This is a genomic window from Streptomyces sp. NBC_00873, from assembly GCF_045207415.1.
Taxonomy (GTDB): Bacteria; Actinomycetota; Actinomycetes; order Streptomycetales; family Streptomycetaceae; genus Streptomyces.
The window spans coordinates 689,672-746,499 of record NZ_CP108803.1 but is presented as its reverse complement, the minus strand read 5'-3'; the positions used below and the strand labels follow the sequence as shown (position 1 = coordinate 746,499).

The window sequence follows — 56,828 nt, the reverse complement described above, 5'->3', positions numbered from 1 at the left end:
ACTGCGAGATCGTCGTCGCCTGCGACGGCTTCCACGGCATCGGCCGCCGCTTCGTGCCGGACGGCCTGCTCACCGTGACGGAACGGACGTACCCCTTCTCCTGGCTCGGCATCCTCGCCGACGTCCCGCCCTCGTGCGAGGAACTGATCTACGCCCACCACGAGCGCGGCTTCGCCCTGCACAGCATGCGCTCGCCCGAGGTCAGCCGGCTCTACCTCCAGGTCGACCCGGACGACAGCACCGACAACTGGCCGGACGAGCGCATCTGGGACGAGCTGGAGACCCGCTTCGCCATCGACGGTGACTGGACGCTGCGGCGGGGACCGATCACAGAGAAGAGCATCACCCCGATGCGCAGCTTCGTCGCCGAGCCCATGCGCCACGGGCGCCTCTTCCTGGCCGGCGACGCGGCCCACATCGTGCCGCCCACCGGGGCCAAGGGCCTCAACCTCGCCGTCGCCGACGTCACCCTGCTCGCCCAGGCCCTCACCCGCTACCACGCCCACCAGGACGAGTCGCTGCTCGACGCCTACTCGGAGACCGCACTGCGCCGCGTCTGGCGGGCCGAGCACTTCTCGTACACCATGACGACCCTGCTGCACGGCGACCCCGCCGACTCCGACTTCGACCGCGCGCTGCGCCTCTCGCACCTGCGCTACGTCGCCCGCTCCGAGGCCGCTTCGGCCTCCCTCGCGGAGAACTACGTGGGGTTCTGAGCTGCTGTTGGTTTGCTGAGCTGTAGTGAGTCCTGTCGGTGGGTTTGCCGAGTGGGAACGGGAGTTCTGGCGCCGAATGGGTGACCTTGGCGGCTGCTGCTCGTTGGGTTGGCTGACAGGTTTCCAGCCTTGAGGGAGGGGGATGTGGTGAGTGGTTTGCGGGAGTTGGCCGTGTCCTTCGTGGCGCCGGGGCCTGCGGGGGTGGCGATCCGGGACCGTCTGAGGCACCTCACCCCCCAGGACGAGAAGGTGCTGCGTGCGGTCGGTGAGCATCAGGGTGCGTTGGCCTCCCGTGATCTCAAGGCTCGCTGCGCGGACGGTCTGGATCACAGCACCGATGCGTGGGCGGCACGTAAGCGGGAGCTGACGAAGGAGTCGTCGTCCAGGATTGCCGGGGCCATCACGAGGGCCACGCACGATCAGTGGGCGCTCGCCCGGCGTTGTCAGGCCGCGCACATCCAGAAGCTGGAAGCCGGGATCCAGATGCTGCGGCATCGGCTGTCCCTCCCGGTCGGGGAGAAGGGCACCAAGCGCGCGGGGGGCGGTTACCGGTCGAAGAGCGAGTGGTTCCGCAAGTCCCGTCGCCTCGCGATGCTGGAAGACCGGCACACTGCTGCGGTTTCCGACTGGCAGGCCAGGCGGGTGCGTGTGGTGCGGGGCGGTAAGCGGCTTCTGAACACTCGCCACCATCTCATCCAAGCCGAGCTCACCGAGGAGCGGTGGCGGGAACGGTGGGAGGCGGATCGCTGGTTTCTTGCCGCTGACGGCGAGTCGGGGAAGCGGTTCGGGAACGAGACGATCCGTGTCACCCCGGACGGCGAAGTGTCGGTCAAGTTGCCTGCCCCGCTCGCGCACCTGGCCAACGCCCAGCACGGCCGGTACACCCTCACCTCGCGTATCGTCTTCGCGCACCGGGGTGTGGAGTGGGCCGACCGCATCGAAGCCAACCGGGCCGTCGCCTACCGCATCCACCTCGACGTGAACCGCGGCCGCTGGTACCTCACCGCATCCTGGCAACGCCCCCTGGTCCAGACGATCCCGCTCGCCGCCGCCCGCGCCCGGGGCATGGTCGGCGTCGACACCAACGCCGACCACTTCGCCGCCTACCGGCTCGACCGGCACGGCAACCCGGTCGGTGACCCGCACCGCTTCTCCTACGACCTGACCGGCACCGCCGGTCACTGCGACGCACAGATCCGCCACGCGCTGACCCGCCTGATCAACTGGGCGGTGCGTGTCGGTGTCACCGCGATCGGCATCGAAGACCTCGACTTCACCGCCGAGAAGACCCGTGAGAAGCACGGCCGCCGCAAGCGGTTCCGGCAGCTGATCTCCGGCATCCCGACCGGGAAGCTCAAGGCCCGGCTGGTGTCGATGGCCGCCGAACAGGGCCTCGCGATCGTCGTGGTCGACCCCGCCTACACCAGCATGTGGGGTGCCCGGCACTGGCAGAAACCAGTGACCACCCCCCACCGCACCATGTCCCGTCACGATGCCGCTGGTATTGCGATCGGACGACGCGCCCTCGGGCACCCGATCCGGCGTCGGACGGCACCGCCCCCGCACGACCGGAGTGAGCGTGCGGGGCATCGGACCGTCCAGGCCGGGGCAGGTGACCGGGGGCGTGAGGGAACCCGCCCACCCACAACGGACCGGCCCCCTGGAGAGCCGTTGCCGAGCGGGACGCGAAAGCGGGAACCCAGCGCATCCAAAACCGTTCGGGATGCGCCCAGAACGCAGCAGTGGGTCCAAGACTCACTCATGCACACTGGTTAGGAACGGTTCAAGGAGAACTGACGTTGCGACACCACACGGGAGGCGACGGCTGCTCGAAGCAGCCGCCCCCTCCTGTATTGGTGGTTCAGGCGGATCAGGCGTAGAAGCGGTACACCGCCTGGGCGGCACACGCCGGCTTGCCCGAGCCGTCGATCTCCACGGTCAGGTCGACGACGACCTCGACACCGCCCCGGACGTCCTCGACGGACACCACGCGGCCGTGCGCCCGGACCTTCATCTCAGTGACCGGCGATGCCGGCATCGGTCAGGCGGTGCATTCGCCTCCGCCGTTGAGCGCGATCAGCGCGCGGCGAGTCGCTTCTTCCAGCCGGTCTTGCAGGATTGGCTCCGAGCGGGAAGTCGTCGCCTTCCAGCGTAGGAGGCCCGCGAGCCGGTAGGCGGGGCAGGGCCGTCACTGGGGATGGTTGGTCCGCTCGACATGTGCGCGGCGCGCCCCTGCCACACGCTCTAAACATGACCAACGATGCTGGAGGGGCGTTCCACCCCTACCCCGTCGTCGTCCTCGGCGTCGTGCCGGGCGACCCGCCGTACCGCATGGAGGTCAACGGAGTGTTGGCCGGGCCTGCCTACGACATGGTGGATGTGATCACGCTGGCGCACCAAGCGGGGGTGCCCGAGATCGACTTCGACGATCCCGCGGTCGTGAGGTGGGTCGGCGGAGACAAGTACAAGTGGGTGCCCTGAGCGGGCGGGTTTCTGACGTATTCGCAACGCTCCTGATGCGGACGCGTCCGGCCGAACCTAGACTGACGATCGCCCGAAATGCACCGAATCTGGGAGAAGTGGACTATGGCCAAGCGAGGGAACAAGCGACGCGCCCGCAAGAAGAAGAAGGCCAATCACGGCAAGCGCCCCAACGCCTGAGTTCACCGGACACACGGCGCGGGGCGACAGGTCATCCGGACCACACGCTCAAGACTGGTCCTCTGCCGGGCCGGTTCATACGGGTGGCAGCCCCTGCGAGCGTCATCAGGCCGAGCGGCGTTTTCTGCTGGCGCTCGACTTCGTGGGCGGCGTGGACGAGGTGCTGTCGCAGCCGTTCACGCTGAAGTTCACGACACACCAGCGCCCCGGGCGGCGGCACACGCCGGACTTTCTGGTGCTGACACACGGGACCGCGCTGCTGGTCGATGTCCGGCCGGCGGATCTGATCCAGCCGGACGACGCGGTGAAGTTCGCTGCTGCCGAACGGGCGGCGGGAGCCGCCGGCTGGCAGTACGCCGTGGTCGCCGGCTGGCGACAACAGGCCTGGATCGCGCTGGAAGCACCGTCCGCCCGGCGACGCGCGACGTCCGACCCACTGGGGCTGGTACCGGAGCTCCTGGAGCTGACCGCGGAACAACCACGCCGGCTGGGCGAACTTGCGGCAGCCACCTCCTGGCCGGCCCTCGCGTGCATCTACGTGCTGCACCTGCTGTGGCTACGGCGGCTGACCATGGATCTGGCCCTGCCGCTGGGAGACGAGTCGTGGATCTACCTGCCGGGGAGGGGCTGATGACCGAAGATGGCTCAAGCACGGGGTACCCGCTGCGGATATCGACCGGGCCTGGGCGGCGACTGACTCCCGGAGACCGATTTCTCCGGTCCGGGCCACCCACTGAGCGCCGTAGTTGGCCCGGTGAGCGCTTCAGATGGCCCGCAGGGTAGCGAGCGAGGAGATCTTGGATGCCATTCGCGGAAGCGCAGCCAGGGGCACTGCTGTGATGCTCCTGACCACCGCCCGGGGGCCAAGGCGACCCGCTGCATAGGGTGGGGGCATGACGTGGAGTGACGGTTCCGTGGAGGCTGAGCGCGCGGGGTTGCTGCTTGCGTTGGGCGAGTTGGACGCAGGGTTGGCCGGAGCCATCGCGCGCGGGCCCGGTGCGCGCCGTCGGTTCGAGCCCCTGGTGGAACGGCTGCGGACACCCGCGGCAGCGTTCCTGGGGCCGGAGCTGGAGCGTCGACTTGCCTGTTACGTCGACGCGGACGATTTCTTCGCCCGGGACCGGCTTGCCCATGCCCTGGTGGGCGCCTGCGGCAAAGCGGCCCTGCCCGCCCTGCTACGCGCGAGCGTGGGTGATCGCAACGGCGACGGGGACACCCTTCAGCTCGACCTCCTCGAACTGTTCTCCGCCTGGCCCGAGACGTCGCACGGGCTGCTGCTCCGCTGCATCGCCTCGGACGACCCCGGGACAAGGCGGGTCGGCATCTGGGGCCTGAGTGTCACCGACTTCGGCGGGGCCAAGTACTTCGGGCTGGTCGCCGACGCGGTGTCCGACCCAGACCCCGGGGTGCGCGCCGACGTGATGGACACCCTCGGCAGCATCTTCGGCGTGGGGAATCCCTCACGTGCGCGAGCCATCCTGATCGCCGGCACTGGTGACCCCGCCCCCGAAGCCAGGCGGGCCGCTGTGGAAGCGCTCGGCTCAGCGCGCGATGAGACGATCACCGACTTGCTGGTGGCCCGCACCCAAGACACAGACTGCTGGGTCCGGTACTCGGCCGCTTGGTCCCTGGCCCGTCGGCCGGGCCCGACGGTTCGCACCGCGCTCGAACGGCTCGGCGCGGACGAGGACACGAGAGTCCGCGAAGCTGCACGCACTGTCCTGGACCTTCCGGCCACCATGTGACCTTTCCCTACGTCCACTGGTGAAGTAGCGGTATCGCTTACGTGCGCTATTCCTCGTGACGGTGGTCCCGCATGCCTTGTCCTGCCGACAGCGAGCGTGGCCTTGGACATGCTCAGGACCCACGGCCGGGTGCCCCTCTCGCACCAATGCCCTGTTGAATCGCAGAGGCCGAGTCTCGGTCCTTGACTTCCCCGGCACATCCAAAGGCCGGCCGCCGACCATCCACAGCCTCACCGGCCGTTGGCAACGCGCAATCAAGTATCACAAGCCTGCTAGGGCAAGGATCCTGTGCATGCCTGCGGATGGCAGGTTGGGGTTACTGGCTGCGGCGCTCGCGACGGACTCCGATGAATCGGCCAGCAGCCGCGTCAAGTCCTCCGCCGGAAGTCGGGGATGGGTCGCTATCGCGCGGCGCACCGTGTGGTCGGGGTCGGCTGCAAGACGACGCAGGGATTCGACCGGCAAGTCCGGGTCCCGCGGGGCCAGTTGCCTCATTCTCGGGTCGGGATCGGTAGCCAGACGCCGAAGGACGTCCGCCGGGAGGGGGAAGTCGTCGGCCGGACGCCACCGGACCATCTTGTCCGGGCGGTAACTGCGGTCGATGCGCTCGGCGGTGGCGGGATCGATCTGGTCACGGGCGTGCAGAGCCATCGTCGTGCGGACGCTACTCTCCTCGTCGTCGAGCAGCCGGGCTACGACCGGTGCCGGGAGGTCGTCGGCCATCGCGGCCGATGCACGGAAGCAGACATACGGCGAGTCCACGTAGGGCAGGGGATCAGCCGTTACCCACGGCAGGCCCAGTGCCCGAAGCTCCGCACGCGCTATCTCGCCCATGATCTCCCGTTCGAGCGCGTCGTCGTCCAGTACCTGGTGGTTCGCGAGCCAGTCCAGCGGAGGCACGTCCGACAGGATCTGTGCATGGATCGCAGCGCGGGTTGGCTCCGGGGTGTCCTGCCGGGCGAAGACGCGGAGCGTGACCCGCGGATTGGAATCCGCGGCGAGCTTGTCGCGCAGCGCCGGCGGCAGGTCGCGGTGCTCCGCAAGTTCCCTACGTACTTCCTCATCCGGATCGTCGGCCAGCCAACGGGCGGTGTCGGTGTCCAGCGTGCAGTGGCGTACCGCCCCAGCGCGCGTGACCGGGTCAGCCAGCAGCGCAGGGACCAGGTCGGCTGGCGGAACTGGATGGGGAATCCGCCGGTAGTAGGTCGCACAGGCTCCTGCGCGTACCGAGTCGTCAGGATCCGTCAGCAGGAGCCGGCGCACCGGTTCGGGAGCCTGCGTCCACCATTGGGCGAGCGTCGCTCGGACCTTCGGCTCCGGATCGGCCGCCAGCCGGGCCCGCAGATCCGCCGGTACGTGACCGCTCTCCGCCAGGTGTTCGCGTACCTGTGGGTCGGCGTCGTCGAGCAGCCGCTCGAACAGCTCTCGCGGTGCGTCGTCCGCAGCAATCGCTACAGCCCTGCGTATCGCGGGATCCGGGTGCTCGGCGAGCATCATCCGGAAGGCGTGCGGGAGGCTGCGGTTGAGAGCGAGAGAGTGTGTGAGCCAGTGATCTTCGGCGGCGATGATCTCGGCGATCATGTCATCGCTCAGGTCTGGCCGCTTGGTCACCCTGCCCAGCCCCTTGCGATAGGCGAGGAGGTGACGCACGAGCTCGGACGGCATGGCAGGGTTTCCCGCGAGTCCCTCCACCACCTTGTCGAGATGGACTGGCAGCGGCGTAGCGTCCGACACGGCGAGCAACCCTTCTGCCTCGGTGACCTGACCACCGAGTCTCTCACGCGCGTTTATTGGGGGATCGGATGATCATCACAGGCACAGAGCACACCACTCCTCCTTGGGTCCGCGGTCGGGGCGGCGTGACGAACCGAGATCATCTGCCGCAGCAGCCTTCAGCTCCTTGCCGTAAGGAGCCGGATCAGGGTTCGCACGCGCCCCCTGAACAGACCGCAGCCCAGCAACGTGTTCTACGGGGCAGCCAGGTAGTGGGACCAGCTTTCGCTGACCAGCTGTGCCCAACGGTTGGCGGTGTGGGGCTGGATACCGAACAGGTCGGCCATCACCATCGGTGGGATGTCAGCGATGGCTTCGATCATCGCCGTGTTGCGGGCTGCTCGGGCCGGAAGACCGTGGCGCCGGAGTGTGTCGGCAAGGCCCAGAGGGTTACGAGGACAGCCAGGGCTCTGTCCCGGAAGCAGGTACGAGGGTTCGTCGGAAATTTGTCGTCGGTGTGCCGAAGTGCCGCTGAGACGGTCGATCTGCTCCTCGATGAGGCAGCCCAGGGTAGGCGGAAGGATCACCGGGTGGCGGTTGATGGTGAGGTAGGCGGCCTCAGGGGCGCGGCCGTAGCGGTCGGCAGTGAGTTCGACGATGCGTGAGAGAGGAAGCGCATAGAGGCGGTTCAGGGCGCCGGTGATTCGGATGTCCAGCGGGAGGGGCGTGTCGGTCAGGCACCGTCGTAGTTGTTCATGGTGGGCGTCCTCAGGTTGGAAGGTGGCCGGGTACTGGCTGGGCGGGTAGTGGATGTCCAGGCCGGTGACCAGGCGGCGTGCTTGGGCCCAGCGGATGAACGAGACGATGGTGCTCGCCTTGCTGGGGTGAGCAGCCGTCCACACATCCAGGTCCGGCTGCTTCAGGGTGCTGAGCTGGAGCTTGTGAGTATCGAGCCAGGCCAGGAATTGTTGGGCGCAGCGGATGTTGTTGGCGTCGCCTTTGCTGGCGCTGACGGTGTAGCGGCCGCGGGCTGAGCGTCGCCGCGCGTCCCGGACGGTGTGCCACTGCGCGAAGGGGCGGATGACGTTCGCGTGGTGGAAGGGAGCTTGGCAAGGGTGCGCGTGACCCAGCGTTCGAGGCGGGCGAGGTTCTCGTCTCGCCTGGTGAGGATCCCTGCCGTCACCAGCAGTCCGCGGACGTAGGACGTGGGGGCGTTCTGCGGGAGAGCGTCGAGGGCTTCGTGGGTGAGACTGCCCGGCTGGCGGACGAGCTGAGCCAGAAGGTGCGCTGAGGGACTGCGGCGGACCCAGTCGAGGACCGGGTAGGGGTTGGCGGCGTCGGCCAAGACTGAGGCCACCGGCTGCAGGTGGTCCGGGACGGTGCTGGCGCAATCCGCCAGGAGGTGCCGGAGCTGGTCAGTGAGGGAGCAGTGAGGACAGAGGCCACCGGGGCGGAGATCGGGTGGGGCAGTGCAGAGTCTGCAGCGGCGGCATCCTCTGGTTACAGCAGGTGGCGCACAGGCCCGTTCCTGCGGCGGTGCGGCCGATGAGGATGCGGACCGCGCCGCACTCGGCGCAGGGGGCTGGTGACTTGCGGTGCTTGTACTAGCAGGGAGAACAGACCGGGCCCGAACGGGGCGTTGTTCAGAACACCGCCATCGACGATCCAGCTCGCCCGGTCCCGGCCCCTGCTGGGGATCTCTGGGGCGGGCCGGACGCGCTGGACAAGCAGTGGCGATTCGTCCACGGGCGCGAAGGCCACGGGAAAGCCGGCGGAGGCACGCGCGGCCAAGTGCAGCCGGTCCAGTACCGTCTCGTCGAGGAAGTCCCTGCGGCCGACGGCCCGAGGCTTCCAGGCGTCGTAATCGACACCGGTCTTGCGAAAGACCACCGCGTGTGGGTCGTGCTGAAACCTATGGATCCGGCGGTGGTCGGCAACCTGGAACCGACCTCCGAAGCTGTCCTGCAGGTACTCAGGAAGGCCGTCCAGCGCGGTCGCGGTCACGAAGAGCGTCACCGGTTCGGCCTCATGCTCGCTGCAGCACATGGCGCCGAGGATCCTGCCGACCTTGTCCTCGAAGCATTAACCGTCGAAGAGGCTGTTGTCGGGCGGGTCCTTCAGCAATCGGTCGCCCGTGAACGCGGCAGCTTTCTGCCAGGTAGTGCGACAGCACGCGAAAGGGGGCGGCTGCTCGAAGCAGCCGCCCCCTCCCGTATTGGTGGTTCAGGTAGATCAGGCGTAGAAGCGGTACACCGCCTGGGCGACACACGCCGGCTTGTCCGAGCCTTCGATCTCCACGGTCAGGTCGACGACGACCTCGACACCGCCCCTGACATCCTCGACGGACACCACGCGGCCGTGCGCCCGGACCTTCGAGCCGACGCGGACGGGGGACGGGAAACGCACCTTGTTCAGGCCGTAGTTGACCGCCATCGACACGCCCTCGACCTGGAGGAGCTCGCTCCACATCGGGATGAGCAGGGACAGCGTGAGGTAGCCGTGGGCGATGGTGCCGCCGAACGGCCCCTCCTTGGCGCGCTCCACGTCGACGTGGATCCACTGGTGGTCGTCGGTGGCGTCGGCGAAGGTGTCGACCCGCGGCTGGGCGATCTCCAGCCAGGAGCTGTGCCCGAGGTCGGCGCCCGCCTGAGCCTTGATCTCGTCGATTCCGTTGACGGTGAGAGACATGGGGTTGTTCCAATCGGGAAGGGATGGTCCGGCGCCGGCGCCGGTGCTCGACGCCCCGGCGGCGCCGGTGGTGCTTCAGCTGTCGGAGCCGTAACGCGCCCGGATGGGGGCCTTGAGCAGCTTTCCGGCGGCGTTGCGCGGGAGTTCGGGGACGAGGACGACGCTGCGGGGGATCTTGTAGCGGGCGAGCCGGCCCTCCAGGTGGGCGAACAGCTGCTCCGGCGTGGCGGCCGCCCCCGGGCGCAGCACGACGACCGCCCGGCCCACCTCGCCCCACTGCGGGTCGGGTACGCCGATGACGGCCGCCTCGGCGACGGCGGAGTGTCCGAGCAGGGCGTCCTCGACCTCGGCGGGGTAGATGTTCTCCCCGCCCGAGATGATCATGTCCTTGAGCCGGTCGACCAGATACACATAGCCGTCGGCGTCGACGGTGGCCACGTCGCCCGAGCGGAAGCGCCCCCCGTCGCGGAAGGCCGCGGCGGTCGCTTCCGGCAGGTTCCAGTAGCCCGGCGTCACGTTCGGCCCGGCGACGACCACCTCGCCCTTCTCGCCCGGCGCTGCCTCCTCGCCCGAGGGCAGGAGCACGCGCACCTCGGTGAAGAAGTGCGGCACGCCCGCGGAACCGGCGTGGCCGAGCGAGTCGGCCCGGTCCAGGACCAGGGCCCCGGGCGCGGTCTCCGTCATGCCGTAGCCCTGGACGAAGGCGAGCCCCCGGTCCAGATAGGCGCGGCTGGTACGGGCCGGGACCGGGGCGCCGCCGCAGAGCAGGGTGCGCAGACTGGTCAGGTCCGCGCTCTCCCATCCGGGTGCCGCCGCCATCGTGTCGTACATCGTGGGAACACCGAACATGCAAGTGACCCGGTGCTGTTGGATCAGCTTCAGGCTGCGGCCGGGGTCAAAGGAGGACTCCAGGAGGACGGTGCCGCCCTTGAGCAGGGTGGGCAGACAGCTCATGTTCAGGGCGGCGGTGTGGAACAGTGGCGCGCCGACCAGGGCCACCTCGTCGCCGGCGAGGTCGGTGTCGACCAGCACGTTGAGGCTGTTCCAGACGATGTTGCCGTGGGTGAGGACGGCGCCCTTGGCCCGGCCCGTGGTGCCCGAGGTGTACATGATGAGACAGATGTCCTCGTGTCCCACCTCCTCGTCGACCGGGTCCGTCCCGGCCGCCGCGAGCAGCTCCTCGTACGAAAGTCCGGGCCCGTCCTCGACCGCGAGGACCGGGGAGATCCCGGATCCCGCCGTCAGCTCCGCGACCCGGCTCTCCAGCTGCCGGGCGTGCACCAGGACCCGGCTGCCGGAATCGGCGAGCTGGTGGAGCAGTTCCGGCACCGCGAGACGGGTGTTCAGCGGGACGAACACCGCGCCCAGGAGCCCGGTGGCGAAGAGCGTCTCCAGAAAGGCGGGGTGGTTGGGGCCGAGGAAGGCCACCCGGTCCCCGCGGCCGACGCCGGCGTCCCGCAGGACGTGGGCGAGACGGGTGCAGCGGTCGTGCAGTTCGGCGTAGCCGATGGCGCGGCCCTCGTGCAGGAGGGCGGTGCGCCGTGGCGTCTTGCGGTTCCGGCGGGCGGTCCATGAACCGATGCCCTGGTTGCGCATGGGAACCCCTCAGCGGTGGGTGAGACCGAGCAGCCGGGCCGCGTTCTCCTTGAGGATCTTCGGACGTACCTCGTCCTTGATCGGGAGTTCGGCGAAGTCGGCCAGCCAGCGGTCCGGCGAGAGCAGCGGATAGTCGGAGCCGAACAGCACCTTGTCCTGGAGAAGGCTGTTGGCGTACTGCACCAGTTGCGGCGGGAAGTACTTGGGCGACCAGCCGGACAGGTCGATGTACACCTGCGGCTTGTGCGTGGCCACCGCGAGCGCCTCGTCCTGCCACGGGAAGGACGGGTGAGCGAGGATGATCGGCATGCCGGGAAAGTCGGCGGCGACGTCGTCCACGTCCATCGGGTTGGAGTACTTCAGCCGGATGCCACCGCCGCCGGGGGTGCCCGCACCGATGCCGGTCTGGCCGGTGTGGAAGAGGGCGATCGCGCCGGCCTCCTCGATGGCCTCGTACAGCGGGTACGCCATTCGGTCGTTGGGGTGGAACGCCTGGAGGCTCGGGTGGAACTTGAAGCCCCGGACACCGAACTCCTCGACCAGACGCCTAATCTGACGGACCGCCACCTTTCCCTTGTGCGGGTCGACGCCGGCGAAGGGGATGATCACGTCCGGGTTCTGCTCGGCCGCCTCGGCGATCTCCTCGTTCGGTACCGGCGGGGTGCCGGTCGCCGACTCCGCGTCGACGGTGAAGACGACGCATGCCATCCGCCGCTCCCGGTAGTGGGCGGCGATCTCCGCAAGCGTGGGGTGGCGGTGTTCGGCCTTGAAGTACGCGCCGGCGGCGCTGTCCAGCTCGGCCGAGAGCGAGGCGCCGCCCTTCGCCGAGACCTCGGCGTGCGTGTGGACGTCGATGGCGACGAGGTCGTCCAGGTTCATCACGGTCCCGCCCTTCACAGCTGCGGGGCGGGGATGCCGAAGGTCTGCGGAGTACGGCCGACTGTCAGCGGCCAGGCCGCGGCGATCGCGTCGGCGCTCCACCCGCCGTCGGCGTACGCCACCGACACCTCCTGCGGGTGCGACCACAGGGCGAGCTTGTCCCCGCCGATGCCGATGCACTGGCCGGTGACCTCGACCGAGGCGTCCGACGCGAGGAAGGCCACCAGGCCCGCGACGTCCTCGGGCGTGCCGAAGCCCTCGCCCTTGCGCAGCATGTCGGGGAAGGGCGTGCCGTCCTGCTCCAGCGCGTCGATGTGCGGGGCGAAGGCGGGAATCGTCTTGGTCATCGCGGTCGCGGCGACCGGGATGACGGCGTTGACCGTGATGCCGGCCCGCGCCAGCTCCATCGCCCAGGTGCGCACCATGGCGGCGATGCCGGCCTTGGCGGCGGCGTAGTTGGTCTGGCCGAAGTTGCCGCGCTGCCCGGCGGGGGAGCCCGCGACGATGATGCGACCGCCCTCGCCCTGCTCGCGCATCCGCTCGACGGCGGCGCGCGCACACGTGAACGTGCCGCGCAGATGCACCTCGACGACGGTGTCGAAGTCGTCGTCGGTCATCTTCCAGAGCACCTTGTCCCGCAGCACACCGGCGTTGGTGACCATGACGTCGAGGCGGCCGAAGGTGTCGACCGCGCGGGAGACCAGAGCCTCCGCGGCCTTGGCGGAGCCGACCGGCGCCACCTCGGCGACGGCGCGGCCGCCGGCCGCGGTGATCCGCCGCACGGCCTCGTCGGCCGCGGCGGCGTCCACGTCGTTGACCACCACGGCGGCGCCCGCGGTGGCGAGGGCCCGGGCGTAGGCGAGGCCGAGGCCGCGGCCACTGCCCGTGACGACGGCGACCTTGTCGGAGAGATCCATGAACGGGGTCCTTTCCAGAGGGCGGTGTGCGAGGAGCAGGTGCGGGGGGCTGCAACCGGAGGTGCGCACCAGTCGCGCCAAAGTTAGGCACATTTCTGTCTGCGGTCAATGAAGTGCCGAATAAAGGTCCTGGCGGCGGTGCTCCACGCCTACGCTGTCTCCGTGACGCACCCTGATCCGACGCTTGAAACGGACCCCGCGGCCGAGCGCGGCGGCCCGCCCCGACCGCAGTCCCTGATGCTGAGCTTCTTCGGCATCCACGTCCTCGGCACGGACACCGCCCTGTCCTCGGCGAGCGTCATCGATGCCTTCGCCCGCGTTCAGGTCGGCGAGGACGCCGTCCGCTCGACCCTCACCCGCATGGTCGGCCGCGGCCTGCTGGAGCGGCACCGGCGGGGCCGCAGGATGTACTTCTCGCTGACCGGCCGTGCCGCCGCCGTGCTCGCCGACGGGCAGGAGCGGATCTGGCGGACCGGCGCCGTCAACCGTGCCTGGGACGGCACCTGGACCCTGGTTGCCTTCTCGCTGCCCGAATCCTGGCGCCGCGAGCGGCACGACCTGCGCTCACGGCTCGTCTGGGCCGGATTCGGCCCGCTGCAGAGCGGCCTGTGGGTGGCCCCCGGTCGGGTCGACGTCGCCCCCCTGGCCGCGGAACTCGGGCTGGAGGACCGTATCAAGGCCTTCCATGGCGAGGCTGCGGAACCCACCGAGGCCGGCCCCCTGCTGCGTACCGCCTTCGACGTCGACGTCACCGCCGAGGGCTACCACGCCTTCCTGGCCCGGTGGGACGACGGCCACGCGCCGACCGAGGCGCGCGACGACCTGGGGCGCCAGCTCCTGCTCCACACCGACTGGCTCGACCTGGTGCGCCGCGACCCCCACCTGCCTGCCGAACACCTTCCCGAGGAGTGGCCCGCCGCGCGCGCGGAGGCAGTTTTCCGCGAGCTGGCGGAGCGGTTCGATCCCGAGGCCAAGCGGATCGCCGAGGAGATCCTGGATCGCTGGGAGCCGGCGGGATAGCGGGTCGGCCGAGCACAACGGCGGAGGCAGCGCCAGATCTTATGTCAACACCATTGACCTTAAGGTCCCCTGGGCGGTGTCATGGCGGCACTTCGGAGGCCCGTACCTCCGCGATCCGAAGGAGCCCCGCCCCATGGACCACCTCACCTCGCTCCGGGACGCCTCGCCGACCCCGTTCTGGCTCGACGACCCCGACCGGCCGCAGGCCGCCCCCGCACTCGTCGGCGGCACCACCTGTGACCTGCTCGTGGTCGGCGGCGGATACACCGGGCTGTGGACCGCCCTCGTCGCCAAGGAGCGCGATCCGTCCATGGATGTGGTGCTCATCGAGGCGGACGAGGCCGGCGGCGCCGCCTCCGGCCGCAACGGCGGATTCTGCGAGTCCAGCCTCACCCACGGCCTGCACAACGGACTCCAGCGCTGGCCCGAGGAGATCGGCCTCCTGGAACGACTCGGCCGCGAGAACCTCCAGGCCATCGAGGACACGGTTGAACGCCACGGCATCGACTGCTCCTGGGAACGCACCGGCTCCCTGGTGGTGGCCACCGAGCCGTACCAGGTCGAGGGACTGAAGGAGGAAGCCGAGGCCCTCGCCCGGTTCGGTGGCAAGCCGCTGCTGCTCGACGCCGAGGCGGTCCGTGCCGAGATCGACTCCCCGACGTTCCGCGGCGGCGTGTGGAACAAGGACGACGTGGCCATGGTCAACCCGGCCCGGCTCGCCTGGGGGCTCAAGCGCGCCTGCCTCGACCTCGGCGTCCGCATCCACGAGCACACGCCCGCCACCTCGCTCACCGAGCACGGCAGCGTGATCGCGGTCGGTACTCCCTACGGGCGGATCACCGCCCGGCGTGCCGCCCTGGCCACCAACGCCTATCCCTCCCTGCTGCGCCGCCACCGCCCGTACACCGTCCCCGTGTACGACTATGCGCTCATGACCGAGCCGCTGACCGAGCAGCAGCTCGCCTCGGTCGGCTGGCGGAACCGGCAGGGCTTCGCCGATTGCGCCAACCAGTTCCACTACGTCAGGCTCTCCGCGGACAACCGCATCCTGTGGGGCGGCTACGACGCCGTCTACCACCACGACGGCAAGGTCCGAGCCGAACACGACCAGCGGCCCGAGACCTTCGCCACCCTCGCCCGGCACTTCTTCACGACCTTCCCGCAGTTGGAAGGCATCCGGTTCACCCACGCCTGGGGCGGTGCCATCGACACCTCCACCCGTTTCTGCGTGTTCTTCGACACGAGTCATCACGGGAAGGTCGCCTACGCTGCCGGATTCACCGGCCTCGGCGTCGGCGCCACGCGCTTCGGTGCCGAGGTCATGCTCGACCTCCTGGCGGGCGAACGCACCGAGCGGACCCAGCTGGAGCTCGTCCGCCGCAAACCGTTCCCGTTCCCGCCCGACCCGATCCGCTCTGCCGGGATCGGCATCACCAAGTGGTCGATGGCGCGCGCCGACCGCAACGAGGGCCGGCGCAACCTCTGGCTCAGGACGCTCGACCGCTTCGGCCTCGGCTTCGACAGCTGACGAGGGCTAGCCGAGTGACGAGATCACGCGGTAACGGGGAACTCGCTGGGCATGACCGCCGATTGTTCCCCGAAGTGCCACCGGCGCCACGACGCGGTCGGGTAACGAGCGGGGTGTCCTCGGCAGGCTGGAGATCCAGTAGTCGGTGGGGTCGTCGGCCTGTTCGGGCCATTCGACCCAACGGTGTCACGTCGGGCAGGACGCCGTTCCAGTGGCCGTGCTCGGTGGTGGCGGCGGTCTGGGCCAGGCGGAGGGCCCTGTTCGTGGCCGGCCGCACCCGCAGCGCCCCGAAACGTGAGCGCATCCGCCCGCGGGAGCTCTCCCGCCAGGTGATCTCGGCGAAGGCCTGTCATCCATGGCTGGTAGCCAGCGCGGCCACCGAGGAGGGCTTGTCGCGGTAGCGGGGCTGCGGCTTGCGGCCGTTGCCGGACCAGGGCGGGGTGACCGGCTGCGCATGGTGCGGGTGGACGGACGGCCACCACGTAGGCGATGCCCCTGTCGGTCAGGCCGGCTCGGGAATCTGCGTTCTGCCCGTAGCCGGCGTCGGCCACCACGACCGGCGGCACCAGGTCCCATGCGGCCCGCTCGTCCAGGGTGTCCAAGGCCAGGCGCCACTTCTCACGGTGCCCGGCCTCCTGGGCAATCCCCGTCCTGTGTCGACGGCCGGGCCGCTATTTCGTCGAACAGGGCCTCGTGCAGCAGCGCTGAAGCCGCGGCGTTGTCAGCCCCCGCCGCTACCGTTTGGCCGTTCACAATCTTCACGGAGGGTAGCTCGATGGGCGCTAGTGGATGGGACTATGTCACCCCATACGACGGGGATGTCGCGGCGGCTTTGGCAGCTCTGCAAGCCAGAGTGTTTCAGGAGGAATACGGCGACGGTGCCCACTTCCGAAGCCTGGAGGACCTGTATCAGGACGAGGAGTTCATGGGGACAGAGGGCACCCATACGATCCTCGACATCGACACCGTTGTTCCCACAGATGACCCGCCGAGGCCGTCCCGTGCCACTGACTACGGCACCCTACGCCCTCTGGCACCGAGCCGCGTCGTGTACCACTTCGGTACAGACCGCCCATCGGTCGAGCAATACGAGGAGCTCGTCGCCGCTGCCAACGAGGCTCCGAGCCACGAGGAGCACGAGCGGAGCCTGCTCGGCGAGTGCCAGATGCGGTGGACCGGCTATTACGTCGTCCTCCACTCCGATGGCAGACCCACCCACCTGGGGATCTTCGGTTTTTCGGGCGATTAGGACTTGCCCGGCCGGTCATGTTCGGAGCCAGACTGTGAGGGCTGCTGCGGTTGCGGTGCCGAGACAGACATAGCCGCGCTTGTCGTAGCGAGTGGCCACGGCTCGATGCTGTTTGAGTCGGTTGCCGGCTTTGGTGGTGGACCGGCCACGCGAGCGGCCCAGGCCCTCACCTCCAGCACCACCTCCACCAGGCGGCCGACGAGGCTCTGCCACGGCGTCTCGTCCTGGTGTTCCACCACTTGGGCCCCCTTTGAGGCGGGTGCTGGCGGTGGATCGGTGCGGGCACCGGCCGCATGCTGATGCGCGGGGACGATGGTGGAGTCCACCGAGATGTCCCAGTCGATTTCCCCCGCCGCGTCGGCCGCGGCCTGGACGTGCTGGAGCAGGCGTTCTCAGGTGCCGTCGCCCGACCACAGCCGGTGGCGTTCGTAGACGGTCTCCACGGGCCGAACCGTTCGGGCAGGTCACGCCCGCCACTGCACTCCGGTCCGCACCCGGTGCAGAATCCCGTTGATCACCTGCCGGTGATCCCACGGTGATCCCGCCACCGGCCACAACGGCCGTTACTGACCGGGAGGAATGGCAGCCCAGCCGTAGATGGCCGCGGGTGGGCGCCCCGGCACGGTGATCTCTTGCCCGGCATCGCGTAACTTGGCCAAGACCGCGAAATGCAATCCCGCAGGCCCCGCACCGACGCACACGATCCTCACCGCTGGCACACCCATATCGACTGCGGAACGGATGAGACGCCTGCCGCTCCAGACGGGTCCGGATGCCCGAGTAGCTCGGGCATCCGGATGCGGCACTCACAAACTGCCGCGTGTTGATCGCAGACTCACTGCGCTGGAGCCTCAGCGACCATGGTCACCGCCGCCGCCATGGTCACCGCCGCCGCCATGGTCACCGCCGCCATGGTCACCGCCGCCGAAGCCATGGTCACCGCCGAAGCCGTGGTCACCGCCGAAGCCGTGGTCACCGCCGAAGCCGTGGTCGAAACCGAAGCCATGGTCGAAACGGAAGCCATGGTCGAAACCGAAGCCATGGTCGAAACCCTCGTGACAGCGGAATCCCCAGTCCCAGCTGTCACCAAACTGGCAACCCCAACCCGAGCCGCCGTCATGAGACGGGACGGAGGCGACGGCGGACGACGGGGGAGAAGCGGCCGCGCTGACAGCGCCGGCTCCGGCCGCGATGGCGAGGAGGGGCGCCGTGCAAACCGCGGCGGCTATTCGCCGCATCCTGGTCGTATTCGCGCGCATGATCATGTCCCCCTTCTGGGGGTCGAGAAAGAGATCTCGGGCGTTCGCAGGGGACGCCCATTCGCACCAGATCCTGCGCGCGGGTCTGGTGCGCGGTGATCCACCCATCGGAATTGCTGGCAGCGATTCCCCGGTGGGCTTCAGGATCCTACTATTGAGTACAAGAGGGCTCATACGGTACGAAACGCCTCGTATCGCCAAGATAGGGTCACTCATAGGGCAAAGTCAAAGGGCGCACCAGTGGCTCACAAAGGAGGCACACGGTGGTTACTCCCAGGCAGCAGAACGGCCGGCAGGACCCTTTGGCTCCTGACTACGCCGCCCAGCGCAACCGCATCGTGCCTCGCTCCAGGCGGAGGCGCCGGGAGTCTCACGAAGCCGTGCTCCGAGCCACGAAAGCCCTGCTCAGCGAGGTCGGATATCAGCGGCTTTCCTTCGAAGGCGTCGCACGGCGAGCCGGAGTCAGCAAGGCGACGATCTATCGGTGGTGGCCGAACAAGGCCGCGCTGGTGATCGAGGCCCTCAGCGGGGACGTCCCACTTCCTGCCATCCATGAGACCGGCGACCTGGAAGCCGACTTGCGAACCGCCGTCCGGCTGACCATCGAGCTCGTCTCCGCCATGCCCACGTGCCTGATCCTCCCGGCGCTGCTCGCCGATGTGATCGAGGATCCCACCGGTACCGGAGCCTTCGCCGAGCTCATCGAACCCCGCCGCGCGTCGGTCGTGGAAATGCTGGAGCGAGCCCGACTCGAAGGCCGGTTGCAGCCCGACACCGATACCTCACTGATGGTCGACATCTACTCCGGAACCATCGTCTACCTGGCCGCGGTGAGCCGCGAACCGCCGGGCGAGGCGGTGACAGACCAGATCGTCAGCCTCCTCCTGCACGGCCACCTCCCGGCCCAGACCCCTCCGACGACAACGACGGGCTGAGCACGCGGGTGCGGCGGCGCCGATCGCCCGCGCTCCCGGGTGCCGGCCTCGGGGGCAGGCACCTGGCCGAGGAACGGCGCGCCCGCTCATGCTCCGAGGAATCGGCGGGTGTCAGGTGCGCCTCCTGACAGCCCGCCGCCCCGGAGGAACCACCATCAGCATGCCTATCAGGCTCAGGTTGCCCGCGTACACCGTCGTCCCGTTGCTCCCTTTCCCGCACCTCGCATCTCATGCCGAACGCCATGATCGGCACCCTCGACGATCAAGGCGGAGGAATCGCTCCCGTGGCTGCAGGACATACGGCGCTGGGGCCGGCCGTGACCGGCGGCGAGCCCTGCATCCGACTGTCCGGCCCGGTGCGCGGACGGCCCGGCCCGAGCCGGGGCGCCCGGATACGGCCCAGGACCACCCGGAACTGTGTGCACCGGCGGCTGTCCAGGCTTCTTCCCGGCCGGGAGCAGCGGCTCCAGCTTCGCCCACTGCGCATGCGTCGGATCGTGCCTCCCTATGAAGTGGATCTCGACACATCAAGATCCACTTCTGAAACGCACCCTAGCGGCCGGGCTGCGACGACTACCCGCCCTTCGCCGGGTGTTGTGAAGTGCACAGCCGCGCGGGCGAGCTCGTCCTCGAGGTCGTCGAGGGCGCGGCGGGCAGTGGCGATGCGTTCTCGCAGCAGATTCGCGTCCTCCGGTCCCTGCTGCGTCGGTGGCTCTTCCGTCTCCATGTCCCGTGCCTCGTCGAGGGAAGTGATGACCACGCCGATGAGGACGTTGACCAGGACGAAGGAGGCGAGCAGGACGTAGGACGCGTAGTAGACGATGCTCCAGCGGGAGATCTCCAGGCCGGCGCGGACGGCGTCGCCGATGCCGTCCAGGGTCATCAGGAGGAAGAGAGTGAGGACGGCGCGGCCGATTGAGCCGAAGTGCTCGGGGTCGTGTTGCGCGAAGAAGACCCAGCCCACCATCGCGTAGACGTACAGCAGCAGCGCGCCCACGACCAGGAAGCTGAGTGTGCCGGGAAGGCTGCGGCCGACCGCGACCAGGAAGACGCGCAGCTGCGGCAGGAAGCGGGCTGTACGCAGGACACGGGCCAGCCGCAATAGGCGTAGCACCGTGGTGTTCTCCCGTACGACGGGCAGGAACGCACTGAGGACGACGGCGAGATCGAAAAGGTTCCACGGATCGCGGAAGAATGAGCGCGGGCGGTCGGCGTGGGCGGCCAGGCGCAGCACAATCTCCACCGTGAAGGCGGCGACGCAGGCGTGCTCGGCAAGACGCAGCCACCGGTGCCAGTCGTCCACCAGTCCGCTGTACGTCTCCACGCCGAGCAGCGCGGCGTTGGTGAGGATCAGGGTGAACACGGTGACGGCGAACCAGCGCGCTTCCGTGAGGGCGCGGCACCGGCGCGCCAGGGATACCCGGGCTGGGGTCACTCGGGCCGTGGGGTCGCCGTCCGTCATCCTGCTCTGTTCCTCCGTGCAGCACACTGTTCCCGGCCAACCAGGCTGGAAGGCGGGCTTGTTGAGCGATCATGCTCCAGGAGAGACTTCTACAGCAATGTAGAGAGTGATGCGCAGCCGGTACACGGTTTCGGTCGCCATCCGTCCCACTGGGAGAGCAGATCTGATGTTCGGCCTGAGTGAACTGGCTCTGATCCTCCTCGTCGTCGTGGTGGTCCTGGGGATCAAGAAGCTGCCCGAGCTGACGCGTTCGGCGGGCAAGGCGGCCCGCATCTTCAAGAGCGAGGCCAAGGCGTTGAGGAACGACGAGCGGTGAGCATGCGTCGGCCCACCGCTCGTTGTGGACTGGGCCGACTACACCTCTGCCGTCAGGCCGCCTGCGGCTGCAGGAAGCGGGCCAGCAGGTCGCCCAGGCTCACCGTGCCCGCGAGGCGGCCCGAGTCGTCGCAGACAAGGGCGAGCGAAGCCCGGCGTCGGCGTAGGAGATCGATCGCGTCGGTGCCCGTCGCGTACTTGGTCAGCTCCGGTGCGGGGTGGGTCAGGTCGCGGGCGACCATGGCGCGGCCCTGAGCACGGGCCGCAGGCGCGTCGCGGGCGTGGACCGAGCCCAGAACAGTGCCGTTGTCGTGGATCAGAAGGGGGCTTCGCCCGCGACCCGCTGATCCGCGCCCGGAGAGAGTACCCGCCCAGGGCCGCGTAGCCGGTCACGCGTTCGCGTCGCCCTCGGCCGTCCGAACCCCTGGCAGGCCGAACGCCGCCATCTGCTTCTCCTCGTAGGAGAGAAGCCCAAGGCTTCGGTAGAAGGCAGCGTTCTTCTTGCCCTCGCGCATCTCCTCCGGATCGAACACATCCTCTTTCGTGATTCGCACTGATCTCCTACCCCGCCCGGTCGCGTTCCGTCGGCTCCCCAGCGTCCGCAGGCCTCGCCGGTGAGCACGGCTGACCGGGTAACACCCGGTTTCCGCTGCCTCCGCATCCTCTATTGATCTTGTCGGATACGCAACGTCCGATCCTCGGGAGCCGGAAATAAGCCAGGCCTCACCGACGGAGGGGACCAGTCGGCAGATCGCCGTATCGAGTCGAGCCACCAGCGGTACAAGACGCCACGCGTCAACGACACGTCGTCACGTCTGATTGCGTTGCGCTGGGTGGCCTATGCGATGTTTGGGTCATTTGTGAGCCGTTCCTGCGGTCCAGCGCCAATAGAGCTCCGGCTCAGGCTGTTTGTTGCAGCTGACGAGACCGAGCCGGGGGTGCTGCGCCGTCCTTGAATTCCAGTAAGGAGGGAGCGAGCGGTCGTCCTGGTAGAGGCACATGCCTTTCTCTCCCGCGATTCGCCATGCCGTGCGCTTCCACGTGGTACTTTTCCAGGGCTTGTGTGCCCATTTCTGTTCTGGATGTGATGCGTCACACGGTGTCAGGCCGGCGCCGCTGGTCAGTTCGGTGAGGCAATATCCTCTATAAAGTCTTGTTCTGATCGTTCCGTCGTCCCGGATTTCCCATTTCTGCGCGCTGGTTCCATTGCAGCTGTTGATCCGGACTGCGTCGTACTTCGGCTGCGTGCTCACCGCTTCGAGGCACTGCTCCGGATCCCTGCTGCTGAACTCGGTAGTTCTTCCAATGTCTCCAATGATTTCTCCGAGGTGTGGGTTCCGGTGTTCTTGCTGGTACTGACGGTGAACCCAGTCCGAGTCGTCGTGTTGGAGCGGCCCCTTGTAGGTGTCAGTCATGGTGCAACTCCCCTCGGAATGGCAATCGGTATTCGCGATGTAGCGTCTGACGGCCGCTTCCTTTTCGGCCACTTGCTCAGGGAGCAGGTTGGGTTCCAGTGACGACATGGTGTATCCGAGGTAGGACGCGACGGGGATGCCGGAGAGATATCCGGCTTTTCTGAAGTATCTGGCTCCGATGCCGTGATCGCTATGGTCGACCTTGCCGCCGAGACCGAAGGCGAAGGAAGCGTTGTCGTAGTCCAGAGTGAGAATACGTTGCGATCTTTCCTGCCGGGCGAGGTCGGACAGGGTTCGCAGGAGCTGGTCCTCGGTGTAGCTTTCCATGCTTTGGAACAGATGAATCCGTTTGCGGGTCGCCAGGAACAGTTTGAGCATGCTCTCATTTTTCTGTCCGTGGGGAAGCCCGTCATGTAGTCCCAGGAAGACCAGTTTGACCTTTGATTGCGAACCGCTGCCGAGGCTGAAGGATCTGATGCTGCGACCGTTGACCCGTGTGCTGTCCTCGGTCCAGCGATCTGGGACGCCGGCAAGCTCCGCATAGGCCGCACGCACCCCGTTCTCTCTTCTCGCGACGTAGTCCCGGGCTGCCTGTGGGGTCTTCCCGTCATCGCCTGCGGTGAGATAAACGGTGGTGACCGCGCATCCGGCATGGATGGTCTTTCTGATCTCCGGGTCGACAAAGTAGAGGTCGTCGTCGGGATGTGCGACACCGATCATGGTGCGTTGGCATCCGTGAGGTTCTTGCGCCGCCTTCGATGTCTGGTGCGACGTGGGGCCCGCGGCCCTGTTTGTGAGGGGGGAATCACTCGAAGAGCACGATGATCCCAGAATTGCGCACATCGCCAGCGCCGTAGCGGGAATCAGCCGGTGTGCCGAGTGGGTTTTATTGTTGTCCTTCGTGCACTCCACTCAACCATTCCGTCCTCTCATCATTTTGGCCCACATCACGTCCATGCTCAGGGGTGGTCCGGGGCAGATCGTGGTCGCGAGTGTGACACTTTCGGCGAGGCCCTTTGGGCTTCGCCGAAGCGCACCACTCATAGGGGTACCGGTAGTTGGACTGCGCAAAACGACCGACTCGCCGGGACGACCGAATACCCCGCTGGAGGTGATTGTCTCTCCGTACCGCGCGGTCGTCGCACCCCTGGTCCGCTGCCTGGAGGCACTCCACCGGCAGCATCCAGAACTCGCCCTTACGGTGATCGTCCCAGAGATCATCACCTCGCGGCGTCGAGACCGGCTCCTGCACAGTCGCACGGCCACCCGCCTGCGCCGTGCTCTGCGTCCACCGCCCAAGATCGTTATTACCTCGGTCCCGTTCCATCTGCCGTCGGACTGACCGCGGGTTGAGCAGTGCGTGAGGTCGTCGTGCGCCGTCCGTGTTCGGACCGTACCGTCTGCACGTGCCGGTGCTCAGGGGAGTTCTGTCGCCAGGACCACGCGTTCCAGATGGTAGTAGTGGGCCACGCATGACGCGGGCCACGGCTTGCGCCCGTCGTCACCGAACGGTTCGGTCATTTTGCTGATGGGCAGCCGTGCGTAGGGGAGTACCTTTGCGCCGGCCGCGGACTGGCTGCGCAACCAGTGATCCTGGTGGTCCCATTTCCGAGCGCGTACCGCCATGTCGGCGTCCAGGTGCACGAGAGAGACCGCAAGCGCGAGGCAGACGAGGGCGTACACGGTTGCGGCGGCGGCCTTCGGCGGCCCGGTGGGGCGCCCGCTCTCTCTCCACGCGCGGCCGAGGAGTGCGCCCACGAGGACAAGCAGCAGGATGTAGAGCAGCAGGTAGTCGTTCCAGAGCCGTGTGGACGTCGCGACGCTCGGCCCGAAGGCCGGGTAGGCGATGACCGTGCACAGATAGCCGGAGACGAGGAGGGCGCAGACGCCGGTCCGGGCGAGCAGCGTCCCGCATCTCATCGGGGGAAGGCTGCCTGCGTGCTGCCGGGCCAGCAGACTCAGGAGGAGGCCGGCCACGAAGGCCCCCAGGTACTGCCATGTCGTGAGAAGGATGGCTGTGATGTGCGCGAAACCGCGCAGCGAAGCGAGGAGCGATTCGGGAGTGAGTATCGACGCGGCATCGTGACGTTCACGCCGATGTCGTGAGCCCGGAGAACTGAGGAGGATCAGGCTTCCGATGACGATTCCGGTGATCCCTGCGGCGCACCAGCCGCGGAAGAAGGTACGTCGCTCCTGCGGGAAGCCCCGGCCGCTGATCAGCAGCAAGCAGCTCAGTACAACCACACCGACGACACAGGTCTCCTCCGACAGCGTGCCCATAAGGAACCCCGCCACGAAGACAGTGAGCAGGGCGAACCCTCTGCCCCGTCGTGATGTGGCCCGCAGGAGGGGAAGGGCCGCAGCGCAGGCGAACACGGGCGGCAGGGTGTGCGAGACGGACGCGGCCGGCCAGTAGAACGTCTTGTAGGTGTTGGGGGACCCGAACAGGAACATCGCCGTCACCATCGATGCCAGGAGGAGAGGGACCCCCCGTGGCACCGTCATCCCTGCCCTGGGCAGAGCGCCGGCGACAGCGGCCCAGAGGAGCCCGAGCATCAGCACACCACTGATCAGGCCGAACCATTGATGCCCGGCGACACCGAACCGCGCATAGCACCAGACCAGCACAGCGTTCACGACGCGCCCGTTGTCCAGGTAGTAGAACTTCCCGACGATCGCGGACAGCCCCCCGTCACGCACGACGGGCAGAAAGCACCAGTCATCACCGGATGGACGCACCCAACGGCCGAACCAGGCCGCGGCCGCCAGCAGAGCGATGGGGATAATCGCGAGCGAACCGACCCACAGAGATGTCCACCACCGAGCTGTCCCGCGGCCCGGAACACCGTCCCTCCGTCGCTCCTGAACGGATTCACCTGGGGGACGTTCCACGACCGGTATTCCTTTCGCTCGGGTCCGGCACCGCGCCGCGGCCCTCGCGTCCGGGCCCGCCCACAGGCGGGCGCAGTCGGGACCAGTTCGCTCCGGCGTGTCAGCCCTCGGGGCGCCGAACCCAGGAGGAAACCCCGGCCCTCACAGCCCACGCCCCCTCGCTGTCCGGCGGGGCACGGCTGTTCACCGGCAGCTATCAGGGAAAACAGGGCCGGAAAGGTCCGAACGGCTCCAGAAGATGGCTCAGTGCCACACAGTCCAGCAGAACATGAGCGCACGTGCCGTTGATCAGAGCCGAGTCTGCGCAACTCTCTGTTCGAAGAACACTGCAACGCAGCAGGGAGGAATCAGGAGCCGACCGGTCAGGCGCATCGCCAAGGACCGTTCGGGCAGCGACGAGACGGATGCTTCACCCATTCGGTGCCATCCCGTGGCGTGATTCGGCCGGAAGGCATCGCGGAGAACGATGGGGCCTGCACAATTCGTTTGACGATGCCTCGGGTCGAGACGCGTCAAGAGGACACAGACGCATGCTCCGAGATGCCGTGACCACACCTGCCAGGGATCCGAATGACAGAGTGCCAGGTTTCGATCGTAGTTCCCTGTTTCAATGAGGACGAGGTGATCGAGCGATTTCACCAAACACTGGTTGCCGTCCTCGAGACGACTCGACGCAGCTTCGAAGTCTGTTATGTCGACGACGGCAGCCGGGACGCGACCAGGGAGCAGCTGCGCGCTCTCGCTGCCGCGGATCCGCGGGTTCGCTACACCTCCTTCAGCCGGAATTTCGGCAAGGAGGCCGCGATGCTTGCGGGATTGCGTATGTCCCGGGGTGACGCCGTGATTCTCATGGACGCCGACCTTCAGCATCCGCCCTCACTCGTTCCCCGGTTACTGGAGCTGCGACAGCACGGCTACGACCAGGTCGTCGCGCGTCGGGACCGTTCGGGGGACGGCGTGCTGCGCAGCGTCGTCAGCACGGCCTACTACCGTGCGATGGGGCATTGCATGGATGTCGACATCACCGACGGAGCGGGAGACTTCCGGCTGCTGTCCCGTCCTGCCGTCGAAGCAGTGCTCGCCCTGCCCGAAGCCAACCGGTTCTCCAAGGGAATCTTTTCCTGGATCGGCTTCGACACCGTCAGCTTCACCTATCACAACGTCAGCCGCGCCGCCGGTACCTCGAAATGGGGTGGAAGACGCCTGCTCAACTATGGCATCGACGGACTGATCTCCTTCAACAGCCGACCGTTGCGTCTGGCTGTCTACATCGGTCTCACGCTCTTCTCCGCAGCGTTGGCGTACGCGCTATGGATCGTCATCGGCGTTGCCCTGCACGGTGTGCGCGTCCCTGGATTCGCCACCCTGCTGACCGCTGTCGTGGCACTCGGCGGGGTCCAGCTGGCCACGCTCGGCATTATCGGTGAATACGTCGGCCGCATCTACTACGAAACGAAGCACCGGCCGCTCTACGTGGTGCGCGAGACGGAGGTAAGCGTGCGGCAGGAGCGCCACACCATTGCGGACCGTCATCCGCCCGAAATGCTGTCAGCGACGGATGCGGGAGCCTCCGCGATCGGATCGGCCAAGGGGCGCACCGTGCGCCAGTTCTTCGTCTTCGCGTCGATCGGAATCGTCAATACGGCGGTCTATCTGGCGGTGTACGCCTCCCTGAACCGATGGATCCCCTATCTGATCGCCCACGTCATTGGTTTCGCGGTCAGTATCGTGGGGTCGTTCTTCCTCAATACGTACATCACCTGTCGTACGAAACCGACGTGGCACGGATTCTTCCGGTATCCCGTTTCGAGCATCGTCAACCTCGTACTCACCGGCATTCTCCTCTTTGCCGGTGTACATACCCTGGGCATGGGCAAGAACGTCGCCGCCGTGGCGGCAGGACTCCTTGCCACCCCGCTCTCGTTCCTGCTCGCCCGATGGGCCATCAACTCCGGCACCGCCCTCACCCAGCAACGGGCCCGCTGATCGGGAACCCGCGCCGGCCGGACCCGAACGGCGCCTCCATCATGAAGGGCACCAGGACACATGACGGCAGACGAATCGACGGCCCCTGACCTCTCCCACCCGGAAGACGGATCGGGTACGGGGAGCAACAAGTGGCTCGCGTCACGGTGGACGAACGTGTGGACCACCGTTCTCGTACTGCTGCCACTCGGCCTTCTGAGCGCGGCGGTCTGGATGGGCCGACTGGTCCGCCCGGGAGCGGACGACTGGTGCTTCCTCCCGGTAGTCCGGGACGACGGCGCATCCGGTCTGATCGACAAGTTCTACTTCCAGGACAACGGACGCGTCGCCAACGCGCTGCTCGTGGTCGCCTACGCCGCGTTCGGGGTCCCGGGCCACAGGTGGTTCGCACTGATCACCGGCATTCTCATCCTGGGCATTCTCTGGGCAGTGACCGCCTCAGCGCTCCGCAGCACCGGGATGCGCGCGCCCCGCGCGATCCCGCCGCTGGTGGCGGCGATGATGACGGTCGTCTTCCTTTTCGCCACGCAGAACACCTACAAGACGTTCTACTGGCCGGCTTCCTCGGTTTCGCACACCCTCGCGCCAGTTCTGGCCGCCGGCTCCGTCATCCCGCTGCTACGCGCGCGCACGCGGAAGGGCCGCGTCTTCGCCCTCGGCACCGCGCTCGTGGCCGGAGTCTTCATCGGCACGCTGTCGGAGGAGACGGCGGTCGTAGTGTTCGTCGTGCTCGCCCTTGCACTGCTGACGAGTTACTGGGCCTTGCCGGGCCCCGGCCGGACTCTGGCCCGCTCGTGGTGCGCGGTCGCCTTCGTCGGTACCGCGATCGGAACCGTCATCCTCTACACGTCGCCCGGCGCGCGCACCCGGCGCGAGCGGTTCGACGCCGACGCCACGTCAATGTTCAGCCCGGACACGCTCATGACATGTCTGCGCGCGTTCATGGACATCCTGGGCACGATCCTTTCGACGTGGCAGTACGCCGGGGCCTTCGCGGCCGGCCTCCTCCTGGGACTGCTGGTGCGCGGAGACGGCCCGCGGACGCATGGGCTCCTATGGCGTCGGCCTCTCATTCCGGTCGTGGTCGGGGTAATCGCGTTCCTGCTCTCCGGATATCTCTGCACTGTCGTCGCCCATCCGGCATTCGGCGCGAGCGTGGCCACCGCCTCCCGCACCTGGAACGACTATCTGCTGCTCTACGTCATGCTCCTGGTCACCGTCGGTGCCATGCTGGGCCGCGTCCTGCGCACACGGCAGTGGTTGCCCGGCCTCGCGATGGCGGCCGCGGCAGTGGTCTGCGTCATGGCCTGCATCGGACTCGCCGTTCCTCTGGCCCACCTGGAGCGGAAGATGGAGGTACGGGCCCAGCACTGGGACCGCCAGGACCGGTGGCTGCGCACCCACGCGGCACGCGGCGACCAGGTGCTGCCCTACACACCGGTCTCGGTCAGCGGACTGGGCGAACCGTTCGGCCGGCACGGTCAGAAGCCATGGCCGGCCAAGTGCGTTGCCCGGTGGTACCACCTCAAGCGCATCACCTACTCACCCCGGTTTCCCTGAACGGAGCCAGGCCATCCGACGACACCGATGGGCTGAGGGTTGTCCCGTAGGCGACCGTTCGGCGCAAGCTGGAAATGGTGACATCCCAGATGAGCGCGGCGATTTTCCCGGGGCCCGGGCACGGTCGGGCGCGGAGGGATTTAATTCCGCAGCGTAATGATGAGAGAGCCGGCGATCGATAATGGTGAAACCGTTTGAATGAATTCGCAAGAGAATCTACTTGTTGCGTGGTTACGAATGGGCCTGCGTACTCCGAATGGGGTCCACGGAATCTCCTTGATTCAGTGAAATGAGATGAGCGCTCCTGTCGGAACTTCTTCATCGATCGCGAGCCAATCGTGTACCGCTGCTTCAAAAGCGTCGTACGGTTTTGTCCGACGAGAGTCGTCACGTTTAGCTGATGGGTGGATGGATTTGTTTCGGCGTAGCGTTGACGAAGGGAGAACGACCTGTCGTTTTCGCTGAGTCCCTGGCGTGTGCTTGACGTAGTCGGCAAAGGTACCTGTCGCCCGGAGTGACGAGGTGTACGTGTATGGAATCAGATCGTGCAGATCGGATGGTGTCGAGACTCCGGGCTCGCGGAGTCATGGCGCATGTGGTCGAGGCAGGTGTTTACGAGTTCGGTATCAGGGTCGTGCTCGACGAAGATCTCGAAGCTCTGTGGGATCTTGACGGGGCTGCCGGTCTTGACGCGGAGATCGTCAGCGAAGGCGTGCTCGTCGGCTTCATCCCGCATGTTCCCGGTTCGGAGAATTTCACCGAAGATCAGCTCGTCAACAGCATTGCAGCGACGGATTATGCCGTAGGCAACCTTGGCGTCTCGACGGGCCTTCCCACTACGGAAGCCCGGGAATCCGGCGACGTTCAACCGAATTCAGTTGCGCGTCGTCAACGCCGGGCCCATTGGATCCGGCGAAGTGGAAAATGAGACATGGCTCAAGGGCGGTTCCTCGAAATGTAATTATCGGCCCGAGGTGGTCGATGATGGTGCCTGTGGCCGGATTGGGCAGCCCGAATAACGGCGCAAGCTGCCGTGGTGCACGTCGTGCGATGGTAGGCGCATTGAGCATGGGGCCCGGCGGCGGTCGGCCGGGCCCCACGTCGTGTCAGCGGCTGTCAGCCGACCTTGCTGTTGGTGTTCGCGCAGTGCTCGAAGCAGGGGCTGCTGACGAAGAAGCCGTCGTCGTCGAACAGGTGACACATGGTCGGCTGGAGCTTCCTGAAGGCTTCAGTGTTCCGGGCGGTCGGGAGGGCGGCCCGACCGCCTTCTCCCTCCACCCGGTTTGGGCTACCCGGACGTCGGCGAGGAGGCCGAAGTGGGCCGAGCCGTCATGTGCGTACACCTGCAGGACGGGCAGCAAGGGCCATGACGTATCCGCGGGTATCTCGTCCCAGGTGATCTCACCGTGGTACGCGAACGCCGTCGACCGCTCACCTCGGACGTTGGCGGGGCGGTGGGGCTGATCGCGCATCAGGTGACGGCGACCTGGGCAGGTTGGCCATTCTTCATGTTCCGGCCATGTTGGCGGTCCTCCTGCGGAGCTGTCACGCGGGCCGGGATTCGCCGGTGCAGGGTGCAGCCGGATTGATGTCCTCGCATGTGCGGCGAGCTCGGGAAAGACCGAGGTGACATTTAGCGGCCGCGGCGGGGACACGGCGGCTTTCATCGCCGCCGACGGTTCCCCGCGCAGACAACACGGGCAATTGGAAGGCCTCCAGACGGCCATGGCCTCTGGACAGGACAAGCGGGCATCTCCTTGATCACACGCGGCATCGTAGGGTGGTCCGTTCATCCGCAACAGGGACGCCGGCAGCGGCTTCCAGGACCTCGGCCGGGGCGACACGCCAACTCAGCCCGCAGCTACCGCTGCGCGGGCGGCCTCCAAGACCACACGGTGGCCGTCGCGCCGGTCCACAGGGGTGGACCCACAGGATCCGCCCGCCGCGTGCAGGTCGGGACAGCCCTGAGGCTCCCCTCCGTCCTGGCCATAGGCCAGATCCCCGGGCGGCCCTGTGAGCACTCGCGAGGTTCTGCGTGATGGCCCCGGCGCCGAAATCACGGCGTGCCAGTCGCCTGGGCGAACGGTTGTTTTGAGGCCACTTGAGCAGTTTGTGGATCCCGGGACTTCCCGAGACCGGACGGGCCGCGGCACCCGTGGTGGCGGGTCGCACCCTGGGTGAACAGGTGAACACCCATGCAGCGCAAGGCAGTGGACCGGGCGACTGCGGCGGCGCGACCGACGTGGGTCCGAGTACCGAGGATCTCGCGGCCTCGGGAGGACCGGGACGCAGATTGTGGGGCCCGGCCGGCAGCGGTGGGCGACGCGCTCCCGTCCACTGCGGATGCCGCTGAGGGCGCGGCGTCCACGGAGCGGGCCGCGGGCAACCCCGCACGCTTCGGCGCCGGAGCAGGGCCAGGAGCCGCTCCTCGGGCCCGAGGCAGCCGAGGCCTGCCAGGCCAAATGGGCGGCTGCCCAGACTGCCTTCGTCGACGATCCGCGGGACTCCGTCCGCACGGCCGACGCCTTGGTCGCCGAGGTCATGCAGACGCTGGCCCGGTCGTTCGCATCCCGCAAGGAAGGGCTCGAAAGGCAGTGGGGCCGGGGAGAGGAGGTCCACGCCGAGGATCTGCGCATAGCGCTTCAGCGTTACCGTTCGTTCTTCAACCGCCTGCTCAGTACGTGAGGACTGTCCAACACCAGGTCCGTTGTGTCCGAGCCGCCGGGCGTGGAAATGGGCTCACTCTCCGTGAGGCGTCGGCAGTGTCAATTTCTGCGCGCCCCTAGAGGAAGCGGTCCTGAAGGGCTGCCCGCACCGACAGAAGAGCCGGATCCCACGCCGTCGGATCGACACCGGCAAAACCGCGCCGATGGCTGCTGAACGCGTTCCTGCGGAAGGCACATACTTTCCTGTAGTAACCATGCACTCTTCCTGAGTTTCCATGGAATCCCAACGGTTCATACATCAACCTTTTCTTTCGGAAAAAGCTAAAGATGTGGACTGAACGCGGGCTGCTCGTGGCTCCGAACGTGTCCACGAACCGCCAAATTAGCATCGGTACCTTCACCAGCCTGCATGCCCGCACCGGAGGGGCCCCTGGTGCGGGCCAAAGGCGGTCACGAGCGAATTCGACAGAGGCAGACCGCGAATAGCGCGGCTATATCATGTCGGTGCGCATTGCTAACCCGAGCGGCTGAGCGAGACTCAGAGCAGCCCAGTGCTCAGAGGCCGTCTTTCCTACCGAAGAAGCAGCAGCATGGCCGTTGGAGAAAAGAGCGCCGGCGGTGAACGTCGGCAGCCGTCCCGGAGCAAGGCCACGGAGTCGCGCAGCGACAGCGCTCGCAGCACGAAGCCGCGGGTGCAACGTGATTCGTCGACATCTGGCCGCGTGTCCGCGCCGCGGGCGATGCGGTACGCGGCCGAGCAGCTTGAGGAGATGCTGGGGAGGTCGCCCGAATCCGTCTCCGCGGTGCAGCCCACCGAGGACGGCTGGGAGGCGCAGGTGGAGGTCATGGAGCTGGAACGCATCCCCGAGACCACCAGTGTGATGGCGAGTTACCGGGTGACGCTGGACCAGGACGGCGAACTGATGGCGTACGAGCAGACCCGCCGCTATACACGCGGGCAGATCGATCGGCTCGCATGACCCTTTTATGACCGCCGTCCCCGGCTGTCAGGTCGCAGGGTGGGAGCAAGGGCCGCCGAGCCGCTGATGCGGCCGATGGTGAAGGGAGGGCACCATGACCGTGGTGCCGCAAGGCAGAGGCAGTATTTCTCAAGGACCGAGCTCCGGCACTCTGTACGACGTTCTGGAACTCATTCTGGACCGCGGCTTGGTCATCGACGTATTTGCCCGCGTATCGCTGGTTGGCATCGAGATCCTCAAGGTCGATGCCCGCATCGTCGTGGCGAGTGTGGACACCTACCTGCGCTTCGCCGAGGCCTGCAACCGCCTCGACCTGGAGTCCGGACGCAAGGCACCCAGCAAGCTGACCGACCTCGTCGGAGAAGTCACCGAAGGCGGAGCCAAGGGCAAGAGCAAGGGGGCACTGACCGGCGCGATGGAGGCCGTCACCGACGCCTTGCAGCAGGGCCGCAAGGACGAGGAAGCCGAAGAGAGGCAGGAGCGGCCCCGCCCCCGGACGGCCCACCGTGCTTCCCGGCACCGGGAGGACTGAGCCATGGCCGTGTATGTGTACGCCATAACGGCGGCCACGCATCCGCTGCGCCTGGACGATCTCAACGGCGTGGGCGACCCTCCTGCCCAGCTGCGTACGGTGCAGGGCGGAATCCTCAGCGCAGTCGTCAGTGACGCTCCGCAGGAGCTGCGCGCCAAACGCCGGGACGTCGGTGCACATCAGGCGGTCCAGGAGCGGCTGATGGCCGACGGCACCGTGCTGCCGCTGCGATTCGGTCTGCTGGCCCCTGACGACGACGCGGTGCGGGCCGTGCTCGAGGAGAACGCCGAGCGGTACACGGAACGGCTGGCCGCGCTGGACGGGTGCGCCGAATACAACCTGAAGGCGGCACAGGACGAAGACGCGCTGCTGCGCCAAATCCTCCAGGAGTCGCCGGAGGCCCGAAGACTCAACGATGACATCCGGGCCGGCCAGAACAACCCCGACCTGCCGCTCGCCTTGGGCGAGCTCGTGGCGAACGAGGTCCAGGCCCGCCAGGAAGCACTGGCAGCCGCTGTCATCGAGGCGTTGCTCCCCCTCGCCCGCGATGAGCGGACCTCACAGACGGCCGGCAACGACTTCCTGAACGTCTCCTTCCTGGTGGATCGACGCCGGGAGGACCGGTTCACTGCCACGGAGAAGAACCTCGCTGCCGAACTGGGCGAGGACTTCGACTGGCGGCTGCGTGGCCCGCTGCCGCCGTACAGCTTCGTGTAGGGAGCACTCATGGGCCTGTTCGGCCAGATCCTCACTCTCCCGCTGGCACCCGTGCGCGGCGTGGGCTGGGTCGTGGAGCGTGTCGTGGACGCTGCGGAGCGGGAGTACTACGACCCCGGGCCGGTCGAGCGGGAGCTCGCGGAGCTGGAGAAGGCGCTCCTGTCAGGAGCGATCGACGAGGAGACGTTCGACCAGCGCGAGGACGAGCTGCTTGACCGGCTCGACGAGATCAAAGCGCACCGGGAGATCCGCGGGACATGACCGAGATTTCGGCGATGATGAATGCGATGCCAGGCACTGACCTCCTGGGAGGCCACGGCCGCGGGGCACGGGGGTGGACGAGAGCGCCTGGCCCATCGCCCTGTGTCTCGTCGGCAAGAAACCTGCAGCGGCCCACCGACCCGGGCTGGGCCCGTCCGCGCTCATGTCGACAAGCAGCCGCTCAAGGAGTTGCTCCACGCGGGCAGGAATGCGGTCGCGCCCGGCCTTCAGCCCGGGGTGGACCTGATGTCTGCCCGCGCCGTAGTTCTGCTTCCAGGCGCTGGGATCCAGGAAACCGAGGTCGATAGGCCGTGACAGAACCCGTTGCCAGCAGGTTTGGCTCCCTCCCATACAGGTCGTCCCCGCAGTACGCCCAGGGGTCCTCTGCCAACCTCGCCGACATTCTGGAGCGGGTGCTCGACAAAGGCATCGTCATCGCGGGCGACATACAGATCAACCTTCTCGACATCGAACTGCTCACCATAAAGCTCCGCCTGCTGGTCGCATCCGTGGACAAGGCCAAGGAGATGGGAATCGACTGGTGGGAGCACGATCCCTCACTGTCCTCCCGCGCGAACGGCAGTCGCGAGCTGGCAGAGGAGAACAAGCGCCTGCGCGCGGAGATCGAAGCTCTGCGCGAGGACGCGGAGCTTCCGGCGGCCGAAGAGCGCCGTTCCGTGACCGAGAAATCGCCGCATGCGGCGCCGCAGCGCCGGCAGTCGGCCAAGGTCCGCCCCAAGAAGCGGGATGAGTGATGACCGAGCCGATCAGTTACACGTATGCCGTGGTGCGAGACGCCGACGGACTGCCGGATGTCCTCGCCGGCATTCAAGGCGTGGCGCGGGCCCCGGTGCACCTGGTACACGATCGGCATGGTGGTGACGTTGCGGCGGTGGTGAGCCCTGTGCCGCCCGAGGACTTTCAGGAGGACGCCCTCAAGCGGCACCTTGAGGACCTGGACTGGCTTGAGGCGGTGGCCAGGGCCCACCACAGCGTGGTTGAGGCGTTGTCCGCCCATACCACTGTGCTTCCGCTGCGGCTCGCGACCGTGTATCTCGACGACGAGCGGGTCGCTATGACGCTCGACGCTTGCCAGGACACGTTCAGCGACCGGCTGTCCCGCTTGGCGGCGCACGTCGAGTGGGGCGTCAAAATATACGTCGAACCAGTAGCGGTCACGGCCGACCAGACAGACGCAGCTCCGGCGCCCGGTCTCAGCCCCGGGCGTGCCTACCTGCGCAGTCGCAGAGCACAACGGCATACACAGGAAGACGCCTACCGGTCAGCCGAACGGGCAGCTGAGAACGTCGAAGCCGCAGCCGGCATCCATGCGGTGGACCGGGCCCGGCACAGGCTCCAGCAGGGTGAACTCGCGGTCGGGTCCGGGGAGAACGTCGTCAACGACGCGTACCTCGTACCGGCGGAGCATGCTGAGGCGTTCTTTTCCGACGTCATGCGAGCGGCCGAAGGCCTGGACGCGGTGCGCGTCGAGGTCACCGGCCCCTGGGCGCCCTACTCCTTCGCCTCGCCGCCCGATGCCGAACCCGCGGAGGGGACGGCTTCACCGTGACCGGCGCTGCCAGGCTGCCCGTAGAAGCCGAGAAGGAACCGTTGCCCGCCCGGCAGATAGCCCTCATCGACCTGCTGGACCGCCTCCTCAGCGGTGGCGCTGTCCTCACCGGTGACATCACGCTGTCGATCGCAGGCATCGACCTTGTACGTGTCTCCCTGCGGGCGATCATCGTCTCCATCACCGCGCAGAACCCGTCGCCCTGGGCGGAGGGCACACCACAGTCGCGAGACGACCATGACGAATGAAGACCGCGGGCCCGGACGTCGCTTCGACGAGGTCGCCGACGCGGCCACGCGGGCTTTCCGTCTGCTGCCCGCCACGTCCCAGGACGAGAAACCTCCGGCGCACAGGACGACACGCCGGATCGTCGCGGAACCCGACACCGTGGAGCGTGACCTGGTCAAACTCGTCCTCACCCTCGTCGAACTCCTGCGACAGCTCATGGAGCGCCAGGCTCTGCACCGCGTCGACGAGGGAGACCTCACAGAGGAAGAGGAGGAACGCCTCGGGGCCACTCTCCTGATCCTCCACGATCGTATGAACGAGCTGTGTGCCCGGTACGACCTGACCATGGAGGAGCTCAACCTCGACCTCGGCCCCTTGGGGACCCTGCTGCCGCCCTCCGAATAGCTACTCGCACCACGATGAAGTGAATTGCGGCCGTTCAGTCCCGACCGGACCTGCCCTTGCTCCGCTCGGCCTTCGCAGCACTCGCGGGTACCCATTACTTCGCGTACCAGGCAATGGCGAGTGCGCTGTCGGCAGCCGCCAGTGGTCCGAACGCCGCCACCACCCGCGCGGGACGATGTTGCTTCAGAGCTGAGAGGCGGCCACAGGGCCGGTTGCAGCTCGCTGCGATGCAGTCGTCGGCACACACGGAACCGGCCCGGGGGAAAGCCGATGGCCCGAGGCCGGATCTTCGATCGATTACACGGTGCGTCTGGGCCCCAAGGGGTTCCAGGGCCACACCACCGTCCGTCGCCTCGATCCGCCCGGTGCGCTCGAACTCGAGGCGGACAGCGGTCCGCTGGGCACGGCACGGATCGCCTTCGACATCCGGCCCTGGGGCGACAACACTCTCGTGATTGTCGACGAACACCCTTTGCGCGGGCCGGGAGGGCAGTTCCACAACGCCGCCCTCGACGCCCTCCTGCAGATCCGGCACCGCACCATGCTCGGGCGACTCGCCAGGGCCGTCGAGGACATTCAGCCTGACGCTGACCACCCGTGACGCACGGCGGAGCGACCGCATGGACGGAACGGAACAGCCGTCCGTCCGGGACGTCGTCTGCTCTCGGCTGTCGTGGCCTTGGCCGGTGTCGGCGGCCGCCCGGTAATCCCGACTCCCACGGAGGGCTCAGGAGCATCCGCTACGACACCGACTCCCGGACCTTCTACGAGCGCAAGCGCGGCGAGGGCAAACGCCATTCACGCCCTGATGTTGCTGTGGGAAAAGGCTTCGGCGCCCGCCGCGTGTCCCGTAGGCGCTCTGGCAGATCCCGCCACTGCACCCCGGTTCGGATCCGGTACAGCACCCCGTCAACGACCTGCCGATGAACCCGCTCCCTTGGTCATCGGCGGGAGCGCATGCCCGCCCGGCCGCCTCCAGCCGCGGTCACTGACCTGCCGATGGCAGCAATGGCGGTGGCAGCCTCGGTGGTGGCAGCCTCGGTGGTGCGCTTCACAAATCCCGGACACCTCGAAGCGTCCGGGGGATCGCCCGGCGTGTACGGCGCGATTCTGAGGGCGCGGCCGCGCACAGTATGTCCGGGCCGACTGCGGCCGCGACCATCCAGGAGAACGGAGACACCGGTGACGGTGACCAGCGACGGGATGACGGGCGATGAGCTTGCTGAGAGCCTGCTGCAGGGCGTGGGCAACGAGCGGACGAGGGCGGCGACCCGGCTCCTGGGCGCGCACCGCGACGGCTACTGGCTGCGGCGTCTCATCGATGACCAGGAGCTCGCGGACGCTGTCGGTGGTCCGCTGATCGACCGGTCCGGCATCAACCCTGCGGTCAGTTGGGACGCGCTCAGGCGGCTCATGCTTACTCTGGGGTGGTCGCGCCGGGCCTCCCGCAGCGAGGTCGCCGTGCTGGAGATCGCAGCCTCTCTGGTCGGGGAGTGCGCGGTACAGCTCCGGGAAGTCATCCACGCTGTCGACCGCTGCGAGTTCCGGCTCATCCTGCGGGCGCTGGAAGAGGCCGCCTACGGCGACGCCACCTGATCCTCGGCCAGGCCCACCACCGTGCGGTGACCTCCGGGGGAGACGTCATCGGCGGGCGAGCGGTGCGTGCGCCCGCACCTTCGTACGGCGAAGCTGGGGGCGCGGCCGGACGGAAGCGTCCGTCATCGCGGTCCTGGAGGGCGTGCACGACCTGCGAGTCGCTCGGCGACGCCGAGGAGCAGGCCGACCACAACCGCGCAGCAGATCCGTGAGACCCCTGGTCACATCGCTGACCTGTGAAAACGTACATCAGAGGAACCCATGAGACCGTCCTACGCGGGCGTGCGCCGGCCGGCATCGCCACCGTGGTGGCACCGCGGTTCGGTGGAGATCGTGGTCCAGTTGGTCACCGTAGCGACGCTATCCACGAGTGCACCGGTCTGACCAGCATGGCCCGGCGGGGTGATGGGCGTTGATGCGTGGCGAGCCGGTGCCCCACGCCGACGTACGGCGACCCCCGGCACTCACTCGATGCCGGAGGCCGGCTGCGCGCGGCAGTCGCCAAGGACTGGCGGCCGCCGTGGCGGTGCGGGACATCCCTGCGGTGACCTTCGGGTGTACTCGGCGATTCCTCGGATACCCCGCATCCGCCAAAATTATATGTCCGATATGCGGCCTCGGCCCGGGTGCTCAGCGGTTTCGTCGTGCTCGGCGTCCGGGGCAGTCAACTCGCCGTGGGGGCGGTGCAGATGTCGCGCTGATGGAGCATTGTCCAGCAGCCCGGAGAAGTCATGATTGGTGCGTATACCGTGCGGTCCCCCGGCTCGGACCACAGTTCCGCGACTCCCTCCTGGATCCAGCCCCACCAGCTCCAGGAGACCTCGCCGTACCAGCTGCGCGTGACGACGCTCGGGATGCAGCTGTGGGAGCGTGCCGTCCTGCTGTGGAGTCACCCGCGGCCGGAACTGCGCGTGATCCCGGACGGCTCGAAGCTGCGTGTCCACCACGAGGGCCGGGAAATCAGCGTGATGCAATTGAATCAGCCCGGTGCTGCGCAGGAGGTGCAGTTCACTGCCAGGCGCTACGGCACTGCATAAGTCGGCATCCTGCAACGACCTCAGTGCCTGCGGTCTGCCGTGATGCCCACTCAGAAGCCGTTGTCTCACCGATCATGACCGTTGAGTTTCCGCTGGTGCAACGGACAGGGCGGGAGCAGTCGTGTCCGCCGATGCAGCACATCGCTGATTGCCAAGCGCGTGGACGCCGCTTTCCCCTTGCTGACCGGCTCATCAGCGTCGCCGACCCGCCGAGGAGTCTCCGTGTGGCATGACATGCTGGAAATTCAGATCCCTGTCGCGGAAAAGGTGCTGCGCACAGTCGTGGTCTACGTAGTCATCGTGGCGCTGTTCCGTTTCAGCGGCAAACGTAGCCTGGCCAATCTGAATACGTTCGACTTCGTCGTGATCTTTCTCCTCTCCAATGTTGTCCAGAACGCCATTATCGGCAGGGACGACAGCCTGCTGGGTGGAGTGATCGGCGCCGTCACGCTGGTCGTCGTGAATGCCCTGCTGAACCGGTGGCTGGCGGCTGACGTGCGCGCGGCCCACATCGTCGAAGGCACATCGACCACAGTCATCCAAGACGGCTCGATCTTGGAGAGAGCATCCAAGCGCCTGGCACTGCGCTCCTCGGAGCTCGAACACGCTGTCCGGATGCAGAACGGCGAGACAGTCAGCGATGTCGCCCTGGGACGCCTGGAGCCGGATGGTCAACTGGTCATCGTGCTCAAACCGTCCAAGACCCAGGCGAGCCGTGGTGACATCGCCAGGCTGGAGGCGCGGCTCACGGCGATCGAGAACCTCCTGCGGTCGGGCGTCGGCGGTCCCCACGGAGGAAGTACGGAGCAGAACGGCGCTCCATGACAGCAGCTCGGACTGTTCGGCCCAGGCGCATCGCTTTGGACACGCCGAGAAGGAAGGTTCCGGTGCGTCGCCGGGGCGTCACGACAGCCTGGATCAAGGCCCGGGAACTGCTCCGTCAGGGGATTGAGCACGTGGTCAGCGTTCGCGGCACGCAGCTCAGGAAGGGCGCAGTGGCCGCTGGCGACCCCGATCGCCGTCGCGTTCGCCACATGGGCTGCCTCAATGTCCGGGGAAGCGTCGGCGGGTGCGACGACGTCGCCCAGGACGAGGGCAAGCAGCCAGGCATGTTCGGGAGGTCATTTTGGCGTGGTGGTCGGCCGGTCCGCGTAGCGGCGGCCGGCGCATTACCTCGTGCCAGGTGCGTGCCCGGGCGTACTTGCGGACCGTACGGCGGTCCAGTCGACATCTGTGACACGGGCTGGTTCCTAGTCGGGCAGGTGGTAGACGGCGAGGGCCGCGGTGTCGTCGTGGAGGCGGTTGTTGCTGTAGATGAGGAGGTCGTGATGGAGACGATCGAGGAGTTCCCGAGGCTGGAGGGGGCCCCAGGAGAGGACACGTTGGCGGAGGGGGTAGAAGGCCCCGGTGCGGTCGCGTGCTTCGGTGACGCCATCGGTGTAGAGCAGCAACTGGTCGCCGGGGCGGAAGGGGTATTCGTCGACGCGGTAGGCCTCCGTGAGGAGCATGCCGAGGTTGAGGGGCGGTGCGGGGTCGGCCGTCTCCAGCTCAGTGACTCCGTCGGGGCGGATGAGGAGGGGCGGGGGGTGGCCGCAGTTGACGATGCGGACCACGTGGTGACGGGGGATCTCCGCGAAGACAGCAGTGACGAAGCGCTCGCCCATGTCGTTTCCGGGTAGGACGGCGGCCCTGCGGTTCATGCTGGCCTCCACCCGGCGGGCAACGGCGACGAGGTCGGGTTCGTCGTGGGCGGCCTCGCGAAAGGCGCCGAGGAGGGTGGCGGCAGTCTCCACGGCAGGGAGTCCCTTGCCGCGGACGTCGCCGATGACAAGGCGGAGTCCGTACGTGGTGGGGACGGCCTCATACAGGTCACCGCCGATGCGTGCTTCCGCGGCGGCGGATAGGTAGAGGTCTTCCACCAGAATGGGGCCGATGCGGTGAGGGACCGGGCTGAGCAGGACACGCTGCGCGATCTCGGCCACGAAACGCACGGTGGCGAGGGTGCGTTCCCGGCGCATGCGGTGGGCAGCCAGGATTGTTCCAAGGACGCCGACCAGAGCGGTGCACAGGTAGGCAGCCACGTAGTGGCGCTCCCACACGTATGCCACCGAGCGGCCCGCGCAGCACGGGGTGCCGGCCAGGACCGCTTCGAAGACGATCGCGAACACGGTGACGGCAGCGACGGCAGCGGGGCCGTGGGCGAAGGCGGCGATCACGGGGAGGGCGATGAGCAGGAAGCTCACCGGCCACTGCACGGGCGTAACGGGTTCGAGCACCAGGATGCCCGCGACGTAGAAGGCGGGCAGCCAGCGCATCCAGGCGGGCGCGGCCGGCACCTGCGGGCCCCCACCGCCAGGCCGCGCTGCCGAGCGGCTCGCCGCCCCGGGGCGGCCCGACCGCCTCACTGATCACTCCGTCGCGGAGTGAGCGGCGCGAGCACGGACGCTGCCCGGTCGGAAGACGGAGCGACCGTGTGGCCTGCACGCGGACGGCGCTCCTGGCGACTCCACTCACACACCCTGTACACGCGGGACTCCTGGCACATGAGGTGGTCAAGACGTCCATCTTGCTGCGCCGCGGCGCTTCGGGCCGGCCATTGCTCCAGCCAATGGCATGTCAGGACCTTTGTGCGGGGTTGGCCCACCGGGAGGTGGCGGTGGTGCGTCCGCAGGTGTGAGTGGTGGACGACACCGGTTCCCGAAGGACGGAGTCTCCTCGCCCGGGGTGGCGAGGCGGTGCTCCGGCACGCTGGGCAAGGTCGGCGACTGCCGGATCGCCAATGCCCGGCAGTTCCGCAGCCCGGCCCGGTCGCCCACCGCTGGGACCATCATGGATCGGACTCTTCGCAAGAGCCGGGGAATCGACCTTTAAATGCGAGAGTACCCGTCGGTTCGCCATCCACATGGACACCCCGATCAAAAGTTGCACCCGCCGAAACACCTCCTGCGGGACAGGAGGTGTTTCGGCGCGCCTCACCTCATACGAAGAGCAGGTGGTTGGTCACGGGAAAGCTGGTCGACGTCCGCGGCATGGTCTCCCGGCCGCTGGCCATCACCGTGCAGGCCACCGCCCTCGACGGCTCCGGCACCTCCACTGACGACGACCGCGTCCTCGCGCGGCTCATCGCCCACGAGATCGACCATCTCGACGGTCTCCTCCACACCGCGCGGATGCGGCCAGGGGTTCAGCCGATCCCGGTCGAGGAGTACCGGCGGGGCCTGAAAGTACGGGTGACACTTGCTGAGTTGGCCCGTACTGGCCATTGGTGTCAGGACGCGGAAGTGCGACCTGCCGTGGTGCCCGTGCGGAACGGGGTGAAGTGCGCCGGGGAGCGATCGATGGGCAGGTCCGGACGCCAGGCCGTGAGGATCTGAGCGGAGCAGACGAACAGCCCTTGCGGGAGGGCGGCCAGGCTGTGCCACCTCCAGTCGCCGACACTCTCGTCCGGCTGGTCGGCGGGTTCACCCTCCCAGGCTCCGACGACGGCGCCGACGGTGACGCGCAGCACGTCGTCCACGCGGTCGACCAGCGTCCCAAGGAGGGTGACGTCCTGACTGGTTGCTTCGAGACCCGTTTCCTCGGCCAGCTCGCGCACGACAGCCTCTTCGAAGCTCTCTCCGGGCTCCACCGTGCCACCGGGGAGTTCCCACGTCCCCCGGCGGTGCCGGCCGAGCAGCAGACCCTGCTCGCCGACGAGGATGGCTCCGACCCCTACAGCCGCGTGCGGGACCGGCGGCCGGTGCGTGCGGGGGCGGCTGGAGATACGGGTCGGCTGTCGACGACGTGGCCGGCGCCTTGCCCGGACGAGCTGGATCACGACGGGGCTGTCGTCCTGCGGCGCCCGCAACAGGTCCACTGCTTCGACGGTGAAGCCGTGACCGGTGAGCAGGTCCTCCCACAACTGCGGAGTGAGCACCCACATCTGGGTGGTGATCGGCTCCTCGTCCCGTAGCCGGATGACCTGCTCACGCGGTGCCACAGTGCTGGAGGGCCCTTGGCCGTCACCGTCGGTATGCAGCGCGGAGAAGACGAGTGCAGCGCCCTCGGCGAGGCCCTCCCGAAGGGCCGGGAGCAGATGGCGCGGGTCGATGCAGCCGAAGGTCCGGATGCCGTACGCAACGTCGTAGGGCTCTGCACCGTCCAGATGGTCGGCGACGTCGGCGCAGACGAATCGCACACCGGGCTCGGCACTGTGGTCGGCCATGGCGCGTTGGTGCTGGGTGGACGACATGTCGATCCCGTCCACGAGGGCTCCGTGGGTACGCGCGAGATGCACGGCGTGATGGCCGGGCCCCGACCCGATGTCGAGTACGCGCTTTCCCCGTAGGTCGCCGAGGACCTCGGCGCCCGGGCCGACGCCGGGCCAGAACGCCCAGTCGATGCGGTCCGGCACCGGCGGCGAGTAGCCGTAGTCCAGCTGCCGCTGCCCGTAGATGGTCCAGCTCTCCTCGTTGATCGACTGCGCTGTCATGGGCGGGCTTCCTCCGAGGGGATGGGTGGGTTCAGGGCTGCAGGGAGTAGCAGTGGAAGGAGGGATCGAGCTTGGTCAGGTGGACCTGCGACCACGATGTGGTGAGCAGGTCGGCTCGTCCAGGAAGATGATCTGCGGGTTGCCGACCAGCGTCATCGCCAGGTCCAGCTTCTGGCGCATACCACCGGAGTAGGTCGCCGCCAACTTATGCGCCGACTCCACCAGGTCGAATCGTCCAGCAGCCGCGTGACCACCCGGTCACCGGAGCGCACGCGCTTCAGGTCCGCCATCAGTTGCAGGTTCTCCCGGCCCGACAGCAGTTCGTCCACCGCGGCGAACTGACCGGTCACGCCGATGACCGCGCGCACATCCTTGGTCCCGGTCACCACGTCGTGCCCGGCGACGCGCACCGTCCCGGCGTCAGCTTTCATCAACGTCGTCAGGACGTTCACCGTCGTCGTCTTGCCCGCCCCGTTCTGGCCGCGCATGAAAAAAACCGTTCCCGCGGCAACATCGAAGTCGATGCCGTCGAGCACGACTCTGTCCCCATATGCCTTGCGTAGCCCTGAAACTGGAATCGCCGAACTTTTCATGCCCCCACCGTCCCCGCCGGGCCTGACACCCACCTGTCACACCCCTGACACGACCAGTGACACGGCGTTCCACCACCTCCCGGTCAGAGCACCGCACCGCCCGCAGGTGACCGCCCGCCAACAGCGGCCTTCCGTCCTGCCCGGGCCAACTTCGCCGGAGGCCACAGGAGTTTGTGAGGTTCCGGGATGAGGCAGGACGAGGGCGAGCAGGGCGGACGCTCCCCCTGTCTCTGGGGTCAGTCCTGGAGGGCGCTTTGACGCAGTCCCGTTCCGGCATCGAAAACCTTGCCATTTAGGGGGATAAGGCGCTATCTCGGATCAACCAAACGATGGACACGACCCCGAGCCGGTGCACAGCTTAGTGTCTGCGGTGACCGCATGAGGTGAACCGGGAGTGAGGCGCGGATGAGGATGGGGCAGCCCAGAGGGGCGGCGCACGCCATGCCGCCGACGCTACGGCACGCGCTGAACGGCTTGTTCGTCTCCTCGCTCGTTGCGGCCCTCGTGGTCGTGATCGGTCCGGGTACGGCTGTGTCGAACCACGACACGTCCATCGTGGCCGCCCTGTCCGTGCTCCTCGCCGCCACGTACGCGGTGGGATTCGCCGGCCCTGCCAGGCCTGCCGGCTCTCGACGTCGCGAGGAACCCACCGAATCCGTCGGCACGACCGGAGGGAACCCGGGCCGTGTGCTGCGCTGGCTTGGCGCGCTGACCGCGGTGTGGACCTGCCTCATGGCGTTCAGTGCTGGGTTCGGCTGGCTGGGGTTCCCGCTGTTCGCACTGTATGTCCTGGTCCTGCCGCTGCGGCTGGCGGTCGTGGCCGTCGCTCTGGGGACCGTCATCGTGATCGCCGCCAAGGGAGCGGAGGCCGGCACGCTGGGGATCCCCCAGGTGGCCGGACCGCTGCTGGGCGCGCTGGTCTCCACGATGCCGGTGCTCGGGTACCAGTCGCTGTACCGGGAGAGCCAGGCCCGCCAGGCGCTCATCGCTGAGCTGATCGTCACCCGGGAAGCGCTGGCGGAGTCGCAGCGGGAGGCCGGCCGGCTCGCCGAACGCCAGCGGCTGGCCCGGGAGATACACGACACGGTCGCGCAGGGCCTCTCGAGCGTGATCATGCTGTTGCGCGCCACCTACGCCGCGCTGCCGCCGGACGCATCCCTGGCGCAGGAGCGGACCGCCGCGGCCACCGAGGTCGCCACGGCGAACCTCGCCGAGTGCCGGCGCTTCCTGTACGAACTGAGCCCGCCGCCCCTGGTCGAGACGCCCCTGCCCGAGGCGTTGCGCCGACTGGTCGACCGGAGTGCCGAGGACGGTCTCAGCACCGCGTTCCATCTGCACGGGGAGCCGTACCCGCTGGGTGCCGAGTGCGATGTGGCGCTGCTGCGGCTGACCCAGGAGGCGCTGGCCAATGTGCGCGGGCACGCGCACGCCGAGAGGTGCGTGGTGAGCCTGTGCTACCTGGACGACCGGGTGACGCTCGATGTCTTCGACGACGGCAAGGGCTTCGATCCGGAGCTGCCCCTGCAGGACTCCCGTGGCGGCTTCGGGCTCTTCGGGATGCGCCAGCGGATAGAGGAGCTGGGCGGCGCGCTCACCGTCGAGTCCGCGATCGGCGAGGGAACGGCGGTCGCCGCCAGCCTGCCGATTCCGAATGGGGTGACGTCGTGACCGCACCGCACACCGCCTCCATGGCGCAGGTACGCGTGCTGATCGTCGACGACCACCCGGTCGTGCGCCGTGGCCTGCGCGCGCTGCTCGATGACGTGCCCGAGGTCGTGGTGGCCGGTGAGGCGGGGGACGGCGGCGAGGCGCTGCGAATGGTCGCCGGGTCGACGGAGGTCGACGTGGTCCTCATGGACCTGCGCATGGGCGGCGGTACCGACGAGGTGTCAGGCGTCACCGCCGATGCGACCGGCAGCGGGCGAGGCGGCGGCGAGCGCATGGACGGTGTCGAGGCCACCCGCCGGATCAGGGCCCTGACGGCCCCGCCCCGGGTACTGGTCCTCACCACCTACAGAACCGACGCCGAGATCCTTGCCGCCGTGGAGGCGGGTGCGACCGGTTACCTCCTCAAGGATGCGCCGGTCGAGGAGCTGATCTCCGCAGTGCACGCCGTCGCGGCCGGCGAGACCGTGCTGGCTCCGCCCGTCGCCACTCGGCTGCTCGGCCGCAGGCGGGCACCGCAGTCCACACTGACCCCACGCGAGACTGAGATTCTCGTCCTGCTCGCGAAGGGACTGTCGAACCGGCAGGTGTCACGCGCGCTGTTCATCAGCGAGGCAACAGTGAAGACCCACCTGGTCCGTGTCTTCGCCAAGCTCGGGGTGGACAGCCGCACCGGCGCCGTGACGGCGGCACTGGCCCACGGCCTGATCCCCGAGCCTCTGCCCGGCCCCACCCCGCCGACCGCACGACCGAATCCTGCAGATCCGCCCAACCCCTCCGGCCGGCCCGAGTTTCCGGACCCCACAGCGCAGCGAGGTTCCCCTGCCACACCACCGAGCTGACACAGCGGCGGCCCATGGCCGACGCCGCAACACGGCACGCGGTCCGCCGTCCTGATACTGCTGCACCGCTCACACCTGAAAGTGCAGCACAACCACACACCGCATCCGAATGCAGTGATCCGACGCGGCGCCGAATTCCCGCGACCGCGTGGCTTTCGCGCGCCTTCATTCCCTCTCAGAGAAGGTCATCGCCTCAATGAGACAGTCACGACGGGCTGGGTCGACCAGATCCTCAGCCCGCTCAACCACCTCCATAGCCTACCGGCTGACACGCCGTCCAGTGCGTACGGCCCTGGGGGTGCTCACCGCGGCCTGTGTCGCCGGAACGCTTTGCACCCTGCCCGTCGCCGCAGCGACACCGGTCGCGTCGGCCGCTCAGGCTGCCCAGCCGCAGCAGGACGGCCCGGTTGTCGCCACGCACAAGCTCACTCTCGTCACGGGAGAGGTGGTGACGCTGGAGCGTCACGCCGGCGGCTTCCAGGCGGCGACGGTCGCGCCCACACCTGACGGCACCCCAGCGGGCTTCTCCAGCATGAGGGTGGGCGAGGAGGTCTATGTCATCCCGGACAAGGCACAGCCGTACCTTGCCGCGAACGAGCTGGACCGCGAGCTGTTCAATGTCACCAAGCTGGTCGAGTACGGCTACGACGACGCGCACCGCCCCGCGGTGCCGCTGATCGCGACCTACGCCGGCGCGCCGGGCAAGGCGGGCAAGGCGCTCAAGCAGGCCGCGCCGGCCGGTTCGGTGAAGGCCGACGAGCTGCCCAGCGCCAACGCGGTGGCACTGCGCGCGAGCAAGAAGAAGGCGGCGACGTTCTGGGAGGCGGTCGACGACGACAGCGCCGCCGCGACGACCGCACCGAAGCTCGCCGGCGGCATCAAGAAGCTCTGGCTCGACAAGCCGGTCAAGGTGACACTGGACCAGAGTGTGTCGCAGATCGGCGCCCCGGAAGCCTGGGCGGCCGGGTACGACGGCACCGGCACCAAGGTGGCCATTCTCGACACCGGTATCGACCCCAACCACCCCGATGTGGCGGGGCAGGTGAAGAAGACGCAGAACTTCACCGACGACCCCGACGCGGTCGACCACCACGGTCACGGCACGCATGTCGCCTCGACCATCGCCGGCTCGGGTGCCGCGTCGGGCGGCAAGTACAAGGGTGTGGCGCCGGGCGCCGACCTGTACATCGGCAAGGTCCTCGACAACGCCGGATTCGGACCCGAGTCGGGGGTGATCGCCGGCATGGAGTGGGCGGTGGCCGAAGGTGCGGACGTCGTCAGCATGAGCCTGGGTTCGCCGGTCGCCAGTGACGGCACCGACCCGCTGAGCCAGGCCGTCAACGAGCTCACCGCGTCCTCCGGCGCGCTGTTCGTCATCGCGTCCGGCAACGAGGGCTCGGACAAGTCGACCGTGGGTTCGCCGGGTGCCGCCGACGCCGCGCTGACCGTCGGCGCGGTGTCCAAGTCGGAGCTGCTCGCGGGCTTCTCCAGCCGCGGCCCGCGCAAGGGCGACTTCGCGGTCAAGCCGGAGATCACCGCACCGGGCGTGGGCATCGTCGCCGCGCGCGCCGCCGGCACCTCGATGGGTCGCCCGGTCGACGCCAACTACACCTCGGCCAACGGCACCTCGATGGCCACCCCGCACGTGGCCGGCGCCGCGGCGATCCTCGCCCAGCGCCACCCGGACTGGACCGCCGACCGGCTCAAGCAGGTGCTGGTCAGCACCGCCAAGCAGGGCTCGTACACCGCCTACCAGCAGGGCGGCGGCCGGGTCGACGTGCCCAAGGCGATCGACGCCACCGTCTACTCCAGCCCCGCTGTCGTCAGCATGGGCAAGTCGACGGCCGAGAGCGCGCCGGTCACCAAGACGGTCAGTTACGTCAACACGTCCAGCGCGGACAAGACGCTGTCGCTCCGCCTGGCCGCCTCCGGGGAGACCGGGCCCGCACCGGACGGCACGTTCACGCTCAGCGCCAACAGCGTGACGGTCCCGGCGAACTCCACCGCGAGCGTGACGGTGACCTACCACCCCGAACTCTGCGTCCTGGGTGACTACACAGGTGTCGTCACCGCCACCGCGCCCGACGGCTCCGCGATCCGCACCACCGTCGGCGCGACGAAGGGGGTGCCCACCGTCGACCTCACCGTCAACGCGATCGACCGGAACGGAAACCCGGCGCAGGGCACCGACGTGGTCGTGTTCGACCTGGACGAAGACGAGATGCTTCAGCCCTCCCTCCGGGACGGAACGGCGACTGTCGCAGTGCCGCTGGGACGCTACTCGGTCATGGGTGTCGTCTACACGCGGGACAAGGCCGGAGTCGAGATCCTGGACAGTACCCTCGCCGGCGACCCCATGGTGGAACTGAAGGCGGACAAGACGATCACGCTGGATGCCCGGCTGGGCAAGGAGGTCAAGGTCGCGACGCCCAAGGAGTCGGAGCCGAACGGCTACAGACTCGGGTACCGTCAGCAACTCCCCGGCAATTACGGGATTGACTTCATGAAGATCATGTCGAGCGCGATTTGGGATCATGCCTATGTGGTGCCCACCGCGCCGGTGACGAACGGCACCTTCGAGTTCAACTTCCAGCAGCGCAGGTACGCCCCGGCGATCCGGGCGTCCATTGCCGGGCAGGCCGGCGCGCTCCCGCTTGAGCCAGTGTTCAATGCGGCCCGGCTGGACGGCCCCAGCACGCTCCGGGCAGTCAACGCCGGCAAGGGACGGCCCGAGGACCTGGCCGGCAAGGACCTCGGTGGCAAGCTCGCGGTCGTCACCAGCGATGCCACCCGGGAGACTGCCGACCAGATCGCCGCCGTGGCCGATGCCGGGGCGAAGGGAGTGATCATCGTCGGCGACCAGCCGGGCTCCTTCTACGCCAGTGTGCCGCTCGTCGCCCGCACCGCCATCCCGGCCTGGACCCTCACCCGGGACGAAGGCGCGGTGCTCCTCGACCGGATGGCCGACGGTCCCACGCAGATCAACGTGCACGGCATCGCCAACAGCCCGTACGTGTACAACATCGCTCTCATGGTTCCCGGTGAAATTCCGGCCGACCCCACCGACGCGGTCACCGCGGAGAACTCGGCCGTGGTGAAGTCCCACTACCGCAGCACCAAGGGCACCAAACTTGGCGAGACCGGCTCGGTGGTCCGCCCGGGGGAGCGCCTCATCGTCCAGATCGTGGAGTTCATCGATGGGCCGCTGGACCGGGAGGAGTGGTCCTCCACCGGCAACAGGTGGCCGACCCTGAAGGACATGCGATGGTCCCACGCAGTCTTCCCGGACCCCACCAACATCGCCCGCCGCATGAATGACGTGCTTCGTACCTATAGCCCGGGCGAACAGCGCGAGGAGACCTGGCTGGGCGCGGCGAACGGCCCGGCCGGACCGGCGAACACCCGCGCGGTCCGCGAGGGCGACGACATGACCCTCATCGTGCCGGAGATGGGTGACAGCGAACCGGAGCATTTCGGCTGGTTCGGCGCGGCGTCCGACAAGGCGATGGTGCGGGTGTACCAGGACGAGAAGCTCCTCACCGAGACGACGCGCGCGATGATGATGCTGCCGGTCAGCCCTGACCCGGCGGCCTACCGGATCACCATGGACACGTCGCACCCGGCGTGGTTCCCGCTGTCCACCGAGACCAGCACCGCATGGACGTTCAGGTCCGCCCGGCCGGTGAGCGGGGAGGAGAACCTGGCGCTGCTCTGGCCGAAGTACGGCTTCGGCCTGGATGCGGAGAACACCGCCAAGGGTGGCAACACCTACGACTTCGACCTGGCGTTCGCGCTCCAGACCGCAGCCACCCCGGACATCGACGGGGTCGAGGTGGAGATGTCCACCGACGACGGTGCCACCTGGAGCCCCGCGACGGTGAAGACCAAGAGCGACGGCCACTACAAGGTGTCCGTCCACAACCCGGCAAAGGGCTACATGTCCCTGCGCGTCAAGGCACAGGACACCAACGGCAGCAAGATCGAGCAGACGCTGATCAGGGCCTACGCCGTGCGCTGACGCTCACGGCATACCTTTTCCGACCGCACCCCTGGCGCAAGGCACGCCCTCGCGCCAGGGGCGCACCCCGTTGTACTGGCAATCAAATACCTCGTCGAGACTCCGTATTGCCGAAAAAAATCAGCAAAGTCCTTGAAAGCGCCGGACATGTCCGAGAGTTCTCGACGTCTGTACCCGCCTGCTTGACACACCGCATCTCGGCGCAGCGCCACATTTTTGAACGCGGCGCCGGCGGCATTTTCCTGTCCATGAATCCTTCGGGTTGGATCACCGGGCGTACGTCTCGACGTGGTACTCCGGCGCGCCCGACCAGCATCAGCAAGGCGGCGTGGCGTTCCTCGCCGATTTCCCGGTCAATTGCTGTGGCGGGTTTGCGACATGGAAGAAATCCGCCACGCTCAATCAGTTGCCTCGGTCGGTGCTGAGCCCGAAAGTATCTGCTGATACGGCAAGTACTTCTTTGTTGCGACGAGCAGGAGGCACTCATGCATCCACCTCGCCACATTCACGGCGAAACCGAAAAAATGGTATTTCAGGAGGCCTGGCGATGAGGCGTTTTGGGCGCCGACTGGCCGCCTCTGTCGTTGGCATCACCGCCATCGGGATGGTCATATCGACCCCCTCGGCGATTGCCGTCAGCCCAACCCCCGCCCCCTCTACCCCTGCAGCCCTCAACCAGATCCAGCCCGCTTCGGTCGACGGCGACCTTCTCCGCGCTGCCGCCGGAACTCGGGCAAAGCTGTCACTGACGCTGGTGACTGGCGACAAGGTGCAGATCGGTCTCACCGCGGACGGGAAGCCGGTTGTCCACAAGATCGAGCCGGCGCCGCGGCCCGGGAACGAGTCGGTACTCTTCCAAACCATCACCAGGAGCGGCCAGCTCTACGTCGTCCCGGACGACGCGTTGCCGCTGCTCAGTGCCGACCTGCTGGACTGGGAGCTCTTCAACCTCGCCAAGCTGGCCGATTGGGCGGCCGAGGGTACGACCGGTGAGGTCCCGGCGATCGCCGCGTACACCGGAAAGACCAGCCCCCGGACGGCGCCCACCGCCGCCGGTACCAAGGCCAAGAGCGTCCTGAAGAGCATCAACGCCCGCTCGATGACCATCAAGGGCAACGGCCAGTGGTGGCGAGAGGTACGGGAGAAGAGCGCCGGCAAGTCCGCCTCCGCCGCTCGGGCCGCCGGTCCGCTGGCCGGAGTGCAAAAGGTGTGGCTGAACGAGCTGGCGAAGATTCAGCTCGACAAGTCCGTACCGCAGATCGGCGCGCCCGCCGCCTGGAGCCGCGGCTATGACGGTTCGAACGTGAAGGTCGCGGTGCTGGACAGCGGCATCGATGCCACCCACCCCGATCTCGCCGACCGGATCGCCGAGGCGGTTGACTTCACCAACAGCCCGAAGGGTCCGGTGGACGAACACGGACACGGTACCCATGTGGCGTCCACGATCGCCGGCACCGGACAGGCCTCCGACGGGCTGCGTCGAGGTGTGGCGCCTGGTGCGAAGCTGCTCATCGGCAGAGTCTGCGGTCCGGACGGCTCGTGCCCTAGCGACGGGATCATCGCCGGCATGGAGTGGGCCGCCAAGTCCGGTGCCGATGTGGTGAACATGAGCCTCGGTGGCCCGCCCTCCGACGGAACGGACGCGCTGAGCCAGTCGGTCAACAAGCTCAGCAAGGACTACGGCACCCTGTTCGTCATCGCCGCGGGCAACAACGGCCCGACCGCCAAGACGGTCGGGTCGCCAGGTTCCGCCGACGAGGCGCTGACGGTCGCGGCCGTGGACAAGAGCGACCAGATGGCCCCCTTCTCCAGCCGCGGACCTCGGATCGGGGACGGCGGGGCCAAGCCGGACATCGCGGCTCCGGGCGTCGCCATCACCGCCGCCCGCGCCAAGGGCACCGCGATGGGTAAGACCGTGGACGACTACTACACGACCGCCAGCGGCACTTCCATGGCCACCCCCCATATGGCCGGCGCCGCGGCGATCATCGCCCAGCAGCACCCGGACTTCACCGGGCGGCAGATCAAGGCGCTGCTGATGGCCACCGCCAAGGACCTCGGGCACGACCTGTACTCGCAGGGCGCCGGCCGGGTGGACGTGGCCCGTGCGATCGATCCGAAGATCATCCCGGACGGGAACCTGAACTTCGGCCGATTCGAATACCCGCACTCGTCGGCGTCCAAGACGGTCACCTACACCAACTGGACCGACGAGCCGATCACGCTCACGCTTTCCGCCTCGGCCTCCTCCTCGGGCAAGCCCGCGCCGGCGGGGCTGCTCACGCTCAGCGCCGACCAGGTGACCGTGCCCGCCAAGGGGTCGGCCGACGTGACGGTGACCCTGGACGGCAAGGTGGCGGAAGGTGCCGGGCAGTACGGCGGATACACAGGCGCCCTGACCGCCAAGGACAGCACGGGGACGACGCTGGGAACGTCGCGGCTCTCGGCGTTCTTGGAGCCGATCCGTCACGACCTGACCATCAAGGTCATTCCTCCGGCCGGCGCCACCGACATCCGGTACGGCAACGCGCTGATCGTCCCGATGAACGAGGACAAGCTGGGCCTTTACGAGGACGCGATGGTGGCACCGGGTGGCGAGACGACCAAGGCCAGGGTCTTCGCCGGCACGGTCGCGGCGGGCCTCGCGATGTCGTGGCGGGACGCGGCCGGTGAGCTGCACCGGGCCGCACCGATGGCACCGCAGGTGCAGATCACCGGGGCGACCACGGTGGAGCTGGACTTGCGGAAGGCCAAGCCGGTCAGGGTGAACGCCACGGAGCCGACGGAGACATACCGCGCGGCCTTCAAATACCAGCGGACCTCTGTGGACAGCAATTGGGGGCTTGCCGGAGCGCTGGGCACCGAATACGGTCCCGATGAACCGAACTGGTGGGTACTGCCGACCAGCGAGGTGAGCCTCGGCACGCTCACCTTCAACAGCCGCCATGTCCTGGTACCGCCGTCAGTAACGATGAAGGTCACGGGAAACGGTGACTCCTTCGACCTGGACGCCCGCTACGCGACGCCGGACACCTCCATCCACGGCGGGACCCAGGGATGGAAGGAAGACGGGAAGAACCAGGTCCGCTCCGTGCGGTTGACGATCCCCCGACTGCCCACCAACGGGCAGAAGCCCGTGGTCTACGCGGGCACCGGCTCGGCCGAGGAGCTCGCCAAGGTCGACGCGAAGGGTGCGCTGGTGCTGTTGCGGCCGACCGACATCTGCAAGACGACCTGCAACTTCACCGCACTCCGTGAGCGAGTGGCGGCGGCTGCCGCGGCGGCTGCCGCGGCGGGTGCGGTCGGGGTGCTGGTGGCCGGCGGGACCGATCGGGTCACCCTGGAGTCGTACGGGACCCGGAACTACCAGTGCGGGAACGGTCCGGACGGCTGCCCGCCGGTCGAGCCGTACGCAGCGTTGCCGATCGTGACCGTACCCCCGGCCGGGGCCGCCACGCTGATCCAGCGGATCGGGGACGGGGCGAAGCCCGGCGTCCAGGTCGAACTCGGCGGTAACAGCGAGGTGTCGAAGAGCTACGCGCTGACGTTCAGCACCAGCGGTCGGATCCCCGCCAGCCTGCCGCACCAGGTCCTGCCCGAGGAGCTCGACCGTGTCGACCACCGTATCCACGCTGACCGGCCCGGGGTGACTACCTACTTCGGCTGGAGCCGGACCACCGACGCCGGCCCGGTTGTAGCGGAGATGGACCTGCCCAAGCCGGCCAGCCAACGGCAGCTCACCACGTGGGTCACGCGGGACGACAACGCGGTCGACACATTTGAGCTGGCCACCAGGCATTACATCGCGCCGTCCGTGCTGAGTGGAACGGGCGCAGGCGAAACTCAGGACCTGGCGCTCGACAGGAAGAACACGATCGACTGGAGCACGGGTCCGTCCCTGCCCGGTGCGGTGCCCCAGGTCCGCACCAAGTCGGGCTTCACCAGCAGCGCCGGCCTGCCGTGCGCCGGCTGCCGGGAGGCCGACCGGTTCTGGCCGACCATGTACCTGACCGGCAGCGGAGGCGCTCGCCAGGCCGTGATCGGCATGGCCAACGAAACGCCATTGTTCCCGCTCCTCTATGGGATGCAAACCTGTACCACCTGCGACGTCAGCCTCTCCAACCAGGCCGGCGACGAACTCGAGCAACGGCTCGTCCCGCTCGAGTTCGCCTTCCAGCTCGGCGAGCCCGGCAACGCGCCGGACCTGGTGTCGGGGAGCAAGCAGTGATGACCGAAGTGAGGAAGGAGACCGGTCCGATGAACGCGACCGCGCCATCGAGGTGGCGCCGGACAGTGAATCTGGCGGCGCTGACAGCCGTAGCGGTGCTTGCGGTGGCGGGTTGCGGTAGTGCTGACGTCATCGTGTATGACCTGCCTGCGCAATCAGCCCGCTACTCGTACGAGGCGGAAACCAACGGGGTCAAGACCGTGTGGGAGTACACGTCCGACCGGCCGACCAAGCCTGACGCGCCGACGTCGCAGCCGTGCATCGCGGACGCCATCGTCAAGGATCCAGGTGCGTGCCGTCCGGAGCCGTTGATCTTCCTGCGGTACGACCTGGGCCTGGAACTGGACAACACCGCCAAGGCCGACGGCATGCACCCCATCACCGTCACCGGCTACTACCAGGATCGGCTCAGCAAGCCACCGACCGTGACCAAGCTGCGGGTCGAGGCCAGCGTCGACGGCGGCAAGACCTGGCAGCCGGCAATGACCAAGGCCGACGGGCAGAACACGTTCACCGCGCAAATCAAGCACCCGAAGCGTGACGAGGCTCCCGGAGGAGTCGGACTGCGGATCACCGCGACCGACAGTGCGGGGGACACCGTCAAGCAGACGATTCCCAAGGCGTACCAACTGCGCTGAGGTGAACCGCTGAAGCGGTGAACCAACCTGGAGGGGGTCGCGGCCGGGGCGAGACGTGAGTTTCGCCCCGGCCGTCTCTCGCGATTTCGTGGAGGAGCATCATGCTGTCAGACGTGCTGGGGCTGACCCCCGAAGAGGCAGAGACCTACCACACCCTGATCTCGGTAGCCTCCGCCACTTCCGCCGAACTCGCCGAACTCGTCGGCTGCGACGCCCGCCAGGTGGTGCGCGTCCTCGGCATCCTCGAAGACCGTGGGCTCGCCGCGCGCAGCCTCGGGGACACCACCCGGTTCGTGGCCTCCCCGCCGGCGGCGGCACTACGGGCCGTCCTGGTCCAGCGACAGAACGAGCTCAAGCTGGCGGAACTCGAACTCGACTCCCTCGACGAGATCTATCGCGCGGCCACCCTCGGGCGCGGCGTCGCGGACGTCGTCGACGTGATCCACGGCAGCGAGGCCATCCGTGAGCGCGTCGGGCGCATACAACTCGGCGCACGGAAAGAGGTCATGAATTTCGCGAAGGCGCCGGTCTTTTCGACCGGCAACATGACCGACGGCTCGGTCATCGCGCGCGGTGTGCGTTACCGCGTGATACTCGAACGCGCGATGCTCGACGGGGGAGCCCCGTCGTTCGACGAGATCGTCCAGGCGCGGGCCGCAGGAGAGGAGGTCCGAATCGCTGAGACGCTGCCACTGAAACTCTTCATCGTGGACCGCGAGTTCGCCGTTGTTCCGCTCATCGGTTCAGCCAATGCCGCAAAGTCGGGAGCCCTGCTCATACACGAGAGCAGCCTGCTCGACGCGCTGATAGCACTGTTCGAGTCCGAATGGGAGAGGGCGATGCAATTTGTCACCACTGCAGGTACCTTGGGGAACGCGCCCGCCATCGATGACCTGGATGCACAAATCCTCAGCCTGTCGCTGACGGGCCTCACCGACCAAGCGATCGCCACCCAACTGCGCACCTCCCTGCGGACGGTGCAGCGCCGGATCCGGTACCTGATGGACGGCGCGAAGGTGCACAATCGCATGCAGCTGGGCTTCCAGGCGGCCCGGCTGGGCTGGCTCGAAGCCGAGCGAGACGGCAACCGGATCATATGAGGCCACCGACACTGCGGCGCGTGGTCGTACCTGGGAGCGCCGCCGACCCCACCCCGCGCTCAGCACCCCTGGCCTCGCTCGATGCGGGTCACATAACGGGGCGTCGGAATGGGCCCGGCACGATCGCGCACTTGGACGCTGCCCCGGGCGGCTGAGCACGAAGGTCCACCTGATCAGCGGGCGGTCCACCCTTCCGCCGGCCCTCACCGCAGGCCAGGCCGACGACGTATCCGCCGTGACGGCGCACCGTCTTCGCGGCTGTATGTGCAGGCCCTGCGCAGGGTCCCCCGGGTGGAGCCGGGCGGGACCGCACAGACGCGGCCCCCTCCTCACCGGCAGGCCGGTTTCCCGGCGGTCGCTTCGTTCGCGAGGGCCAGGCACAGTTCCGCGTGCAGTTGTTCCGCCTCGGCCAGGCTCATGCGGAGCCGTCCGTCGCCGTGGTGTTCGCCGTCCCGGACGATCCACAGCGGGAGCTCCAGGGCTGCCGGGGCCGTCTCGTACGGGTTCTCGATGCGGCGGATGCGCCGCCCGGGGATCCGGTCGAGCCGCCATCCGCGTGCGGGATCGTATGCGTTGTTCGTCATGAGTGGTATCTCCTGTCTCAGGTTGCCACGATCACCTGCATCTTCGTAGTCACGCAGCTGCGTTGGGCAGTGGCGACACTTTTTCAACGCAGCTTGAGAACAAGGGAGTTCGAGCCCAGTCATGCATGGATGAACGGCTTCGGCAAACTCCGACGCTGCAC

Annotated in this window: 52 protein-coding genes and 6 pseudogenes (2 of these 58 running past the window's edge); 37 read left to right on the top strand and 21 right to left on the bottom strand. The window is 67.8% G+C overall.

Annotated features, from left to right (window positions below; genetic code table 11):
• Positions 1-716, top strand: partial view of a 4-hydroxybenzoate 3-monooxygenase gene (locus OH809_RS03575; protein ID WP_406424096.1) — the 3' portion only. 454 nt of this gene lie to the left of the window's left edge; 716 of the gene's 1,170 nt are visible here — the last part of the coding sequence; its start codon lies beyond the left edge, outside the window; it ends in the stop codon at positions 714-716.
• 147 nt (positions 717-863) lie between these two features.
• The gene (locus OH809_RS03570) at positions 864-2,492 is read left to right on the top strand and encodes an IS200/IS605 family accessory protein TnpB-related protein (protein ID WP_406424098.1); all 1,629 of its coding nucleotides are present in this window, start codon (positions 864-866) and stop codon (positions 2,490-2,492) included.
• Positions 2,493-2,586: 94 nt separating this feature from the next.
• Here OH809_RS03570 and OH809_RS03565 read toward each other — a convergent pair whose 3' ends face one another.
• Entirely contained in the window at positions 2,587-2,754 is a 168-nt protein-coding gene (locus tag OH809_RS03565) for a hypothetical protein (RefSeq protein WP_406424099.1), read from the bottom strand.
• A 212-nt stretch (positions 2,755-2,966) separates the two neighbouring features.
• On the opposite strand from OH809_RS03565, the gene OH809_RS03560 reads away from it, so the two are divergent.
• From OH809_RS03560 to OH809_RS03545, 4 genes are all read left to right on the top strand, one after another.
• Positions 2,967-3,197, top strand: a complete 231-nt coding sequence (locus OH809_RS03560; RefSeq protein WP_406424101.1) for a hypothetical protein — start codon at positions 2,967-2,969, stop codon at positions 3,195-3,197.
• 105 nt (positions 3,198-3,302) lie between these two features.
• Complete coding sequence (locus OH809_RS03555; protein ID WP_100661309.1) at positions 3,303-3,377, top strand: 50S ribosomal protein bL37; 75 nt, start codon at positions 3,303-3,305, stop codon at positions 3,375-3,377.
• A gap of 151 nt (positions 3,378-3,528) precedes the next feature.
• A complete protein-coding gene (locus OH809_RS03550) occupies positions 3,529-4,008 on the top strand; it encodes a TnsA endonuclease N-terminal domain-containing protein (RefSeq protein WP_406424103.1) in 480 nt (159 codons plus the stop codon).
• A 262-nt stretch (positions 4,009-4,270) separates the two neighbouring features.
• Positions 4,271-5,122, top strand: a complete 852-nt coding sequence (locus tag OH809_RS03545; RefSeq protein WP_406424105.1) for a HEAT repeat domain-containing protein — start codon at positions 4,271-4,273, stop codon at positions 5,120-5,122.
• Between the two features lie 261 nt (positions 5,123-5,383).
• On the opposite strand, the gene OH809_RS03540 is transcribed toward OH809_RS03545, so the two are convergent.
• From OH809_RS03540 to OH809_RS03510, 7 genes are all read right to left on the bottom strand, one after another.
• Positions 5,384-6,856: a hypothetical protein gene (locus OH809_RS03540; protein ID WP_406424107.1), complete on the bottom strand. Its 1,473-nt coding sequence runs from the start codon at positions 6,854-6,856 to the stop codon at positions 5,384-5,386.
• 233 nt (positions 6,857-7,089) lie between these two features.
• Positions 7,090-7,737 (bottom strand): hypothetical protein, encoded by a 648-nt coding sequence (locus OH809_RS03535; RefSeq protein WP_406424109.1) that lies wholly within the window; start codon positions 7,735-7,737, stop codon positions 7,090-7,092.
• A 598-nt stretch (positions 7,738-8,335) separates the two neighbouring features.
• Complete coding sequence (locus OH809_RS03530) at positions 8,336-8,881, bottom strand: hypothetical protein (RefSeq protein ID WP_406424111.1); 546 nt, start codon at positions 8,879-8,881, stop codon at positions 8,336-8,338.
• A gap of 186 nt (positions 8,882-9,067) precedes the next feature.
• Positions 9,068-9,523, bottom strand: coding sequence for a MaoC family dehydratase (locus OH809_RS03525; protein WP_406424113.1), 456 nt, complete (start codon positions 9,521-9,523; stop codon positions 9,068-9,070).
• A gap of 75 nt (positions 9,524-9,598) precedes the next feature.
• Entirely contained in the window at positions 9,599-11,119 is a 1,521-nt protein-coding gene (locus OH809_RS03520) for an acyl-CoA synthetase (RefSeq protein WP_406424115.1), read from the bottom strand.
• A 9-nt stretch (positions 11,120-11,128) separates the two neighbouring features.
• Positions 11,129-11,998, bottom strand: coding sequence for an amidohydrolase family protein (locus OH809_RS03515; protein ID WP_406424117.1), 870 nt, complete (start codon positions 11,996-11,998; stop codon positions 11,129-11,131).
• Positions 11,999-12,012: 14 nt separating this feature from the next.
• Entirely contained in the window at positions 12,013-12,915 is a 903-nt protein-coding gene (locus OH809_RS03510; protein WP_406424119.1) for an SDR family oxidoreductase, read from the bottom strand.
• A 162-nt stretch (positions 12,916-13,077) separates the two neighbouring features.
• Here OH809_RS03510 and OH809_RS03505 point away from each other — a divergent pair, with 162 nt between their 5' ends.
• Together OH809_RS03505 and OH809_RS03500 are read left to right on the top strand one after the other, a co-directional pair.
• Entirely contained in the window at positions 13,078-13,935 is an 858-nt protein-coding gene (locus tag OH809_RS03505) for a PaaX family transcriptional regulator C-terminal domain-containing protein (RefSeq protein ID WP_406424121.1), read from the top strand.
• Positions 13,936-14,068: 133 nt separating this feature from the next.
• Positions 14,069-15,463, top strand: coding sequence for an NAD(P)/FAD-dependent oxidoreductase (locus OH809_RS03500; RefSeq protein ID WP_406424123.1), 1,395 nt, complete (start codon positions 14,069-14,071; stop codon positions 15,461-15,463).
• 114 nt (positions 15,464-15,577) lie between these two features.
• Here the strand turns inward: OH809_RS03500 and OH809_RS03495 are convergent.
• Positions 15,578-16,125: pseudogene (locus OH809_RS03495) on the bottom strand (transposase); the annotation flags it as partial.
• Positions 16,126-16,238: 113 nt separating this feature from the next.
• Here OH809_RS03495 and OH809_RS03490 point away from each other — a divergent pair.
• Complete coding sequence (locus tag OH809_RS03490; protein WP_406424125.1) at positions 16,239-16,712, top strand: hypothetical protein; 474 nt, start codon at positions 16,239-16,241, stop codon at positions 16,710-16,712.
• Positions 16,713-16,841: 129 nt separating this feature from the next.
• Here OH809_RS03490 and OH809_RS03485 read toward each other — a convergent pair.
• Positions 16,842-17,254: pseudogene (locus OH809_RS03485) on the bottom strand (transposase); the annotation flags it as partial.
• 318 nt (positions 17,255-17,572) lie between these two features.
• Between OH809_RS03485 and OH809_RS03480 the strand changes: the two are divergent.
• Both OH809_RS03480 and OH809_RS03475 read left to right on the top strand, forming a co-directional pair.
• Positions 17,573-18,070 carry a hypothetical protein gene (locus OH809_RS03480; protein WP_406424127.1) on the top strand — a complete coding sequence of 166 codons (498 nt, stop codon included), beginning with the start codon at positions 17,573-17,575 and terminating at the stop codon, positions 18,068-18,070.
• Between the two features lie 281 nt (positions 18,071-18,351).
• Positions 18,352-18,906, top strand: coding sequence for a TetR/AcrR family transcriptional regulator (locus OH809_RS03475; protein WP_406424129.1), 555 nt, complete (start codon positions 18,352-18,354; stop codon positions 18,904-18,906).
• Between the two features lie 505 nt (positions 18,907-19,411).
• On the opposite strand, the gene OH809_RS03470 is transcribed toward OH809_RS03475, so the two are convergent.
• Positions 19,412-20,368 (bottom strand): ion transporter, encoded by a 957-nt coding sequence (locus OH809_RS03470; RefSeq protein WP_406424131.1) that lies wholly within the window; start codon positions 20,366-20,368, stop codon positions 19,412-19,414.
• Positions 20,369-20,534: 166 nt separating this feature from the next.
• Between OH809_RS03470 and OH809_RS03465 the strand changes: the two genes are divergently transcribed.
• On the top strand, positions 20,535-20,684 hold the full coding sequence (locus OH809_RS03465) for a twin-arginine translocase TatA/TatE family subunit (protein WP_366695280.1): 150 nt from the start codon (positions 20,535-20,537) through the stop codon (positions 20,682-20,684).
• A gap of 52 nt (positions 20,685-20,736) precedes the next feature.
• Here the strand turns inward: OH809_RS03465 and OH809_RS03460 are convergent, their stop codons facing one another.
• The 3 genes from OH809_RS03460 to OH809_RS03450 form a co-directional block, all read right to left on the bottom strand.
• Entirely contained in the window at positions 20,737-20,925 is a 189-nt protein-coding gene (locus OH809_RS03460) for a CBS domain-containing protein (RefSeq protein ID WP_406424134.1), read from the bottom strand.
• A 147-nt stretch (positions 20,926-21,072) separates the two neighbouring features.
• Positions 21,073-21,237, bottom strand: a complete 165-nt coding sequence (locus OH809_RS03455; RefSeq protein ID WP_406424136.1) for a hypothetical protein — start codon at positions 21,235-21,237, stop codon at positions 21,073-21,075.
• A 300-nt stretch (positions 21,238-21,537) separates the two neighbouring features.
• The gene (locus OH809_RS03450) at positions 21,538-22,818 is read right to left on the bottom strand and encodes a PIG-L family deacetylase (protein ID WP_406424138.1); all 1,281 of its coding nucleotides are present in this window, start codon (positions 22,816-22,818) and stop codon (positions 21,538-21,540) included.
• 391 nt (positions 22,819-23,209) lie between these two features.
• Here OH809_RS03450 and OH809_RS03445 point away from each other — a divergent pair, with 391 nt between their 5' ends.
• The gene (locus OH809_RS03445) at positions 23,210-23,440 is read left to right on the top strand and encodes a hypothetical protein (RefSeq protein ID WP_406424140.1); all 231 of its coding nucleotides are present in this window, start codon (positions 23,210-23,212) and stop codon (positions 23,438-23,440) included.
• Between the two features lie 74 nt (positions 23,441-23,514).
• Here the strand turns inward: OH809_RS03445 and OH809_RS03440 are convergent, their stop codons facing one another.
• Positions 23,515-24,798 (bottom strand): DUF6056 family protein, encoded by a 1,284-nt coding sequence (locus OH809_RS03440; RefSeq protein WP_406424142.1) that lies wholly within the window; start codon positions 24,796-24,798, stop codon positions 23,515-23,517.
• Between the two features lie 762 nt (positions 24,799-25,560).
• On the opposite strand from OH809_RS03440, the gene OH809_RS03435 reads away from it, so the two are divergent.
• The 3 genes from OH809_RS03435 to OH809_RS03425 all read left to right on the top strand — a co-directional run bounded on the left by OH809_RS03435 (position 25,561) and on the right by OH809_RS03425 (position 29,464).
• Entirely contained in the window at positions 25,561-26,976 is a 1,416-nt protein-coding gene (locus OH809_RS03435; RefSeq protein WP_406424144.1) for a glycosyltransferase, read from the top strand.
• 60 nt (positions 26,977-27,036) lie between these two features.
• On the top strand, positions 27,037-28,536 hold the full coding sequence (locus tag OH809_RS03430; protein WP_406424146.1) for a DUF6056 family protein: 1,500 nt from the start codon (positions 27,037-27,039) through the stop codon (positions 28,534-28,536).
• Positions 28,537-29,122: 586 nt separating this feature from the next.
• The gene (locus tag OH809_RS03425) at positions 29,123-29,464 is read left to right on the top strand and encodes a hypothetical protein (protein WP_406424148.1); all 342 of its coding nucleotides are present in this window, start codon (positions 29,123-29,125) and stop codon (positions 29,462-29,464) included.
• Between the two features lie 188 nt (positions 29,465-29,652).
• Here the strand turns inward: OH809_RS03425 and OH809_RS03420 are convergent, their stop codons facing one another.
• Positions 29,653-29,814, bottom strand: coding sequence for a hypothetical protein (locus OH809_RS03420; RefSeq protein ID WP_406424150.1), 162 nt, complete (start codon positions 29,812-29,814; stop codon positions 29,653-29,655).
• A gap of 1,065 nt (positions 29,815-30,879) precedes the next feature.
• Between OH809_RS03420 and OH809_RS03415 the strand changes: the two genes are divergently transcribed.
• From OH809_RS03415 to OH809_RS03370, 10 genes are all read left to right on the top strand, one after another.
• The gene (locus OH809_RS03415) at positions 30,880-31,221 is read left to right on the top strand and encodes a hypothetical protein (RefSeq protein ID WP_406424152.1); all 342 of its coding nucleotides are present in this window, start codon (positions 30,880-30,882) and stop codon (positions 31,219-31,221) included.
• A 571-nt stretch (positions 31,222-31,792) separates the two neighbouring features.
• Entirely contained in the window at positions 31,793-32,182 is a 390-nt protein-coding gene (locus OH809_RS03410) for a gas vesicle protein (protein WP_406424154.1), read from the top strand.
• Positions 32,183-32,276: 94 nt separating this feature from the next.
• Positions 32,277-32,714 (top strand): gas vesicle structural protein GvpA, encoded by a 438-nt coding sequence (locus OH809_RS03405; RefSeq protein ID WP_406424156.1) that lies wholly within the window; start codon positions 32,277-32,279, stop codon positions 32,712-32,714.
• 3 nt (positions 32,715-32,717) lie between these two features.
• A complete protein-coding gene (locus tag OH809_RS03400; RefSeq protein WP_406424158.1) occupies positions 32,718-33,431 on the top strand; it encodes a GvpL/GvpF family gas vesicle protein in 714 nt (237 codons plus the stop codon).
• 9 nt (positions 33,432-33,440) lie between these two features.
• On the top strand, positions 33,441-33,692 hold the full coding sequence (locus OH809_RS03395; protein ID WP_406424160.1) for a gas vesicle protein GvpG: 252 nt from the start codon (positions 33,441-33,443) through the stop codon (positions 33,690-33,692).
• A 311-nt stretch (positions 33,693-34,003) separates the two neighbouring features.
• Positions 34,004-34,447, top strand: coding sequence for a gas vesicle protein (locus OH809_RS03390; RefSeq protein ID WP_406424162.1), 444 nt, complete (start codon positions 34,004-34,006; stop codon positions 34,445-34,447).
• Positions 34,447-35,262, top strand: coding sequence for a GvpL/GvpF family gas vesicle protein (locus tag OH809_RS03385; protein WP_406424164.1), 816 nt, complete (start codon positions 34,447-34,449; stop codon positions 35,260-35,262). Before OH809_RS03390 ends, OH809_RS03385 begins: the two co-directional genes overlap by 1 nt.
• Positions 35,259-35,510 (top strand): gas vesicle protein, encoded by a 252-nt coding sequence (locus OH809_RS03380; protein WP_406424166.1) that lies wholly within the window; start codon positions 35,259-35,261, stop codon positions 35,508-35,510. Before OH809_RS03385 ends, OH809_RS03380 begins: the two co-directional genes overlap by 4 nt.
• On the top strand, positions 35,500-35,895 hold the full coding sequence (locus OH809_RS03375) for a gas vesicle protein K (RefSeq protein WP_327242696.1): 396 nt from the start codon (positions 35,500-35,502) through the stop codon (positions 35,893-35,895). Before OH809_RS03380 ends, OH809_RS03375 begins: the two co-directional genes overlap by 11 nt.
• Before the next feature lie 304 nt (positions 35,896-36,199).
• Positions 36,200-36,496: a hypothetical protein gene (locus OH809_RS03370; protein WP_406424168.1), complete on the top strand. Its 297-nt coding sequence runs from the start codon at positions 36,200-36,202 to the stop codon at positions 36,494-36,496.
• 163 nt (positions 36,497-36,659) lie between these two features.
• Here OH809_RS03370 and OH809_RS03365 read toward each other — a convergent pair.
• A pseudogene (locus tag OH809_RS03365) lies at positions 36,660-36,821 on the bottom strand (transposase); the annotation flags it as partial.
• A gap of 256 nt (positions 36,822-37,077) precedes the next feature.
• Here OH809_RS03365 and OH809_RS03360 point away from each other — a divergent pair.
• The 3 genes from OH809_RS03360 (at position 37,078) to OH809_RS03350 (ending at position 39,353) form a co-directional block, all read left to right on the top strand.
• The gene (locus tag OH809_RS03360; protein ID WP_406424170.1) at positions 37,078-37,491 is read left to right on the top strand and encodes a hypothetical protein; all 414 of its coding nucleotides are present in this window, start codon (positions 37,078-37,080) and stop codon (positions 37,489-37,491) included.
• Positions 37,492-38,222: 731 nt separating this feature from the next.
• On the top strand, positions 38,223-38,528 hold the full coding sequence (locus tag OH809_RS03355; protein ID WP_406424171.1) for a hypothetical protein: 306 nt from the start codon (positions 38,223-38,225) through the stop codon (positions 38,526-38,528).
• A gap of 222 nt (positions 38,529-38,750) precedes the next feature.
• Positions 38,751-39,353: a DUF421 domain-containing protein gene (locus tag OH809_RS03350; protein WP_406424173.1), complete on the top strand. Its 603-nt coding sequence runs from the start codon at positions 38,751-38,753 to the stop codon at positions 39,351-39,353.
• Between the two features lie 425 nt (positions 39,354-39,778).
• Here the strand turns inward: OH809_RS03350 and OH809_RS03345 are convergent, their stop codons facing one another.
• Positions 39,779-40,843, bottom strand: a complete 1,065-nt coding sequence (locus tag OH809_RS03345; RefSeq protein WP_406425400.1) for a PP2C family protein-serine/threonine phosphatase — start codon at positions 40,841-40,843, stop codon at positions 39,779-39,781.
• Between the two features lie 228 nt (positions 40,844-41,071).
• Here OH809_RS03345 and OH809_RS03340 point away from each other — a divergent pair, with 228 nt between their 5' ends.
• Entirely contained in the window at positions 41,072-41,902 is an 831-nt protein-coding gene (locus OH809_RS03340) for a peptide deformylase (protein ID WP_406514833.1), read from the top strand.
• Here the strand turns inward: OH809_RS03340 and OH809_RS03335 are convergent.
• Together OH809_RS03335 and OH809_RS03330 are read right to left on the bottom strand one after the other, a co-directional pair.
• Entirely contained in the window at positions 41,797-42,999 is a 1,203-nt protein-coding gene (locus OH809_RS03335; protein ID WP_406424175.1) for a bifunctional class I SAM-dependent methyltransferase/NUDIX hydrolase, read from the bottom strand. The genes OH809_RS03340 and OH809_RS03335 overlap by 106 nt on opposite strands.
• 108 nt (positions 43,000-43,107) lie before the next feature.
• Positions 43,108-43,592 (bottom strand): annotated as a pseudogene (locus tag OH809_RS03330) (ATP-binding cassette domain-containing protein); the annotation flags it as partial.
• Positions 43,593-44,003: 411 nt separating this feature from the next.
• On the opposite strand from OH809_RS03330, the gene OH809_RS03325 reads away from it, so the two are divergent.
• The 6 genes and pseudogenes from OH809_RS03325 (at position 44,004) to OH809_RS03300 (ending at position 56,083) form a co-directional block, all read left to right on the top strand.
• Positions 44,004-45,260 carry a sensor histidine kinase gene (locus tag OH809_RS03325; protein ID WP_406424177.1) on the top strand — a complete coding sequence of 419 codons (1,257 nt, stop codon included), beginning with the start codon at positions 44,004-44,006 and terminating at the stop codon, positions 45,258-45,260.
• 20 nt (positions 45,261-45,280) lie between these two features.
• Positions 45,281-45,967, top strand: a pseudogene (locus OH809_RS03320) (response regulator); the annotation flags it as partial.
• A 412-nt stretch (positions 45,968-46,379) separates the two neighbouring features.
• Complete coding sequence (locus OH809_RS03315; protein ID WP_406424179.1) at positions 46,380-50,117, top strand: S8 family serine peptidase; 3,738 nt, start codon at positions 46,380-46,382, stop codon at positions 50,115-50,117.
• Between the two features lie 754 nt (positions 50,118-50,871).
• Positions 50,872-54,345, top strand: a complete 3,474-nt coding sequence (locus tag OH809_RS03310) for a S8 family peptidase (protein WP_406514832.1) — start codon at positions 50,872-50,874, stop codon at positions 54,343-54,345.
• A complete protein-coding gene (locus OH809_RS03305; protein WP_406424182.1) occupies positions 54,345-54,983 on the top strand; it encodes a hypothetical protein in 639 nt (212 codons plus the stop codon). The genes OH809_RS03310 and OH809_RS03305 overlap by 1 nt, the downstream gene beginning before the upstream one ends.
• A 101-nt stretch (positions 54,984-55,084) precedes the next feature.
• Positions 55,085-56,083, top strand: coding sequence for a helix-turn-helix domain-containing protein (locus OH809_RS03300; protein ID WP_406424184.1), 999 nt, complete (start codon positions 55,085-55,087; stop codon positions 56,081-56,083).
• A 329-nt stretch (positions 56,084-56,412) separates the two neighbouring features.
• Here the strand turns inward: OH809_RS03300 and OH809_RS03295 are convergent, their stop codons facing one another.
• On the bottom strand, positions 56,413-56,667 hold the full coding sequence (locus OH809_RS03295; RefSeq protein ID WP_406424186.1) for a hypothetical protein: 255 nt from the start codon (positions 56,665-56,667) through the stop codon (positions 56,413-56,415).
• Between the two features lie 111 nt (positions 56,668-56,778).
• Here OH809_RS03295 and OH809_RS03290 point away from each other — a divergent pair.
• Positions 56,779-56,828: pseudogene (locus OH809_RS03290) on the top strand (IS5/IS1182 family transposase); its annotated part runs 133 nt beyond the window's last position; the annotation flags it as partial.

What these genes read in the sequence shown, in the direction of transcription:
- OH809_RS03460 (WP_406424134.1), bottom strand. Translation starts at nt 20,925, where the DNA reads ATGGTCGCCCGCGACCTGACCCACCCCGCACCGGAGCTGACCAAGTAC.
- OH809_RS03345 (WP_406425400.1), bottom strand. Translation starts at nt 40,843, where the DNA reads ATGCGCTGGCTGCCCGCCTTCTACGTCGCGGGCATCCTGGTGCTCGAA.
- OH809_RS03340 (WP_406514833.1), top strand. Translation starts at nt 41,072, where the DNA reads ATGAGGTGGTCAAGACGTCCATCTTGCTGCGCCGCGGCGCTTCGGGCC.
- OH809_RS03560 (WP_406424101.1), top strand. Translation starts at nt 2,967, where the DNA reads ATGACCAACGATGCTGGAGGGGCGTTCCACCCCTACCCCGTCGTCGTC.
- OH809_RS03415 (WP_406424152.1), top strand. Translation starts at nt 30,880, where the DNA reads ATGCCGCTGAGGGCGCGGCGTCCACGGAGCGGGCCGCGGGCAACCCCG.
- OH809_RS03295 (WP_406424186.1), bottom strand. Translation starts at nt 56,667, where the DNA reads ATGACGAACAACGCATACGATCCCGCACGCGGATGGCGGCTCGACCGG.
- OH809_RS03325 (WP_406424177.1), top strand. Translation starts at nt 44,004, where the DNA reads ATGGGGCAGCCCAGAGGGGCGGCGCACGCCATGCCGCCGACGCTACGG.
- OH809_RS03450 (WP_406424138.1), bottom strand. Translation starts at nt 22,818, where the DNA reads ATGATCGGTGTCGCACATCCCGACGACGACCTCTACTTTGTCGACCCG.
- OH809_RS03300 (WP_406424184.1), top strand. Translation starts at nt 55,085, where the DNA reads ATGCTGTCAGACGTGCTGGGGCTGACCCCCGAAGAGGCAGAGACCTAC.
- OH809_RS03565 (WP_406424099.1), bottom strand. Translation starts at nt 2,754, where the DNA reads ATGCCGGCATCGCCGGTCACTGAGATGAAGGTCCGGGCGCACGGCCGC.
- OH809_RS03530 (WP_406424111.1), bottom strand. Translation starts at nt 8,881, where the DNA reads ATGTGCTGCAGCGAGCATGAGGCCGAACCGGTGACGCTCTTCGTGACC.
- OH809_RS03335 (WP_406424175.1), bottom strand. Translation starts at nt 42,999, where the DNA reads ATGACAGCGCAGTCGATCAACGAGGAGAGCTGGACCATCTACGGGCAG.
- OH809_RS03515 (WP_406424117.1), bottom strand. Translation starts at nt 11,998, where the DNA reads ATGAACCTGGACGACCTCGTCGCCATCGACGTCCACACGCACGCCGAG.
- OH809_RS03430 (WP_406424146.1), top strand. Translation starts at nt 27,037, where the DNA reads ATGACGGCAGACGAATCGACGGCCCCTGACCTCTCCCACCCGGAAGAC.
- OH809_RS03500 (WP_406424123.1), top strand. Translation starts at nt 14,069, where the DNA reads ATGGACCACCTCACCTCGCTCCGGGACGCCTCGCCGACCCCGTTCTGG.
- OH809_RS03355 (WP_406424171.1), top strand. Translation starts at nt 38,223, where the DNA reads ATGATTGGTGCGTATACCGTGCGGTCCCCCGGCTCGGACCACAGTTCC.
- OH809_RS03305 (WP_406424182.1), top strand. Translation starts at nt 54,345, where the DNA reads ATGACCGAAGTGAGGAAGGAGACCGGTCCGATGAACGCGACCGCGCCA.
- OH809_RS03395 (WP_406424160.1), top strand. Translation starts at nt 33,441, where the DNA reads ATGGGCCTGTTCGGCCAGATCCTCACTCTCCCGCTGGCACCCGTGCGC.
- OH809_RS03480 (WP_406424127.1), top strand. Translation starts at nt 17,573, where the DNA reads ATGGTCACCGCCGCCGCCATGGTCACCGCCGCCGCCATGGTCACCGCC.
- OH809_RS03470 (WP_406424131.1), bottom strand. Translation starts at nt 20,368, where the DNA reads ATGACGGACGGCGACCCCACGGCCCGAGTGACCCCAGCCCGGGTATCC.
- OH809_RS03525 (WP_406424113.1), bottom strand. Translation starts at nt 9,523, where the DNA reads ATGTCTCTCACCGTCAACGGAATCGACGAGATCAAGGCTCAGGCGGGC.
- OH809_RS03400 (WP_406424158.1), top strand. Translation starts at nt 32,718, where the DNA reads ATGGCCGTGTATGTGTACGCCATAACGGCGGCCACGCATCCGCTGCGC.
- OH809_RS03510 (WP_406424119.1), bottom strand. Translation starts at nt 12,915, where the DNA reads ATGGATCTCTCCGACAAGGTCGCCGTCGTCACGGGCAGTGGCCGCGGC.
- OH809_RS03435 (WP_406424144.1), top strand. Translation starts at nt 25,561, where the DNA reads ATGACAGAGTGCCAGGTTTCGATCGTAGTTCCCTGTTTCAATGAGGAC.
- OH809_RS03405 (WP_406424156.1), top strand. Translation starts at nt 32,277, where the DNA reads ATGACCGTGGTGCCGCAAGGCAGAGGCAGTATTTCTCAAGGACCGAGC.
- OH809_RS03490 (WP_406424125.1), top strand. Translation starts at nt 16,239, where the DNA reads ATGGGCGCTAGTGGATGGGACTATGTCACCCCATACGACGGGGATGTC.
- OH809_RS03545 (WP_406424105.1), top strand. Translation starts at nt 4,271, where the DNA reads ATGACGTGGAGTGACGGTTCCGTGGAGGCTGAGCGCGCGGGGTTGCTG.
- OH809_RS03375 (WP_327242696.1), top strand. Translation starts at nt 35,500, where the DNA reads ATGACGAATGAAGACCGCGGGCCCGGACGTCGCTTCGACGAGGTCGCC.
- OH809_RS03425 (WP_406424148.1), top strand. Translation starts at nt 29,123, where the DNA reads ATGGCGCATGTGGTCGAGGCAGGTGTTTACGAGTTCGGTATCAGGGTC.
- OH809_RS03520 (WP_406424115.1), bottom strand. Translation starts at nt 11,119, where the DNA reads ATGCGCAACCAGGGCATCGGTTCATGGACCGCCCGCCGGAACCGCAAG.
- OH809_RS03410 (WP_406424154.1), top strand. Translation starts at nt 31,793, where the DNA reads ATGGCCGTTGGAGAAAAGAGCGCCGGCGGTGAACGTCGGCAGCCGTCC.
- OH809_RS03385 (WP_406424164.1), top strand. Translation starts at nt 34,447, where the DNA reads ATGACCGAGCCGATCAGTTACACGTATGCCGTGGTGCGAGACGCCGAC.
- OH809_RS03465 (WP_366695280.1), top strand. Translation starts at nt 20,535, where the DNA reads ATGTTCGGCCTGAGTGAACTGGCTCTGATCCTCCTCGTCGTCGTGGTG.